The organism is Martinezella calliandrae (assembly GCF_030272695.1).
Taxonomy (GTDB): Bacteria; Pseudomonadota; Alphaproteobacteria; order Rhizobiales; family Rhizobiaceae; genus Rhizobium; species Rhizobium calliandrae.
In genome coordinates this window covers 1-56,346 of sequence record NZ_JARFYN010000018.1, presented here as the reverse complement: position 1 = coordinate 56,346, position 56,346 = coordinate 1, and the positions used below count along the sequence as shown (strand labels likewise).

56 protein-coding genes, 2 tRNA genes and 1 pseudogene (1 of these 59 only partly in view) are annotated in these 56,346 nt (G+C 59.4%); 40 read left to right on the top strand and 19 right to left on the bottom strand.

Translation table 11 applies throughout. The annotated features are described in order from the left end of the window. The 7 genes from araG to PY650_RS15945 form a co-directional block, all read left to right on the top strand. Window positions 1-424, top strand: the 3' end of a protein-coding gene (gene araG, locus PY650_RS15975; RefSeq protein ID WP_285880357.1) for an L-arabinose ABC transporter ATP-binding protein AraG. It extends 1,082 nt beyond the left edge of the window; only the last 424 of its 1,506 coding nucleotides appear in the window; its start codon lies beyond the left edge, outside the window; its stop codon occupies window positions 422-424. 17 nt (window positions 425-441) lie between these two features. Beyond that, window positions 442-1,395 carry an L-arabinose ABC transporter permease AraH gene (gene araH / locus PY650_RS15970; protein ID WP_285880356.1) on the top strand — a complete coding sequence of 318 codons (954 nt, stop codon included), beginning with the start codon at window positions 442-444 and terminating at the stop codon, window positions 1,393-1,395. 193 nt (window positions 1,396-1,588) lie between these two features. Further along, on the top strand, window positions 1,589-2,020 hold the full coding sequence (locus PY650_RS15965) for an OsmC family protein (protein ID WP_285880355.1): 432 nt from the start codon (window positions 1,589-1,591) through the stop codon (window positions 2,018-2,020). 156 nt (window positions 2,021-2,176) lie between these two features. Then, window positions 2,177-2,656 carry a hypothetical protein gene (locus tag PY650_RS15960; RefSeq protein ID WP_285880354.1) on the top strand — a complete coding sequence of 160 codons (480 nt, stop codon included), beginning with the start codon at window positions 2,177-2,179 and terminating at the stop codon, window positions 2,654-2,656. Between the two features lie 130 nt (window positions 2,657-2,786). Then, a complete protein-coding gene (locus tag PY650_RS15955; protein WP_285880352.1) occupies window positions 2,787-3,395 on the top strand; it encodes a TetR/AcrR family transcriptional regulator in 609 nt (202 codons plus the stop codon). 72 nt (window positions 3,396-3,467) lie between these two features. Continuing rightward, complete coding sequence (locus tag PY650_RS15950) at window positions 3,468-4,619, top strand: efflux RND transporter periplasmic adaptor subunit (RefSeq protein ID WP_285880350.1); 1,152 nt, start codon at window positions 3,468-3,470, stop codon at window positions 4,617-4,619. A 20-nt stretch (window positions 4,620-4,639) separates the two neighbouring features. Then, complete coding sequence (locus PY650_RS15945; protein WP_285880349.1) at window positions 4,640-7,789, top strand: efflux RND transporter permease subunit; 3,150 nt, start codon at window positions 4,640-4,642, stop codon at window positions 7,787-7,789. A 69-nt stretch (window positions 7,790-7,858) separates the two neighbouring features. Here PY650_RS15945 and PY650_RS15940 read toward each other — a convergent pair whose 3' ends face one another. Next, window positions 7,859-8,656 carry a metallophosphoesterase family protein gene (locus PY650_RS15940; protein ID WP_285880347.1) on the bottom strand — a complete coding sequence of 266 codons (798 nt, stop codon included), beginning with the start codon at window positions 8,654-8,656 and terminating at the stop codon, window positions 7,859-7,861. Window positions 8,657-8,818: 162 nt separating this feature from the next. After that, window positions 8,819-9,727, bottom strand: coding sequence for an IclR family transcriptional regulator (locus PY650_RS15935; RefSeq protein ID WP_285880346.1), 909 nt, complete (start codon window positions 9,725-9,727; stop codon window positions 8,819-8,821). 330 nt (window positions 9,728-10,057) lie between these two features. Between PY650_RS15935 and PY650_RS15930 the strand changes: the two genes are divergently transcribed. From PY650_RS15930 to PY650_RS15920, 3 genes are read left to right on the top strand one after another with little or no spacing between them, the layout of a single operon-like run. Further along, the gene (locus PY650_RS15930; RefSeq protein WP_285880344.1) at window positions 10,058-10,492 is read left to right on the top strand and encodes a VOC family protein; all 435 of its coding nucleotides are present in this window, start codon (window positions 10,058-10,060) and stop codon (window positions 10,490-10,492) included. Window positions 10,493-10,497: 5 nt separating this feature from the next. Next, a complete protein-coding gene (locus PY650_RS15925) occupies window positions 10,498-10,941 on the top strand; it encodes a VOC family protein (protein ID WP_285880343.1) in 444 nt (147 codons plus the stop codon). Window positions 10,942-10,959: 18 nt separating this feature from the next. Next, the gene (locus PY650_RS15920) at window positions 10,960-11,133 is read left to right on the top strand and encodes a hypothetical protein (RefSeq protein ID WP_285880341.1); all 174 of its coding nucleotides are present in this window, start codon (window positions 10,960-10,962) and stop codon (window positions 11,131-11,133) included. Between the two features lie 177 nt (window positions 11,134-11,310). Here the strand turns inward: PY650_RS15920 and PY650_RS15915 are convergent, their stop codons facing one another. From PY650_RS15915 to PY650_RS15890, 6 genes and pseudogenes are all read right to left on the bottom strand, one after another. Beyond that, window positions 11,311-12,558, bottom strand: a complete 1,248-nt coding sequence (locus tag PY650_RS15915; RefSeq protein WP_285880340.1) for an ABC transporter substrate-binding protein — start codon at window positions 12,556-12,558, stop codon at window positions 11,311-11,313. A 43-nt stretch (window positions 12,559-12,601) separates the two neighbouring features. Then, window positions 12,602-13,705 (bottom strand): ABC transporter ATP-binding protein, encoded by a 1,104-nt coding sequence (locus tag PY650_RS15910; RefSeq protein ID WP_285880338.1) that lies wholly within the window; start codon window positions 13,703-13,705, stop codon window positions 12,602-12,604. A 4-nt stretch (window positions 13,706-13,709) separates the two neighbouring features. Then, window positions 13,710-14,624, bottom strand: a complete 915-nt coding sequence (locus tag PY650_RS15905; protein ID WP_285880336.1) for a carbohydrate ABC transporter permease — start codon at window positions 14,622-14,624, stop codon at window positions 13,710-13,712. Beyond that, window positions 14,621-15,499, bottom strand: coding sequence for a carbohydrate ABC transporter permease (locus PY650_RS15900; RefSeq protein ID WP_285880334.1), 879 nt, complete (start codon window positions 15,497-15,499; stop codon window positions 14,621-14,623). Before PY650_RS15900 ends, PY650_RS15905 begins: the two co-directional genes overlap by 4 nt. Window positions 15,500-15,916: 417 nt before the next feature. Beyond that, a complete protein-coding gene (locus PY650_RS15895; protein WP_285880332.1) occupies window positions 15,917-17,116 on the bottom strand; it encodes a four-carbon acid sugar kinase family protein in 1,200 nt (399 codons plus the stop codon). A 220-nt stretch (window positions 17,117-17,336) separates the two neighbouring features. Continuing rightward, window positions 17,337-17,541 (bottom strand): annotated as a pseudogene (locus PY650_RS15890) (short-chain dehydrogenase/reductase); the annotation flags it as partial. Between PY650_RS15890 and PY650_RS15885 the strand changes: the two are divergent. Continuing rightward, window positions 17,499-17,777, top strand: a complete 279-nt coding sequence (locus PY650_RS15885; protein ID WP_432761536.1) for a helix-turn-helix domain-containing protein — start codon at window positions 17,499-17,501, stop codon at window positions 17,775-17,777. The pseudogene PY650_RS15890 and the gene PY650_RS15885 overlap by 43 nt on opposite strands. Window positions 17,778-17,882: 105 nt before the next feature. Beyond that, entirely contained in the window at window positions 17,883-18,230 is a 348-nt protein-coding gene (locus PY650_RS15880) for a CAP-Gly domain-containing protein (RefSeq protein WP_285880330.1), read from the top strand. 46 nt (window positions 18,231-18,276) lie between these two features. Here the strand turns inward: PY650_RS15880 and PY650_RS15875 are convergent, their stop codons facing one another. Then, window positions 18,277-19,341: a D-alanine--D-alanine ligase family protein gene (locus PY650_RS15875; protein ID WP_285880329.1), complete on the bottom strand. Its 1,065-nt coding sequence runs from the start codon at window positions 19,339-19,341 to the stop codon at window positions 18,277-18,279. Window positions 19,342-19,607: 266 nt separating this feature from the next. On the opposite strand from PY650_RS15875, the gene PY650_RS15870 reads away from it, so the two are divergent. Together PY650_RS15870 and PY650_RS15865 are read left to right on the top strand one after the other, a co-directional pair. After that, complete coding sequence (locus tag PY650_RS15870; protein ID WP_285880328.1) at window positions 19,608-20,024, top strand: BA14K family protein; 417 nt, start codon at window positions 19,608-19,610, stop codon at window positions 20,022-20,024. Between the two features lie 534 nt (window positions 20,025-20,558). After that, on the top strand, window positions 20,559-21,311 hold the full coding sequence (locus PY650_RS15865) for a 2OG-Fe(II) oxygenase (RefSeq protein ID WP_285880327.1): 753 nt from the start codon (window positions 20,559-20,561) through the stop codon (window positions 21,309-21,311). Between the two features lie 137 nt (window positions 21,312-21,448). Here PY650_RS15865 and PY650_RS15860 read toward each other — a convergent pair. Then, window positions 21,449-21,523: transfer RNA gene (locus tag PY650_RS15860), tRNA-Thr, on the bottom strand. A gap of 154 nt (window positions 21,524-21,677) precedes the next feature. Here PY650_RS15860 and PY650_RS15855 point away from each other — a divergent pair. The 13 genes from PY650_RS15855 to PY650_RS15795 all read left to right on the top strand — a co-directional run bounded on the left by PY650_RS15855 (window position 21,678) and on the right by PY650_RS15795 (window position 32,999). Continuing rightward, window positions 21,678-21,947, top strand: a complete 270-nt coding sequence (locus PY650_RS15855; protein WP_285880326.1) for a hypothetical protein — start codon at window positions 21,678-21,680, stop codon at window positions 21,945-21,947. Window positions 21,948-22,062: 115 nt separating this feature from the next. After that, window positions 22,063-23,355 carry a UDP-N-acetylglucosamine 1-carboxyvinyltransferase gene (gene murA, locus PY650_RS15850; RefSeq protein ID WP_285880324.1) on the top strand — a complete coding sequence of 431 codons (1,293 nt, stop codon included), beginning with the start codon at window positions 22,063-22,065 and terminating at the stop codon, window positions 23,353-23,355. A gap of 132 nt (window positions 23,356-23,487) precedes the next feature. Next, the gene (locus PY650_RS15845) at window positions 23,488-23,928 is read left to right on the top strand and encodes a DUF2948 family protein (RefSeq protein WP_285880323.1); all 441 of its coding nucleotides are present in this window, start codon (window positions 23,488-23,490) and stop codon (window positions 23,926-23,928) included. 63 nt (window positions 23,929-23,991) lie between these two features. Further along, the gene (gene hisD, locus PY650_RS15840) at window positions 23,992-25,290 is read left to right on the top strand and encodes a histidinol dehydrogenase (protein ID WP_285880322.1); all 1,299 of its coding nucleotides are present in this window, start codon (window positions 23,992-23,994) and stop codon (window positions 25,288-25,290) included. Window positions 25,291-25,293: 3 nt separating this feature from the next. Continuing rightward, complete coding sequence (locus tag PY650_RS15835; protein ID WP_285880321.1) at window positions 25,294-25,767, top strand: UPF0262 family protein; 474 nt, start codon at window positions 25,294-25,296, stop codon at window positions 25,765-25,767. 5 nt (window positions 25,768-25,772) lie between these two features. After that, window positions 25,773-26,240 (top strand): arsenate-mycothiol transferase ArsC, encoded by a 468-nt coding sequence (locus tag PY650_RS15830; RefSeq protein ID WP_285880320.1) that lies wholly within the window; start codon window positions 25,773-25,775, stop codon window positions 26,238-26,240. A gap of 143 nt (window positions 26,241-26,383) precedes the next feature. Next, the gene (infA, locus tag PY650_RS15825; RefSeq protein WP_004117876.1) at window positions 26,384-26,602 is read left to right on the top strand and encodes a translation initiation factor IF-1; all 219 of its coding nucleotides are present in this window, start codon (window positions 26,384-26,386) and stop codon (window positions 26,600-26,602) included. A 57-nt stretch (window positions 26,603-26,659) separates the two neighbouring features. Then, entirely contained in the window at window positions 26,660-27,280 is a 621-nt protein-coding gene (locus PY650_RS15820; protein WP_285880319.1) for a Maf-like protein, read from the top strand. 5 nt (window positions 27,281-27,285) lie between these two features. Continuing rightward, window positions 27,286-27,489 (top strand): DNA gyrase inhibitor YacG, encoded by a 204-nt coding sequence (gene yacG, locus PY650_RS15815; protein WP_285880318.1) that lies wholly within the window; start codon window positions 27,286-27,288, stop codon window positions 27,487-27,489. Window positions 27,490-27,673: 184 nt separating this feature from the next. Beyond that, window positions 27,674-27,749, top strand: a tRNA-Phe gene (locus tag PY650_RS15810). A 466-nt stretch (window positions 27,750-28,215) separates the two neighbouring features. Beyond that, a complete protein-coding gene (locus PY650_RS15805; protein ID WP_285868389.1) occupies window positions 28,216-30,162 on the top strand; it encodes a PrkA family serine protein kinase in 1,947 nt (648 codons plus the stop codon). An 18-nt stretch (window positions 30,163-30,180) separates the two neighbouring features. Next, window positions 30,181-31,452, top strand: a complete 1,272-nt coding sequence (locus PY650_RS15800) for a YeaH/YhbH family protein (RefSeq protein WP_285880317.1) — start codon at window positions 30,181-30,183, stop codon at window positions 31,450-31,452. Next, complete coding sequence (locus PY650_RS15795; protein WP_285880316.1) at window positions 31,449-32,999, top strand: SpoVR family protein; 1,551 nt, start codon at window positions 31,449-31,451, stop codon at window positions 32,997-32,999. Before PY650_RS15800 ends, PY650_RS15795 begins: the two co-directional genes overlap by 4 nt. Before the next feature lie 12 nt (window positions 33,000-33,011). Here PY650_RS15795 and PY650_RS15790 read toward each other — a convergent pair whose 3' ends face one another. The 6 genes from PY650_RS15790 to PY650_RS15765 all read right to left on the bottom strand — a co-directional run bounded on the left by PY650_RS15790 (window position 33,012) and on the right by PY650_RS15765 (window position 39,490). Beyond that, the gene (locus tag PY650_RS15790; protein ID WP_285880314.1) at window positions 33,012-34,463 is read right to left on the bottom strand and encodes a DHA2 family efflux MFS transporter permease subunit; all 1,452 of its coding nucleotides are present in this window, start codon (window positions 34,461-34,463) and stop codon (window positions 33,012-33,014) included. Window positions 34,464-34,699: 236 nt separating this feature from the next. Next, the gene (locus PY650_RS15785; RefSeq protein ID WP_285880313.1) at window positions 34,700-35,620 is read right to left on the bottom strand and encodes a DUF6030 family protein; all 921 of its coding nucleotides are present in this window, start codon (window positions 35,618-35,620) and stop codon (window positions 34,700-34,702) included. A gap of 140 nt (window positions 35,621-35,760) precedes the next feature. Then, the gene (locus PY650_RS15780) at window positions 35,761-36,471 is read right to left on the bottom strand and encodes a copper homeostasis protein CutC (protein ID WP_285880416.1); all 711 of its coding nucleotides are present in this window, start codon (window positions 36,469-36,471) and stop codon (window positions 35,761-35,763) included. Then, on the bottom strand, window positions 36,461-37,387 hold the full coding sequence (locus PY650_RS15775) for an ROK family protein (RefSeq protein WP_285880312.1): 927 nt from the start codon (window positions 37,385-37,387) through the stop codon (window positions 36,461-36,463). The genes PY650_RS15780 and PY650_RS15775 overlap by 11 nt, the downstream gene beginning before the upstream one ends. A 94-nt stretch (window positions 37,388-37,481) precedes the next feature. After that, window positions 37,482-38,834, bottom strand: a complete 1,353-nt coding sequence (locus PY650_RS15770) for an ATP-binding protein (RefSeq protein WP_285880311.1) — start codon at window positions 38,832-38,834, stop codon at window positions 37,482-37,484. Continuing rightward, window positions 38,831-39,490, bottom strand: a complete 660-nt coding sequence (locus tag PY650_RS15765) for a response regulator (RefSeq protein ID WP_285880310.1) — start codon at window positions 39,488-39,490, stop codon at window positions 38,831-38,833. The genes PY650_RS15770 and PY650_RS15765 overlap by 4 nt, the downstream gene beginning before the upstream one ends. Before the next feature lie 230 nt (window positions 39,491-39,720). On the opposite strand from PY650_RS15765, the gene PY650_RS15760 reads away from it, so the two are divergent. The 9 genes from PY650_RS15760 to PY650_RS15720 all read left to right on the top strand — a co-directional run bounded on the left by PY650_RS15760 (window position 39,721) and on the right by PY650_RS15720 (window position 49,552). Then, on the top strand, window positions 39,721-40,173 hold the full coding sequence (locus tag PY650_RS15760; protein ID WP_285880309.1) for an RbsD/FucU family protein: 453 nt from the start codon (window positions 39,721-39,723) through the stop codon (window positions 40,171-40,173). A gap of 67 nt (window positions 40,174-40,240) precedes the next feature. Further along, complete coding sequence (locus PY650_RS15755) at window positions 40,241-41,194, top strand: sugar-binding transcriptional regulator (RefSeq protein ID WP_285880306.1); 954 nt, start codon at window positions 40,241-40,243, stop codon at window positions 41,192-41,194. 147 nt (window positions 41,195-41,341) lie between these two features. Beyond that, entirely contained in the window at window positions 41,342-42,658 is a 1,317-nt protein-coding gene (locus tag PY650_RS15750; protein ID WP_285880305.1) for an ABC transporter substrate-binding protein, read from the top strand. A gap of 150 nt (window positions 42,659-42,808) precedes the next feature. Beyond that, a complete protein-coding gene (locus tag PY650_RS15745) occupies window positions 42,809-43,681 on the top strand; it encodes a carbohydrate ABC transporter permease (RefSeq protein WP_285880304.1) in 873 nt (290 codons plus the stop codon). 1 nt (window position 43,682) lies between these two features. Further along, complete coding sequence (locus tag PY650_RS15740; protein ID WP_285880303.1) at window positions 43,683-44,525, top strand: carbohydrate ABC transporter permease; 843 nt, start codon at window positions 43,683-43,685, stop codon at window positions 44,523-44,525. An 11-nt stretch (window positions 44,526-44,536) separates the two neighbouring features. Continuing rightward, window positions 44,537-45,535: an ABC transporter ATP-binding protein gene (locus PY650_RS15735; protein WP_285880302.1), complete on the top strand. Its 999-nt coding sequence runs from the start codon at window positions 44,537-44,539 to the stop codon at window positions 45,533-45,535. Window positions 45,536-45,690: 155 nt separating this feature from the next. Further along, a complete protein-coding gene (locus PY650_RS15730) occupies window positions 45,691-47,172 on the top strand; it encodes a mannitol dehydrogenase family protein (RefSeq protein ID WP_285880301.1) in 1,482 nt (493 codons plus the stop codon). A gap of 101 nt (window positions 47,173-47,273) precedes the next feature. Next, window positions 47,274-47,948 carry an HAD family hydrolase gene (locus tag PY650_RS15725; protein WP_285880300.1) on the top strand — a complete coding sequence of 225 codons (675 nt, stop codon included), beginning with the start codon at window positions 47,274-47,276 and terminating at the stop codon, window positions 47,946-47,948. 20 nt (window positions 47,949-47,968) lie between these two features. Further along, complete coding sequence (locus PY650_RS15720) at window positions 47,969-49,552, top strand: FGGY-family carbohydrate kinase (RefSeq protein ID WP_285880299.1); 1,584 nt, start codon at window positions 47,969-47,971, stop codon at window positions 49,550-49,552. A 46-nt stretch (window positions 49,553-49,598) separates the two neighbouring features. On the opposite strand, the gene PY650_RS15715 is transcribed toward PY650_RS15720, so the two are convergent. Next, window positions 49,599-50,450: a MurR/RpiR family transcriptional regulator gene (locus PY650_RS15715; protein WP_285880298.1), complete on the bottom strand. Its 852-nt coding sequence runs from the start codon at window positions 50,448-50,450 to the stop codon at window positions 49,599-49,601. 256 nt (window positions 50,451-50,706) lie between these two features. Here PY650_RS15715 and PY650_RS15710 point away from each other — a divergent pair, with 256 nt between their 5' ends. Next, window positions 50,707-51,420 (top strand): sulfate transporter family protein, encoded by a 714-nt coding sequence (locus PY650_RS15710; protein ID WP_285880297.1) that lies wholly within the window; start codon window positions 50,707-50,709, stop codon window positions 51,418-51,420. A gap of 20 nt (window positions 51,421-51,440) precedes the next feature. On the opposite strand, the gene nth is transcribed toward PY650_RS15710, so the two are convergent. Next, a complete protein-coding gene (gene nth / locus PY650_RS15705; protein ID WP_432761535.1) occupies window positions 51,441-52,220 on the bottom strand; it encodes an endonuclease III in 780 nt (259 codons plus the stop codon). Between the two features lie 22 nt (window positions 52,221-52,242). On the opposite strand from nth, the gene PY650_RS15700 reads away from it, so the two are divergent. Together PY650_RS15700 and PY650_RS15695 are read left to right on the top strand one after the other, a co-directional pair. Continuing rightward, entirely contained in the window at window positions 52,243-52,746 is a 504-nt protein-coding gene (locus PY650_RS15700; RefSeq protein ID WP_285880296.1) for a DUF2244 domain-containing protein, read from the top strand. Between the two features lie 69 nt (window positions 52,747-52,815). Next, window positions 52,816-53,688 carry a bifunctional helix-turn-helix domain-containing protein/methylated-DNA--[protein]-cysteine S-methyltransferase gene (locus PY650_RS15695; RefSeq protein WP_285880295.1) on the top strand — a complete coding sequence of 291 codons (873 nt, stop codon included), beginning with the start codon at window positions 52,816-52,818 and terminating at the stop codon, window positions 53,686-53,688. A 38-nt stretch (window positions 53,689-53,726) separates the two neighbouring features. On the opposite strand, the gene PY650_RS15690 is transcribed toward PY650_RS15695, so the two are convergent. Continuing rightward, window positions 53,727-54,716 (bottom strand): sugar-binding transcriptional regulator, encoded by a 990-nt coding sequence (locus tag PY650_RS15690; RefSeq protein ID WP_285880294.1) that lies wholly within the window; start codon window positions 54,714-54,716, stop codon window positions 53,727-53,729. A gap of 491 nt (window positions 54,717-55,207) precedes the next feature. Here PY650_RS15690 and tal point away from each other — a divergent pair, with 491 nt between their 5' ends. Next, window positions 55,208-56,173, top strand: a complete 966-nt coding sequence (gene tal, locus PY650_RS15685; protein WP_285880293.1) for a transaldolase — start codon at window positions 55,208-55,210, stop codon at window positions 56,171-56,173. The last annotated feature ends 173 nt before the right edge of the window (window positions 56,174-56,346 follow it).

Sequence of the window (56,346 nt, the reverse complement as noted above, 5' to 3'; positions counted from 1 at the left end):
ATTCGGCATACTGAGCCCTCGCAAGGAAGCGGCGCTTGCAGATCAATTTATCGCCAGGCTGCGCGTGCGCACGCCGTCGCGCAGACAAGACATCATCAATCTTTCCGGCGGCAACCAGCAGAAGGTTATTCTCGGCCGCTGGTTGTCCGAGCAGGGCGTCAAGGTGCTGGTCGTCGACGAGCCGACGCGCGGTATCGATGTGGGGGCGAAATCGGAAATCTATGAAATCCTCTATGACCTGGCGGCCGGCGGCATGGCGATCGTCGTCATCTCCAGCGAGCTGCCAGAAGTCATGGGCATTTCCGACCGGATCATTGTGATGTGCGGCGGTAAGGTCGCCGCCGATGTGGCGCGGGCGAATTTCAACGAGCACCAGATACTCACCGCCGCACTGCCGGACAAAAACGCCGCAGGCACATTCTGACTAGGGAAATCGCGACGATGTCTTCCATGAAAAAAATCCTCCTGGGCGAACAGGGCCTCGTCGTCATCTTCGCGGTGGCCTTCGTCATCGTGTCGCTGACGGTTCCGAATTTCCTGACCGAGCGCAACATGATCGGCCTGCTGCAATCGGTGGTCACGATCGGCATCGTTGCCTGCACGATGATGTTCTGCCTGGCCTCACGCGATTTCGATCTTTCCGTCGGCTCGACGGTCGCTTTCTGCGGCATGATCGCGGTCATGGCTTCAAACGTCACCGGCTCCATCATTCTCGGCCTGCTGGCGGCATTGGTCTGCGGCTCGATCGTCGGCCTCGTCAATGGTGTGCTCATCGCCAAGGTGCGCATCAATGCGCTGATCGCAACGCTCGCCACCATGCAGATCGTCCGCGGTCTGGCGCTGATCGCTTCGGACGGCCGCGCCGTCGGCATTAACGATCCGAATTTCTATCAGCTGGCGCTCTCGACCTTTTTCGGCATTCCGACGCCGATCTGGATCATGGTAATCCTTTTCCTTCTGTTCGGCTTTGTGCTCAACCGCACCATCTTCGGCAAGAACACGCTGGCAATCGGCGGCAATCCGGAGGCTTCGCGACTGGCGGGTGTCAATGTCGCCACGATGCGGATCTGGATCTTCACGCTGCAGGGCTTCATCTGCGCAATTGCCGGTATTCTCTTGTCGTCGCGCATCACCTCCGGTCAACCGAATGCGGCGATCGGGCTCGAGCTGCTGGTTATCTCGGCCTGTGTGCTCGGCGGCGTCTCGCTGGCAGGCGGCCGGGCCTCGATGAGCGGCGTCATTGTCGGCGTTCTGATCATGGGCATCGCGCAGAACGTCATGAATCTTCTCAATATTCCGGCCTTCTATCAATACCTCGTCCTGGGTTCGATCCTGCTGATTGCCGTGACGCTGGACAATATCCGGTCGGTCGCTGCCGGGCGCAGGAGAGGATAGCCAAAGCTATTGGCCACAGCCAGCAGGTTAATTGTTACGGCGCTGTCGTCTTCGACGGATAGAGCATTATATTGCCGGTTGGGGCAGCGCCAGAGCATCCACTTTTCAGGCTGTGTCGGCTGCTTCCCATCGGTCATTTGCGGGGAGGGCAAGGGGCCTTTTCCGACGCTCAATCAACGACAAGGAGGACGGCATGCAGATCAATCGTACAGGTTCGGCCCAGTGGTCCGGCGGTCTGAAGGACGGCAAGGGTCAGATCTCGACCCAGAGCGGCGCGCTCAATCACTATCCCTACGGTTTTGCCAGCCGCTTCGAGGGCGTTCCCGGTACAAATCCGGAAGAGCTGATCGGCGCGGCCCATGCCGGCTGCTTCACCATGGCTCTGTCGCTGATCCTCAATGAGGCCGGCTTTACCGCCGAGAGCATGGAAACGACCGCCAAGGTCACCCTCGAAAGCGTCGAAGGTGGCTTTGCCATCACCGCGATCCACCTGACGCTGACCGGTAAGGTTCCCGGCGCCGATGAAGCCAAGTTCACCGAACTCGCCAACAAGGCTAAGGCAGGTTGCCCGGTCTCCAAGGCGCTCGCTTCCGTTCCGATTACTCTGGAAGTCCACGCGGCCTGACGTTTCCGATGGAAACGCCGCGCCTGGCGCGCGGCGTTTTCTTGCACGCAAAACCGTGCAGTTCCGCACATATTTCGCCATGAATCTACAATCCCTCATCCAAGGGCCGGGCTAAGCTTCGCGCAGAAAATACATTGCGCGAAGGGGATTGTTTGAATGTCCGGACTTACGTTGATTCACGTCATTATCAGCCTGATCGCTATTGTCACTGGCATTGCGGTGGCCCATGGTTTCCTGACCGGCAAGCGCTATGAGCGCACCACGCTGATCTATATGGTCACCACGATCCTTACCAGCCTCACCGGTTTCCTCTTTCCATTCAACGGAGTAACGCCGGGGATCGTTGTCGGCACGCTTTGCGTGCTGATCTTTATCCCAACCGCGCTGGCGCTCTACAAGTTCCGTCTGACCGGGATTTGGCGGCCGGTCTACGTCGTCGGTGCTCTCGCGCTGCTCTTCTTCAACTGTCTCGTGCTGATCGTGCAATCGTTCCAGAAGATCCCGCCGTTGCACGCTCTGGCTCCCGCTGACAACGCGCCGCCGGTCCTGGCCTCGCAGCTCGTGCTTTTGGCCGTCATCGTCATCGTAGGCTTCCTGAGCGTGCGTCGCTTCCGCCCACAGCTTCAGGGCGCCTGAGCCGATCAAACCTATCGACGATACATTTCAACCGCCTCGCTTTCGCGGGGCGGTTTGTTGACATATTTGCTTTGATGTTTTACGACTAACGAAAATTAAAAATCGTCACTCGTAATTTGAAAGTGCATCCATGCTCGATCTTTCTGATGTCAGCGCCGATCCTGCGCGTCAGGAAAACATAACCCGGATCCTCGATTCCGCCGAAAAGCTGTTCCGCCACTACGGATACAGCAAGACGACGGTCGCCGATGTCGCCCGTGATCTCGGCATGTCGACCGCGAATATCTACCGTTTCTTCGCGTCCAAGACGGAAATCCACCAAGCCGTCTGCGGCCGCATGCTCGCGCAGAGCTACAAGATGGCCTACGACATCCGTCACCTGCCGATCAGCGCTTCCGAGCGGCTGCGCGCTTACGTTCATGCGCAGTACAAAATGACGCTCGAGACGATGCTCGACGAACAGAAAGTGCATGAGATGGTGATCGTCGCCATCGAGCGCGATTGGCATGTGATCGAAAAACACATCGACCGGATCCACGACCTCTTGGCTGAGATCATTGCCGAGGGCATCGCGGCCGGCGAGTTCGCCGAACAGGATCCGGTTTCGGCCTCGAAATGCTTCGGCGCCGCAACGATCCTTTTGTGCCATCCGCAGATGGTTGCGCAATGTCTCGCCAAGACGAACCGGGCTGAGCCCGACGAACTCATCGACTTCGCTCTTAGAGCCCTGAAGATATAACTGTCCGCACGCCGGATGGTCCGCGTGCCCTCGCATTGCATTTGACTAAAGCGTTTCATCAAGGAGAGCGACATGGTCTCGCTAACGACCACCACTATACGATCCGCTGCCGGCGCTGCAGTTTTTACCGCTGTAGCGCTCATGCTTTCGGGCTGCAACGAGAAGAAAGAGGAAACGGCGGAAGTGATCCGGCCCGTGAAGGTCGTTGAGATCGCAAAGGCGGATACGACACGCATGCTCGACTATTCCGGCTCTGTCAGGGCGCGGACGGATATGAACCTCGGCTTCCGTGTCAACGGCAAGATTATCGAGCGCAAGGTGGATATCGGCCAGAAGGTCAAGCCCGGCGATGTACTCGCACGCATCGATTCCACTGACTTCGCCTTGGCCGTGCGCCGCTCGCAGGCCGATCTCGATGCGGCGGAAAAGCAGGTGCAGACCACCGAGCTTGCGCGCAATCGCGCGCAGCAGCTGTTCGACAAGAACGTCGCGCCTAAATCGCAGCTGGAACAGGCCGAGCTTTCCTATGATCAGGCCGTATCGACGCGCGATTCCGCCGTGTCGGCGCTGGCGGAAGCAAAGAACCAGGTCGCCTATACCGATCTGACATCGGACATGAACGGTATCGTGACGACCATCAATGCCGATGTCGGCCAGGTGGTTGGTTCGGGCACGCCAGTTATCACTGTCGCTGTCGACGGTGAAAAAGAAGTGCAGATCGCTGTTCCGGAGATGGACATCGCCCAGTTCAGGGTCGGCAAGGACGTCAAGGCGCACTTCTGGTCCGACGATAAACTGGTGCTGGACGGCAAGGTGCGTGAAGTGTCCGGAAGTGCCGATGCTCAGTCGCGTACCTTTGCGGTCCGCGTCAGCCTGCCCAACGATCCGCGCGTCCTACTCGGCATGACCGCCACAATCGAGGCTCAGGCCGACAATACCGAGCCGTACGTCTCTATTCCGCTGAGCGCGCTTGCCCAGAAGGATGGCCGACAGATCGTCTGGTTGGTCGATCGCAGCGCCAGCACCGTGCATTCGCGCAGTGTCAAGGTTGCCGATTTCGCCGATGACGGCGTGCGCGTTGCCTATGGGCTCAAGGCCGGCGATGTCGTGGTTGCCGCGGGCACGCAATTCATGAGCGAAAATATGAAGGTCAAAGTGCCGACTGCTCAGCAGGCGGCGGCAGAAACGAATGGCAGCGCCGCGGCTGCCGATATCGTGCGCTAACCGGATCGAGGGGCGGGACTATGACCATCAACACCACCTCCGAAGAAAAGAAGCGTTTCAACCTGTCGCGATGGGCGATCGCCCATCCGAGCATCGCGCGCTTCCTGTTTGCACTGATCATCATCGCCGGCGCGCTCGGGCTTACTCACATGGGCCAGAAGGAAGATCCCGATTTTACCTTCCGTGTCATGGTGGTGGAGACCATCTGGCCCGGCGCCTCGCTGCAGGACATGGAAGACCAGGTCGTCAACAAAATCGAGCGCAAGCTGCAGGAAACGCCGCATCTCGATTGGGTGAAATCCTATACCCGCGCCGGCTTTGCGATCACGACCGTCCAGATCAAGGGCGATACCAACACCGAGCAGGTGAAGGATGCCTTCTATCAGGTGCGCAAGAAGGTCGGCGATATCGCCAATACGCTGCCGGAAGGCCTGCAAGGTCCCTATTTCAACGATGAGTTCGGCGATACCTTCATCACCCTGCATTCGATCAGCGGCGATGGCTACAGTTATCCCGAGCTGAAGAAATTCGCGATCCAGGCCCGCGATATGCTACTTGCGACACCCGGCGTTGAGAAGGCCGTGATCATCGGCGACCAGCCCGAGCAGATCTATATCGATGTCTCCTCCAAGGTGCTGGCCGAGCGCGGTCTGACGCTGACCGCCCTGCAGAATGCAATCGTCGGCCAGAACAAAGTCGATCCGGCCGGCTCGGTCGATACCAGTACGCGCTCCGTGCGCATCTCGGTCGAGGGTGACGTCAACAAGATCGAGGATATCAAGAATCTCCGGCTGACCGCTGGCGGCCAGGTGACGCGTCTCGGCGATATCGCGACGGTGACCGCCGGGCTACAGGATCCTTACACGGCCAAGTTCCTCTATAACGGCCACCAGAGCGTCCAGCTCGGCGTCGTCATGGCCAATGGCAACAAAGTGACCGATGTCGGCAGGGCGGTGGAAGAGACCTACAAGCGCTTTACCGCCTCGCTGCCGGTCGGCGTGCAGGTCGATCAGATCTCCAACCAGCCGGAAGTGGTGACGGACGCCATCAGCGAGTTCATGCATGCACTCGGCGAAGCATTGGTGATCGTGCTGATCGTCTCCTTCCTGTCGATCGGCTGGCGATCCGGTTTGGTGATCGCCATCGCCATTCCGCTGGTGTTGGCGGCGACCTTCGCCATGATGTACGAGCTCGGCATAGATCTGCAACGGATCTCACTCGGTGCGCTGATCATCGCACTCGGCCTCCTCGTCGACGATGCGATGATCGTGGTCGAGCTGATGGAACGTAAGCTGGAGGAGGGGCTGGTCAAGCTCGATGCGGCAAGCTTTGCCTATTCCTCGACCGCATTCCCGATGCTGACCGGCACGCTGATCACTACGGCCGGTTTCATCCCGGTCGGCTTCGCCGCATCGACTGCCGGTGAATATGTCCGCACACTCTTCTATGTCGTCGGCATCGCACTGGTCATCTCCTGGTTCGTGGCGGTCTATTTCACGCCCTGGCTTGGCTATATGATCCTGAAGCAGCGCCATCACGCCGGCGAGCATCACGACGTCTTCGACACGCGTTTTTACCGGCGCCTGCGCTCGTCAGTGAGCTGGGCCGTACGTCATCGCGTCATCGTGCTGCTTTTGACACTGGCCGCCTTCGTCGGCAGCCTGTGGTCATTTCAGTTCATCCCGCAGAATTTCTTCCCGCAGTCTTCGCGTCCCGAAATACTGGTCGATCTCTGGCTGCCGGAAGGCACCAGCATCAAGGAAGTCGAACGCCAGGCGCAGACATTGCAAGCCCGCATGGCCGATGATCCCGATAAGCGGTACATCGCCACCTATGTTGGCCAGGGTGCACCGCGCTTCTTCCTGCCGCTCGACCAGCAGCTCACCAATCCGAACTATGCTCAGATGCTGGTCATGGCCAAGGATGAGCCAGCGCGCGAGCGGCTGATCGTCAAGCTGCGCAACATGCTCGCCTCCGACTACCCCTCGGTCCGCGCCAAGGTCGACCGTTTGTTCCTGGGTCCGCCGACCGGCTGGCCAGTACAACTGCGTGTCATGGGTCCGGATCGGCAGGAGGTTCGCCACATCGCCGACCAGGTGAAGGCGCGCTTTACACAAAACCCGCTGCTAGCTGCCATCCATGACGACTGGCTGGAGCCGGTGCCGGCGATGAAACTGGTGATCGATCAGGACCGCGCCCGCGCACTCGGCGTCACCTCGCAGCGTATCCGCCAGATGCTGCAGGCCTCGATGTCCGGCGTCACCCTCGACAATTATCGCGAGGGCGAGGAGACCGTGGGCATCGTCGCACGGGAGCCGGAGGCCGGCCGCCATCTGCTGACCTCGGTCAATTCCATCTATATCCCGACGGACGCCGGCGGTTTCGTGCCGCTGTCGCAGGTCGCGAAGGTCGTGCCCGTGATGGAGCAGAGCATCGAGTGGCGCCGCGACCGCTTGCCGACGATTACCGTCAGGGCGACGCTTCCCGACGACGTTCAGTCGAACGACGTGACGGCCAAGCTCTATAACGACATGGCCGACCTTAGAAACAGCCTGCCGGCGGGCTATAGGATCGAGATCCAGGGCGGTGCCGAAGACAGCGCCGAAAGCCAGGCTTCGATCGCCGCCAAGGCGCCGATCATGCTGGTCATCATCGTCGTATTGCTGATGGCGCAGCTGCAGCATTTCGGCAAGGCGATGCTGGTGCTCTCCACGGGCCCGCTCGGTATTATCGGCGCGGCCGGTGCTCTGCTGATCAGCCGCGCGCCCTTTGGCTTCGTGGCGATCCTCGGCGTCATCGCGCTGCTCGGCATCATCATCCGCAATTCGATCATCCTCGTCGACCAGATCGACCAGGACATCGCGGCGGGCATGGACCGGAAGGAGGCGATCATCGGCTCGGCCGTCCGGCGTTTCCGGCCAATCATGCTGACGGCGTTGACTGCGGTGCTGGCATTGATCCCGATCTCGCGGGGCGTCTTCTGGGGGCCGCTTGCCTACGCCATGATGGGCGGCATCCTGGTCGCCACCGTACTCACCATCTTTGTGCTGCCGGCAGGCTACGCACTCTTCTTCGGCCGCGAGCCGAAAAAGAAGGAGCAAGCGCCTTCCGTGCAACAGCAGAGTAACGACGCCGTGGATCATCTGCCACCGGCCATAGCAGCGGAATAACAAGCGCGGGCAAAGCGAGAAGGGGCCTCGGCATAGGCTGAGGCCCCTTTGATTTTGTCGGCAGTTTGCTCAGAAGACCTGCGTCAGGATCGTCTGGCGGCCATTGGCGATCTTGAGGACAGTCAGGCTGCCGCCCATGGCGGCGGCAGTGTCGATCCCAATGCGCCGATTGCCAAAGACGGGTTCCAGGCCTGGCGTGTGACCATGGACCACCAGCACCGGCAATTGCGGTCCTTCGGTGAGGAAGGGGTCGCGGATCCAGATCAGATCTTGGTCGGATTGTTGCGCAAGCGGTATACCGGGCCGGATGCCGGCATGAACGAACAGAATGGGGCCGACGAGGATGGCGATCGGCAGAGAGCGCAACAATTCGACATGTGCGTGCGGGACAGCCTGCCGGACGGTTTCGCAGAGTTCTTCGATGCTCCGGCCTTCTTCCAAAAGGAGATATTCCGCATCGACGCCATAGGAGGTGAGCGTCTGGACAGCGCCGAACTCGAGCCAATAACTGTTGGCGCGCGGATCGTCCAGGAACTTCAGGAAGACGTCGTCGTGATTGCCGCAGAGGATGTAGCGGTCAAAGCCTGCCGGCGGGGGCTCGCAGAGGTGCTGAAGCACGTCGTTCGATCGCGGACCACGATCGACATAGTCGCCAAGAAACATCAGGAGTTTCTGGCCAGGTATCGTGCCGGCATCCTCGACTATGCGCCTCTGCGCTTCGACCAACGAGTCGTAGCAGCCATGGATATCACCAACCGCATAGATGGCTGTGTAGCCCTCTTGCGTCAAATCGATGCGTCGCCGCCGGTGTTGTTCCATGAACTTCGCCGTTTTCCTGCCGATAAGCCGTTGAATTAGTCCAGTCATGTACGCATACGCCAACACGCGGTACAATCTTTTGAAAATAAACCAATAATTCCGCCATTTTAAGGCAGCGATACTACGGTAGTCCAGCCGATGGCTTAGCTCAAGATGCGTTGACCGGCGGGACTTACGCTTAGATCAATAAAAACAATTGGATAGTCGCGATTAGGCTTTGACGTGGCCAACGCGGCCCTTGGTGGTTGCCGCATTGGAGCGTTTTGCGACGGATGAATGCTTATTCGCCGATGGCGCCATGGTGGTCATTGAAATATCGGCCGCAGGCTCATCCTTCGATGCTTCCGCGACGTCCTTTGAAATCGTCCGTGCCGTCGCGATTACCGTGCGGCGAATTTCCTCGACACGACGCTCCTCGACGCCTGCGACGAACGGGATGCTGACTGCGGCGATCACCGCATTCGAGGCATCGCGGACGGGCGCGGCAAAGGCATGAACGCCAACCATCTGTTCGCCCGTATCGCGCGCCCAGCCGCGTTCCCGGATGTGTGCGAGTTCCTCCAGCATGCGTGCCGGGTCCGAGATCGTCTGGTTGGTCAGGGCATCGAGTTTGGTAAGGCGCCGGTCGATATCTTCCTGTGGGGAGAATGCCAGCAGGATCTTGCCTGCAGCGCCGGCGTGGATCGGCAGGCGCTGACCGGCGGAGGCCGTCAGCGCATATTGGCCGCGGCCTTGGCTCGCAGCGACGACGAGGATTTCGTCGCCCGATAGCACGGTAAGCTTGCCGCCTTCACCCGTGACATCCGACATCTGGTTCAGATGCGGCTGGGCGATCGCCAAGAGATCATAACTTGCGACATTCGGCGCCACATGTGCTGCGAGCGTCAGCAGCCGCCGCCCGAGCGTGTAGGTGCCGGTGGGCGAGCGGTGGACGAAATCATGAGCGCTAAGCGTATTCAGCATGCGGTAGACCGTGGTCCGCGACAGCTTTACGGCTTTGACGATCTCTCGGATCGTCGCACCTTCCGGTGTCCGCTCGAGCAAGGCAAAGACATCCACCATCCGCTCAATGACCGGAATGCGATATTTCTGCGATGCTTCTTCACTGATGTCAGCCATTAGAAATCCCTAGACGGACGCCGTGGGCAGGCATCCTCCACCCTTTACCCCTGCATTCCTTACGCAATGCGCTGCTTCCACGCAATGCACCACCGCAGCACCATCACCGCGATTGACTTTAGCAGAAATTTACTCATAAATTCACACATGAACGCATCATAGTTCAAATAAAAACACTTGGCATCACATGCTCCGCGCATATTTGCGATGACGGTCCTGATGTCGAAGCCGGCGCTATCTGCGGGAGCGGATGTGTCCGATGGCTGAGAGGAGATCGCCAAGCCGTGACGGCTTTGGCTGAGGAGACAGTCCAAAGAGGAGGTACTGTACGTGAAGAATGTGAAATCGATCGGCCACGTCGCCGTCAGCGTCAAGGACATCGAGCGTTCGCTCGACTTCTACGTCAACAAGCTCGGCTTTGATGAGATGTTTCGCCTGGAGCGCGACAACCGTCTCTGGATCGTCTATCTGCGCGTCACCGATACGCAATATATCGAGCTGTTTCCTGATGGTGTCGGCGACAGCGCACCGCCCTTCGCCAATGTCGGGTTCAACCACCTTTGCCTGGAAGTCGACGATATCGACGGTGCGATTGCTGAGCTGACCAGCAAGGGCGTCGTGCTCACCGCCGAAAAGAAGCTCGGAGTGGATCACAACTATCAGGCCTGGATCGCCGATCCCGAAGGCAACCGGATCGAGCTGATGCAGCTCGGGGAGAAGGCCCTGCAGTTGCAGGCCATCGCCCGCATCAAGGCCGGAGGCTGATCGCGATGGATCTCTTCAAACATCTCGGCCACATCGCATTGCGCGTTGCCGATCTCGATGCGTCGCTCGCCTTCTATAACAAGCTCGGCTTTCGCGAGATGACGCGGCTGCTGAACGATAAGGGCGAAGCCTGGATCGTTTATCTACGAATCAATGACGACCAATATCTCGAACTTTTCCCCAAGGGCATCGACAGACTGGAAATCGGGCCGAACAGCATCGGCATCTTCCACATCTGCCTGACGGTCGAGAACATCGACACGACCTTCGCGGAGCTGGCAAAAGTCGGCATCTATCCGAGCAGGCCGCGCCCGGAAAAACCCGGCATCGATCACAATCGCGGCGGCTGGATCGAAGATCCCGACGGCACGCAGATCGAGGTCATGGAAATGGCGCCGAATTGCATCCAGTTCCAGGCCATCGAACGGCTGCGAAAGGAGCCGGCCTGAGGGCGGGCGCACCTCGTCGTGCTGACCGACAAAGGCCAGCTAGCCTATGACGCCGCGATCAAAGCTTATAACCCGCGCGTCAACGCGATGACCAAAGGGCTCTCGCTTGAAGACATCCAAACAGCACATCGCGTCATGGCGGCGCTGCGGGAACGGCTTGATGGTGAACTGGATGCTGAAAAGCACGACTGAACGCCATGCGCGATCGCCGTCACCATTGATTGGCTGGTCGCGCCATCCTCGTCTCGGGCTTTCTTGCGAAGACTTGATGCGGCCGTCTCGCGAGACGCTCGGAAATTTCTCCACGCGACAAAATACCCGGCGAAATCACTCTCGCCGGGTTCAGTCACGGTTGCTTCACAAGCCCAATCAGAAAATCTGATCATACGCATCCTGCATTGCCTTGACGAAATCGTCCTCGCTGCGGTTCGGGTCGCTCCAATATTTGTCCGCCTGCTCCCAGATCGTTCGATACCAATCAGCATCGGCGGTGTTGAAGGGGTTGGAGACCTGCTTGTTAGGGTCCTTCAGCGTGTCGAGGACGAGCTTGTTGCAGGCGTCGAGAGCCGACGTGTCGACATCGGTGCGAACGGGGCTAGCGCCCTTCTTCAGGACGAAGGCCGCGTTGATTTTCGGGTCGACGTCAAGCTTGGCGAAATCCTCCTGCGCCTTGGCGGTGTCGGCATTGTTGGTGTTGAGGAAGCCCCAGGCATCGACCGTCACCACTACGGCCTTGGTCCCGGGGATGTTGATGCAGTCGAAATCGGTGCCGAGCTTCTTGTTGGCGGCGAGGAATTCACCCTTCATCCAGTCGCCATGGATCTGCAGCAGCGCCTTGCCGGTGATGACGAGATTGGTCGTGTCGTTCCACTGACGGTTGGGCGAGCCGGGATCGGTGTGCTGCTGGATCTGGCGGAAGCGCTTCAGCGCCGTGCGCATTTCCGGGGTGTCGATTACGCTCTTGTCAGGCTTTTCGCCATAGAAACGATTGTAGATATCGGGGCCTTCTTCGGCGGCGATCACCGCCTGCAAGAGGTAGGCCTTCTGGAATTGGTCGCCCCCTTGCGCGATCGGGATATATCCCTTGGCTTTCACCTTGTCGAAATCCGCAAAGAGATCGTCGAGGGATTTCCAGGACTTGGGATCGACGCCGGTCGCTTCGGCGACGTGCTTGTTATAATAGACCATGCCGTCGATATGGACTGTCGCCGGCGCCTTCATGATCTCGCCATCGACCGTGATGTTCTTGAGGACGGCTGGCGGAAAATTCTTGGTGGCGCCGATGCTATCGAAGAGTTTCGTCAGCGGTACACCAAGGCCCTGCTTGGTCAGGTCGCGATAAATGCCGGGGTCGGAGTTCATGAAGATCGCGGGCGGATTGCCGCCGGTGATCATGTTCATCAAGCTGACATTGGCGCCGGAATCGTGGGCGATCGACAGGTCCTTCCACTGGTGCCCGTCCTTGCCCCAGGCGTCGCGCAATACGCCGAGCGCGGCGATTTCAGAGGGTTTCGACCAGGTATGATAGACGACGACCTCATCGGCCGAAGCCGTGCCGCCAAGCACTGTGCCCGCCAGCAATGCCGCGGCCAGGCCAAAAGCTTTCCACTTCATCATGCTTTTCTCCTCCCATCAGACTTATCTTCACAAAACTCGCGCCTCAAAGACGCTGGCCAGTCTGCGCGTCGAAGACGTTCAGCTTGTCGAGCGGCAGATAGACCGGCAATTGCGTGCGGCCGCGGTAGCGATAGGCATTGCGGCCTTCGATGCGAACAGCGACCGTCCGCCCGGCAAGCGTCAAAAACACGAAAGCGTCCGGACCGGATTTCTCGAAATATTCGACGGGGCAATCGAAACGCACGGTTTTGCCGCCGTCCTCATGCGGCTCCGTGAAGAAATCCTCGGCGCGAAAGCCGACCTTGACGGCGCTGCCGGCAACGCCCTTGTTTTTCCAACTATAAGCATTGAGGTCGATCGAGACGGCGTTCGGCTCATCGACCGCGACAAGGCCGCTGCCGTTCCGCTTGACAGTGCAATCGAGCAGATTCATCGCTGGCGAGCCGACGAAATCGGCAACGAAGAGATTGGCGGGCTCGTTGTAGATCTGGTCCGGGGTGCCGAACTGCTGGATGACGCCCTTGTCCATGACCGCGATCTTGGTCGCCATCGTCATGGCCTCGACCTGATCGTGGGTGACGTAGACGACAGTGTTCTTCAGCTGGTTATGCAGCTTCTTGATCTCGATCCGCATCTCGTTACGCAGCTTGGCGTCGAGATTGGAGAGCGGCTCGTCGAACAGGCAGACGCCGTACTGCTTCACCAGCGCCCGGCCGATGGCGACGCGCTGGCGCTGGCCGCCCGAAAGCTGCGATGGCTTGCGATCGAGCAGGTGCTCGATCTGCAGGAGCTTCGCCGCCCAGGCGATGCGCTTGTCGGCTTCCTCCCTGGAAATGCCCCGAGAAGAAAGGCCGAAGTTCATGTTGCCGCGCACGGTCTTGGTCGGATAAAGCGCATAGGACTGGAAGACCATGGCAAGCCCGCGGTCCTTGGGGTCGAGATAGCTGACATCGCGCTCGCCGATCCTGATCTCGCCGCCGTCGATCTCCAGAAGTCCGGCCAGCAGATTGAGCAGGGTGGTCTTGCCGCAGCCGGAGGGTCCAAGCAGGACAAGGAATTCGCCGTCGCCGATCTCTAGGTTGAGATTTTCGATAACGGTGAGGGCGCCGAATTTCTTGACGATATTATTGAAGGCAATGGTCGGCATTAGTCTATCCCTTGATTGCGCCGGCGGTGATGCCCTGCACGAAGAATTTGCCGAGAACGAAATAGATGACGAGCGGCGGCAGGGCGGTGAGCAATGCCGAAGCCATGTCGACCGCGTAGTTCTTGGCGCCGGTCGTCGTCACGGTGATGTTGTTCAACACCACGGTCATCGGCTGCGTGTCCTGCGCGCCAAAAGTGAGGCCGACGAGGAAGTCGTTCCAGATGCCGGTGATCATCAGGATCAGCACGACGACCATGATATTGCCCGACATCGGCAGGACGATCTCGAAGAAGATGCGCCAGAAGGAGCCGGAATCGATCATCGCCGCCGCGATGATCTGCTGCGGCAGGCCGCGGAAATAATTGCGGAAGATCAGGGTCAGAAAGGGTAGCGACAGCACGCTGTGAATGACGGCAATGCCGAAGGTGGTGCCGTAGATATGCAGGCCGCCGGCAATCTTGATCAGCGGATACATGATGATCTGGAACGGCACGAAGGCACAGATGAACAGAACGAACAGGAAGCCGTTCGCCCATTTGACGTTCCAGAGCGCCAGGCCGTATCCGGTGACGATCGAAAGCGAGATCGTCAGCACCAGGCTCGGCGCCAGGATATAGAGTGAATTGACGAAGCCGACGCGCACGCCGTTGCAGTTCATGCCGGAACAGGCCTGCGTCCAGGCATAGGACCAGGCTTCCGTGGTCCAGGGCGAGGGTAAAGAGAAGATCTGCCCGAGACGGATCTGGTCCATCGTCTTGAAGGAGGTGACGATGACCACATAGAGCGGCACGGCGAAGAAGGCGGCCGCCATTAGCAGAAAGACGAAGATCACCACGCGGCTCGGCCGGATCAATGGTCGTCCCCGCGCCTTTGTGGTGACGGGGGCAGACGCGCCGGCATTGGAACTGATCGCCGTCATGTCGTGGTCCTCTTCTGTCTCCAGATCGTTAACAGAACCAAAGGCAGGAACAGGACGAGCGTGGTCAGCAGCATGATGGTCGCACCGGCTGAGGCGTAGCCAAGATTCTGTTTCTGCCAATAGGCGTCGATAACAAAATAGGCGGGCATGATCGAAGCGCCGCCGGGGCCGGCATTGGTCATGGCGACGATGATGTCGTAGGCCTTCACTACGCCAATGCAGAGCAGGATGATGCAGGTGAAGAAGGTGAGCTTCATCATCGGAATGATGACTTCGATATAGAGTCGCCAGAAGGGCACGCCGTCGAGCCGGGCGGCCTGCCAGATCTCGGTATTGATCGATTTCAGACCGGAGAGCATCAGCGCCATGAAGAAGCCGGTCGACTGCCAGACGGCAGCGAGAATGACGCCGAACATGACGGTGTCCTGGCTCGCCAGCCAATTGAACGAGGCGCTTTGCCAACCGAGCGAATGCAGCACGTTTTCGACGCCGAGGCCGGGATTGAACAGCCAGCGCCAGACGAGGCCAGTGACGATCAGCGATATGGCGAGCGGATAGAGAAAGATGGTGCGGAAGATGCCCTCGCCGTGGACTTCCTTGTCGATCATCGCGGCCAGGATGAAGCCGAGGATGATGGAGAACAGGCTGCCGATCGCGAAAATCACCAGGTTCTGCAGCGACAGCAGCCATGAGGCATCATGAAACAGGCGCCAATATTGTTTCCAGCCGACCAGTTCGTAGTCGGGAAAGCGTCGGCTCGCCGTAAACGACAGATAGACCGTCCAGGCAATGGCGCCGATAAAGAATACGAGCGTCATCAGGGCCGCTGGCGCAACGGCCAGATGCGGCGTGACACGGCTCCACCGGATTCCCATGAGCCTCCTCCTCAGGTCCGTGCCGCTCACTCTTCAGAAAGCCTAGACCTGTTTTTATATGAACTTCCTCTAGTTCATAATGAATTAAATATTGGGGCGGGTTGCCGCAGTTGTCAATGATGTCAGGGGATTCATTTGAGTGGGTAGGGAGCTGTTTGAAGTCGGCATGGCCGCTGTCGTCGAAATTTTGTGCCCGGCCTCTCATCCCCATTCTCTCCCCACCGATGCGGGGTGAGGGAGCTCTACAGTGGCTAACGCGGGCTCTGCTCACATAGTGAGGCCCGTAATCTTGCGCTGTCGTTCCCTCGCCCCGCTTGCGGGCAGAGGGCTAGGGTGTGGCATGCACGAAGTTCACGCATCAGACAGCGTGCCTGACAATTGATCGATGGGCTGTCACCGTGAACGCCAATTATCGCGTCACGGCTCCTCACCTCCGGCGATCAGCGCATTTTCGTTCAGCAGATCGCGCCATAGAGTCGGGCCTCCAAAAGCGCCGGATTTGGAGATGACAGTGGTCCCTTGCCAGGGGCCGCCGACAATCATGGAGCGGGGCAGGCCCGGTGCTGCCTGGCCGGTGATGCGGAGAGCGGTGACATCGAGCGCCGAGCAAAGATTTCGCAAGGTTTCGCCGCCGGCGACAATCAATGTAGCCGGAGCTGGTAATGCCCTGGCAATGCCGCCGAAGGTCGCTTCGATTCGCCTTGCCGCATCGTCGCGTTCAAGCCCTGTCGGCAGATCGAGGCTGACCATGGCGACGCCGCTTTGCCGGATTTGTCGATCGACTGCATCCGCGTCCGCACCTTGCGGAAGCTTCAGCCAATTGGGGCCGCATGCCTGGAGCTGGGCCAACGTGATCGGTTGATCCGAGCCGAACAGGCCAAGCACAGGTCTTTGCAGTCTGCGCGACATCGGCACGGCGGGTGCGGGGCTTCGTTCATTCGCGTCTTTTTCCGTACGTGGGAGACGATGCGTCGCCAAATCGATATTCCGTGCCAGGGATCGGGCGAGCCCGCCGGTGCCGCTCCAAAGGACCGGTTCCTGTAGCTCAGATGAAACCCATGCTATGACGGCGTCGAGGTCGTCATCGGAATGTGCATCGAAAACGTGAATGCCATCCGGAATGGCCCGGTTTGCAACGCCATCGGCGGAGGTCTGATCGAGCGCTGTGTTGAAGGCCGGCAATTCCTGCGCTCTCAAATGAGCGACGAGATCGCCGCTGATATCGCGCCAGGCATCCTTCCCGGCAAAAAGCACTTGCCGTCCGCCTCTTGTGTGTCGCCCGTGATGCGGAAAGGCCGGCGCCAGAATGCAATGCCGCCAGTGGCCGAGCCGGAAACAGGCCGCAAGTTCTTCGGCCCAAGGTCCGCGAAACAGGCTATCCACCTTCTTGAAGGCAAGATCGGTCCCCTCCAGCAGCGGCGCGAGGCGGCCGACGATGGCAGCCGCCTCAGTAACCGACTTCTCGCGCGTGCCGCTATCGATCGCGAGGCAATCCGGCAGGTCCGCCGGAAGCGCGTCGTCACGCTGCACTTCGATCGGGCCATAGACGCCGACGAATTCGACGGCGGTGTCGAGCGCACCAGTCAGATCGTCAGCGATGAGGCGGAGGGTGGACATGGGCTAGGGAGCCTTCAAAGGGCCTCGGGTATCGAGTATGGAAGCCGGGCCTTACGGTAGCTCGGATTGGCGCGCAATTTCCAGCCTTCCACAAGGCTTGTCAACGGCTCGCTTTGTCACCGCTACATTGATCGGGCTGTGACATTCGTCGTCTTTGCTCGCCAGAGCATCACCGGGCAATGCCAATCATAAGGTCGCTATGGTCGTGCCTGTCCGATCGTCAGTTTCTCTGAAAATCAGGGAAATCAGCGCTAATGAGTGACCTCCTTCCAGGCATCGAAATTCGTTTTGAGCGCTTCGAGACGCTTGTAAGCAATATCAAGCGCTAGGGCGCCTAGCGGCAACCGAAGCGGCGGCACTTCAGCTTCGACCGCCTTTATGATTGCGGAAGCGGCGCGGGCAGGATCGCCTGGCTGGTTGCCGGAGGAGGCTCACATCGCTGCATCGGCACTTCAAAGCTGTAACATTGATGACGCCGCTACAATATCGAGCGCTCATTCGACTGCAGGAAGCGCGTCGCAGGCTACTTCTTCATGAGGCAAGCGCGCGAGAGATTGGATTTGACGTCGGCTACGACAGCCAGATGCAGTTCACGCGTGAATATCGCAAAATGTTTGGTCGACCGCCGGCGACAGATGCGGCCTTTCTCAACGGCAGATGAACTTGACTCACGCGATAATTTATTCTGGAAAGTGAACTGCATCGGCTATGTCCCTGTCCCGGAGCCAGGGCCACGATGTTCCGTCGTCGCTTCAAGGAGGGCAGGATGAGCTACGATTTCCACGTGGGCCAGAAGGTCGTCTGCATCGATGACACGTTCAAGCATGTCAGCATCGACCAATTGATCCGCAAGGGCACGATCTACACGATCCGCTGGGTCGGCGAATATACACACTATGTCGACGGCACGTTCATCGGCGTGAAGCTCGAGGAGATCCATCGCGGTAATGACGATGGCCCAGAGGGCTATGGCGCTGCGGACATGCCTTACCGCGCTAGCCGCTTCCGTCCGCTGGTAAAGGACAAGATTGCCTCGCTCAGAAAGCTGTTGGCACCGTCACCCGATACGCCGGCGGAGCCGAAGGTCAAGACCAAGAAGACGGAAAAGGTCTGACGGGAAGACGTAACGGGTGATGCCTGGACCTTGCCGCCCTTGTAGTTCAGGCTTGCCGTGCCCTGACAAGCCCATGTTCGATGAGCCGGTCGACGAGCTCCGGATAGGAAATGCCGGATGCGCCCATGGCCTTGGGATACATGCTGATATTGGTAAAGCCGGGCATGGTGTTGATCTCGTTGATGACGACGCTCAAATCCGGCCGCACGAAGAAATCGACGCGCGCCAGGCCTTCGCAACCGAGCGCGCGGAAGCCTTCGGCGGCCATACGCTTCAGCGCATCTGCAGTCTCGGCCGGAATATCGGCGGGCACGGTGATGACGGCGCCGTCCTGATCGAGATATTTTGCCTCGTAGGAATAGAAGCCATGCGCCTCAGCCGCGGCGATCTCGCCCGGCACGGAGACGAAGACCGTTCCGTCCAGCTGCTCTAGAACCGCGCACTCGATTTCTCGGGCGCGGACGAATTCCTCGACCAGCACCTTGCGGTCATGCCGGAAGGCCTCGGCAAGAGCGCTTTCAAACTGCCCTGCATCATGCACCTTGCTCACCCCGACAGACGATCCCTGGCGCGTGGGCTTGACGAAAACAGGCGAGCCAAGCGTGCTGGTGATGTTATCAAAGCTCTGGATATCGCCGCGCTGCAAAGTGACGGAGCGCGCAACCGGCAGGCCGGCCTCGCGCAGCAGGCGCTTTGCCATGTCCTTATCGATCGCGTTCGCCGACCCCAGAATCCCGCAGCCGACGAGAGGGACACCGACGATCTGGGCGAGGCCCTGAATGGAGCCATCCTCGCCGTTCAGCCCATGTAGCACCGGAAACAGCACGTCAATGTCAGGCAATTCGCGCGCGCTTACACCTTCTAGCGCCATGAGCCGGCCCTTGCCGCCCGCAACCAAGCAGACTTCCGTGCCTTCATAGGCAATCGGCTCAGGCAGCAACCCGTCCCTTGCCTCGACCAGCAGCCAGCGTCCCGCACGATCGATCAGGGTCGGCACGACCTCATATTTCCCGCCATCGATCGCCTTGATGACATTGCGGGCCGACATGATGGAAACCTCATGCTCGGTGGACTGACCGCCAAACAGAACAGCGACGCGTAGTTTCGACATTGAGGCGGATCTCCCGGGCCAAGAAGGATGCGACGAGCCAAGGGTTTAAACGAGGGATTGCAGCTAAATTGGGGAGGATTGACGACCATATCTTTACGAGCCTATTTCCGCTTGGAATACAAGCTAGTTGGCTGGTAGCGCCTTTCAGTTGGTGGGCATCATGCGAAGCGCACTTTGGCGGCGGATGCACCGGACTAAACTGCGCTCCCCATCTGCCCCACTGTGCGCTATAATTGCTAATATTCAGGCAGAGAACGGAGGCACAGATGGCCAAGTTCGTTTCACAGATCGCGTCGAAGACCATAGCGGCAGCGGTTGCCGCCTGTGCGTCAGTGTCTGCTTATGCGATGCCGATGCCGGCGATGGACAAAATTGCAGCCGCGAGAGCGCCGGGCAACGTCCAGGAGGTCTACTGGCACGGAGGATGGGGTGGTGGTTGGCACGGGGGTGGTGGTTGGCACGGCGGCTGGCACGGCTACTACGGCGGCTATCACTATCATAACGACGATTGGTATCCGTTGGCGGCGTTTGGGGCAGGCGCTTTAATCGGCGGTCTCGCGGCGCAGCCCTATTACTATTCCCAGCCCTACTACTATCCCCCGAGCTACTACTATCCCCATGCGAGCCATTACGCATGGTGCCAGGGGCGATACCACCTGTATCGGTGCCGGTTGGCCTACTGATCCGGGTCAGCGGGTGTGGGGAAGCCTGTGAGATCGGCTAGTGCTCGCTTCGGCCAAGTGCCTTAGCGAGGCACAGTATTCCCGTTGTCTGCCTCGGTTGCCAGGAAGTTGGTCGCCCGATTGGCGATGGGGCTATTGCGCGTTTTGCTCGCAGCTTGTCTTTCAGGGCTTTATAGGGAACGAGCATTTCTGCGGTCGTCGCAGGTGTCTTTCACATCGGGATGCATAGGGTCTTCTGAATGGAACCCGGACCGAACGACAGCAAAACGCTGATCAGGCACCTGAACCATTGACGCGTTCCGCTGGACAAAACGCCTTGGTTTACAAGGGCTCTAATGATTTCAATCGGAAAAGATGATGCTGCCAGAGAGATTTGAAAGCTCTTAAGCAGTAGCTTAAAAATCCTGGAAGGCGGCCGTTTGGCTATAGGCCCTCTTTTCAAGTGCAGTCTAAAACATTACTACTCTCTGGTAGAGGGCGTTCGCTTTACGGGCGATCGTTGCTGCCGAAGACGCCAATGCACATGGGGGTTTTATGAGGGATACTTTCATTGACTACGGATTGTTGCGCCAGTTCGATTTCGATGGCTTCAAGAGCAAGGCGCCGTTCCCATGGGAGAACATTGAAGGCTTCCTGACTAAAGAGGGCTTCCAAGCACTCTACACCGACTACCCATCGCTTGAATTGTTCGAATACCACAACAACGTCCGCCGCGGTCACGGCCAACGCCCCCACAACCGCCACTTTCTTGCGTACGAGAGCTCGGCTCATCACAAAGGTGTTGTTCGGCACGAGCAACTGCCCGCAACTTGGCAGCGTTTCATAGACGAGATCGGGACGAGCGACGAATACCGCCGTTTTATCCGCCGTGCGCTCGGCGCTTCTGAATTCATACTGCGCTATGAATGGCACGTTGGCTCGCAGGGTTCGGAAGTCTCGCCACATCTGGACCTGCCCAGGAAACTTGGGACACATCTCCTTTATTTTAATACGAGTGACGATTGGAACCACGAGTGGGGTGGTGCGACGCTGGCGCTCGAAGGCAAAAAGATCGAGGCACTAAACCCTGACTTCTCGGATTTCGAGTCGGTTTCCGCCTCACGTATCACGGACAACCGCAGCTTCCTGTTCAAGAACACTTCCCTTGCTTGGCATGGTGCAACGGCCCTGACCTCTCCACCCGGGAGCTACCGCCGCCTCTTCAACATTGTTGTGGAGATGCCCAAACGGTCCGCAGGGCGCAAGTTGGTCGACCGTGCACGCACACTGTTGGGACTAGCCAGCTAGTGGATTGATCGAGACAAAGGAGTCCGATTTGGGATTCCTTTGGCCTGCATAGTTCTAACCCCATACTTGCTCGTGCGTCGACGCGGCTGTCCCTTTTGGTGCAGTCGCGACCAATAAACGATTTACGGGGGGGAAACTGGTGCTGCTAGAGAGATTTGAACTCTCGGCCTCTCCCTTACCAAGGGAGTGCTCTACCCCTGAGCTATAGCAGCAAACCGTGGCGCCAGTCGGTGCGCCGTGTTGGGCGAGGCGGCTATTGCCATAGGTCGGAGGTAAGTGCAAGCCGCAAATTTCAAGATCGGCGAAAGATAACGGGAAAAATGTGTCGGTCTTTTGAAGCCTGGCGATTTCGGTTATGGGAAGGACATGGGTACGGATAAGACGAAAACTGGTGATAAGCTGATCTCGCAAGGCGGTTTGACGGCCGGCGGGGAGAAGGAAGGCGCGCGCGCAAACCAGAATATCGAGGCCGAGCGGCGTCGGGAGCGAGCGGCTCAAAAGCTGCGCGAAAATCTTGCTCGTCGCAAACAGCAGGTCCGGGCGCGCCGCGCGGGCCAGGCGGACGAGACGGATGGTCTTCCCGCTGCAAATTCGTCCGATGGGAAAGATGCCGCCGCAAAAATGGACGAATCGTGATGATTGATGTCGCCCATCATCAAACGAATTGATGCGTTAATCTATTTCGTCTAAACAGCGCTTTCTCCCAGGCGCACGGAACTTCAGGAAAGGCGGGCTTCGCTCGTAGTTTTATATGGATCGTATCAGGATTGTCGGCGGCAACGAGCTCAACGGTATCATTCCGATCTCCGGCGCCAAGAATGCGGCTCTGCCTCTTATGATCGCCTCGCTGCTGACCAGCGATACGCTGACGCTCGAAAACGTGCCGCATCTGGCCGACGTCGAGCTTCTGATGCGCATCCTCGGCAATCACGGTGTCGATGTCGCGGTCAACGGCCGGCGCGAGCGCCAGGAAGACGGCTATTCCCGCACCATCCATTTCACCTGCCGCACTATCGCCGACACGACTGCGCCCTATGAGCTGGTCGCCAAGATGCGCGCCAGCTTCTGGGTCATCGGGCCGCTGCTCGCCCGCGAAGGCCAAGCGCGCGTTTCGCTGCCGGGCGGCTGCGCGATCGGCACGCGTCCGGTCGATCTCTTCATCGAGGGCTTGACGGCGCTTGGCGCCACTATGGAAATCGATGGCGGCTATATCAACGCCACCGCGCCGAAGGGCGGCCTGATTGGCACGCGCTATGTGTTCCCGAAGGTTTCGGTCGGCGCGACGCATGTGATGATGATGGCTGCAACGCTTGCCCGCGGCACGACGGTCATCGGCAATGCGGCGCGCGAGCCCGAAATCGCCGATCTCGCCAATTGCCTGAACGCCATGGGTGCCAAGATTTCCGGCGCCGGCACCAGCACGATCACCATTGAAGGCGTCACCTCGCTCTCCGGCGCGCGTCACCGCGTCCTGCCGGATCGCATCGAGACTGGCACCTATGCCATGGCCGTCGCCATGGCGGGCGGCGATGTCCGCCTGGAAAACACCAACATGGCATTGCTCGACACGGCGCTGGAAAGCCTGCGCCGCGCCGGTGCCGATGTTTCGGCCACCGATAACGGCATCCGCGTGCAACGCAATGGCGGCGGCATCAAGCCGGTCGATATCGTCACTGATCCCTTTCCGGGCTTCCCGACCGACCTGCAGGCGCAGTTCATGGCGCTGATGACACGGTCAACCGGCACCTCACATATCACCGAGACAATCTTCGAAAACCGCTTCATGCACGTGCAGGAGCTCGCCCGCCTCGGCGCGAAGATATCGCTCTCCGGCCAGACGGCCAAGATCGAGGGCGTCGAGCGGCTGAAGGGCGCGCCGGTCATGGCGACGGACCTTCGCGCTTCGGTGTCGCTGGTCATCGCTGGCCTTGCCGCCGAGGGCGAAACGCTGGTGTCGCGCGTCTACCATCTCGACCGCGGCTTCGAGCGGCTGGAAGAAAAGCTGACGCGCTGCGGCGCCATGGTCGAACGTATTAGCGACTGATTGCAGCGGCCCATAAAAAGAGACTGGAGAAGCCTGTCTTCTCCGGTTGCGTCTTTCCCGCCCGCATCCTATTTCCATCACGGGGGAAATGCCGTTATCGGCAATTCCGTGGCGATCGGGGATATCAGGCGAATGACTAATCTCAAGCTAATGGCACTGGACAACGAAGACCTGGGCGTCATCTCCGCGCATATGCAAGACAGTGTCTTCAAGATTGGCGACATGAGCTATGCGCCGAAGCTCGGTCAGTTCTCGCTTGCGGCCAACCGCTTCGTCTGGGAACTGTCAAATCACAAGGACAAGCCATTCGAGCGCCATCGCGCGGCGCTGGTGTTCAAGCGGGTGCTGGCGGTACGCTCCAGCGGCGTCGACCGGCGCCGACGCGACGAGGTCTTGTCGCTGCTCGCCATCCGCTTCGATCCGAAAGGAGAGGGGCCGGATGGCACGATCGAGCTGACACTGGCCGGCAAGGCGACGATTGCGCTCGATGTCGAATGCATTGAAGTTCAGCTTGCAGATCTCGGCGGCGCATGGGAAACGGCTAACAAGCCCAGTCATCCGGACGAAGCCTAGGAGCCGGACGACAAACGAGTTTCGGCCGCTTGCAGTGGCCTCGATGCAAAAGGATTATCAACGTTGGCTATCTGGCTGGATCAGGCGTCGGAAGGATTCGAGCAGCAATTCGCCGCTTTCCTGACGACCAAGCGGGAAGTGTCCGAGGATGTGAATGCCGTCGTGCGCACCATCATCGATGATGTCCGGGCGCGTGGTGACGCGGCCCTCGCCGACTATTCGAAGAAATTCGAGGGCATCGATTTCGCCACGACGCCGATGCGCGTCACCGAAGCCGAAATCGATGCGGCTGTTGGCGCTGTCCCGGCCGAAGTATTGGGGGCGCTCAAGGTCGCCGCTACCCGCATCGAATCCCATCATCGCCGTCAACTGCCTAAGGACGATATTTATGAAGACGAGCTCGGCGTCGGTCTCGGTTCGCGCTGGACGGCGATCGAAGCCGTCGGCCTCTATGTGCCCGGCGGCACGGCGAGCTATCCGAGCTCTGTGCTGATGAATGCCGTGCCGGCCAAAGTTGCCGGTGTCGAGCGCATCGTCATCACTGTGCCGACCATGGGCGGCGCGGTTAATCCGGCTGTTCTGGCCGCCGCCCGCATGGCGGGCGTCGAGGAAATCTACCGCATCGGCGGCGCGCAGGCAATCGCAGCACTTGCCTACGGCACCGAGACGATCGCGCCGGTCGCCAAGATCACCGGCCCCGGCAATGCTTATGTCGCTGCCGCCAAGCGTCAGGTGTTCGGCACCGTCGGCATCGACATGATCGCCGGCCCCTCTGAAGTGCTCGTCATTGCAGATAAGAACAATGATCCGGACTGGCTTGCCGCCGACCTTCTGGCGCAGGCTGAGCATGACGAAGGCGCGCAATCAATCCTGATCACCGATGATGCGGCGCTCGGCGAGGCCGTGGAAGACGCCGTCGAGCGGCAGCTCAAACAGCTTGGCCGGTCAAAGACGGCTGCCGCGAGCTGGCGGGATTTCGGCGCCATCATCCTGGTTTCCGATCTGAAGCTGGCCGTTCCGCTCGCCAACCGCATCGCGGCCGAACATCTCGAGCTTGCCGTCGACGATCCCGATGCGCTGCTTGCCGGCATTCGCAACGCCGGTGCGATCTTCGTCGGGCGTCATACGCCGGAAGTGATCGGCGACTATGTCGGCGGCTCCAATCACGTGCTGCCGACCGCGCGTTCCGCCCGCTTTTCGTCCGGCCTCTCGGTGCTCGATTTCGTCAAGCGCACGTCGATCCTGAGACTTGGTCCTGATCAACTGCGTATGCTCGGGCCGGCGGCGATCGCCCTCGCCAATTCCGAAGGGCTAGATGCCCATGCGCGATCCGTTGGGATCCGCCTCAATCTCGAAGGGTAGGGCATGGCTGACGGCGTCTACCGGCTGAGCGACGTGATCCTGGACGACACGATCGGCCGTGCGACGCCCGATGTCGAACACGAGCGCGCCGTCGCCATTTTCGATCTGATCGAGGAAAACAGCTTCGAGCCCGTCGGCCATAACGGCGGGCCCTACCAGCTGAACCTGTCGCTGGTGGACCAGAAGCTGGTATTCGATATCCGAACCGAGGAAGGGGCTGTCGTTGCGACCCATATCCTGTCGCTGACGCCGTTTCGTCGGATCGTGAAGGACTACTTCATGATCTGCGAAAGCTATTACGAGGCGATCCGCTCGGCCAGCCCCAGCCGCATCGAGGCGATCGACATGGGCCGTCGCGGCATTCACAATGAAGGCTCGCGGACGCTGATGGAGCGGCTGAAGGGCAAGATCATCGTGGATTTCGACACAGCCCGACGGCTTTTCACACTTGTCTGCGTGCTCTACTGGCGCGGGTGACGGCAATGGAACAGCCGAAGGCCATCGAACATAGCGGAAAGGCGCCGGGCGCCATTCTCTTCATGTGCGGGCTCAACACCATCCGCTCGCCGATGGCCGAGGCGATCGCGCGCGGAATGCTGCCGCAAGGCACCTATGTCGCCTCGGCGGGCGTCCGCGCCGGTGAACGCAACGCCTTTGTCGACGTCGTCCTCGACGAAATCGGTCTTTCGCTTGGCCGCCGGCAGCCACGGACCCTGGAGGAGCTGGAAGATGATTTCTTCGACGTCATCATCACGCTCTCTCCCGAGGCGCATCACGCGGCCCTCGAACTGACGCGCGCGAATGCCATCGACGTCATCTATTGGCCGACCATCGATCCCTCGGCCACAGACGGCACGCGCGAGCAGATCCTCAATGCCTATCGTGAGGTGCGGGACCATCTTCTTGGTCTGATCGAGAGCCGGCTGGTGGAGCATCGTGGCTCTCTTTAGAAGGCTGCATGAAACAAATGCAGAAAGCCTGATCAACGAGGTTCACAAAACCGCGGCGATTGTGTAGTTTCCGCGCAAAATTCCGGCGGCCTCGCTTTTTAGTCATGGACGCCGGCACCAACCCCACAGGAAAAGAAGCTTTAATGCCGAAAGAAGAAGTCCTTGAATTTCCCGGTGTCGTCACCGAACTGCTGCCGAATGCAACCTTCCGCGTGAAGCTGGAAAACGAGCACGAGATCATCGCGCACACCGCCGGCCGCATGCGCAAGAACCGCATCCGAGTTCTGGCCGGCGACAAGGTGCTTGTCGAAATGACACCTTACGACCTGACCAAGGGCCGCATCACCTATCGTTTCAAGTAGTCCGCAGCTCACATCCGAGTCGGCCCTCCGTCTGCCGCCTGTCACGGTCGAGGTTTTATGGCGCTGAAACACAAGCTGATACTGGCCTCCGGATCGCCGCGCCGCGTCGACCTCCTGCATCAGGCGGGAATTGAACCGGCGCGTCTGATGCCCATGGATATTGATGAGGACCCGAAGAAGTCGGAACATCCGCGTTCGTTGGCACGCCGGCTTTCGGCGGAAAAGGGCGAGGCCGCGTTTTCGGCCGTCAAGGGTGATGTCGCCTGGCAGGGAAGCTATATCCTCGCCGCCGATACGGTCGTTGCCGTCGGCCGGCGGATTTTGCCCAAGGCGGAGTTCGTCGACGAGGCGTCTTCGGCATTGCACCTGCTCTCCGGCCGCAGCCATGTCGTATACACCGGCATCTGCCTGATCACGCCCGACCGCAAACTGCGCCAGAAGGTCGTCGAGACCAAGGTTCGCTTCAAGCGGCTGTCCGGCAAGGACATCGATATGTATCTCGCCTCCGGCCAGTGGCGCGGCAAGGCAGGCGCCTACGGCATACAGGGCCTCGCCGGCTCCTTCGTGCAGAAGCTGATCGGCTCCTATACGAATGTCGTTGGATTGCCACTTTATGAAACCATGCTGCTTCTCGCGGGCGAAGGATTCGATGTCTACGCGGCATGGCAGGAAGGATGATCGTCATGGCAGATGAGATCAAGGTGGGCGCAAAGGTCGAGCCGCTGCGCAAGTCGCGGCCTTGCGCGGAATGCGGCCGGCCTTCGGTGCGCGAGCATTATCCCTTCTGCTCGGATCGCTGCCGCTCGCTCGATTTGTCGCGGTGGCTGAATGGATCCTATGCCATTCCCGTTGCCGAGGACGAGAGCAAAGCGTCGGACGAGGAATAACCGCATCGCCAAGTCGACGAACCCTTTCATTTTATTCGCGAATTACCAAAAATCCATTTCCTGTCAAAAAAGAGTCATTTGCGGCTGGACATGGGCGAACAAGATGCTATAACCCCGCTCGCTTCCGGGGCGAACCAACCGCCCAGGGTCTTCCAAGACCTTTCGATCAGCGCGAAGCAGAGATGCCCAGGTAGCTCAGTTGGTAGAGCAGCGGATTGAAAATCCGCGTGTCGGTGGTTCAATTCCGCCCCTGGGCACCATTTTATTTTCATCTTAAAATCCCCGTGATGCCGACGCGCGGCCTGCTGCGACCGGCCTGTCGGTTCGGCCGATGCGTGACACGCCAATCCTCGGCATGCGGCAACGTCTGGCAAGCGATCAGCGGGGCGACGCAAATCCCGTGAAGCTTCCGACCCTGGATTTTCCTTTTTCAATTGGGATATCACGGTTGGGCCACCCGATAGGGCAAGCCGGCTCGTGCTTTTGCGGGGGTTGTCAAGCGCGTCTAATGGTGGAGGATCGGCCAGGATTCGCAACTTAAGAGGTATCAATTATTAATTCCGGTGAAAGAACCTTTCAAGATATTGATGGCCAGTGCAATGAAGCGTACGAATTATTGAAGGATCACCTATTGATTCGAAGCGACTATTACCGCACCTTAGATACTAGCGGGATGTGAACTCGCTAAGTCCGGCGTTTATTGCAATAGCAAGCTATCGAGGCGCCATGTTAAACAACGATGTGCTATTTAACACGTTCGCCCGTTCTTTCGAAGCACGGCGCGAAGTTGAGATGTCATTCTCTGAATACCTGGATGCGTGCCGGGACGACACGCTCATGTACGCGAATGCGTCAGAGCGTCTGCTGGCCGCCATGGGTGAACCGCTGCTGATCGATACGGCCAAGGATACCCGTCTCGGGCGTATCTTCATGAACCGGACGATCCGGACCTACCCGGCTTTTTCCGGCTTTTTCGGCATGGAAGAGACGATCGAACGCATCGTCGCCTTCTTCCGCCATGCGGCGCAGGGCTTGGAGGAGCGCAAGCAAATCCTCTATCTGCTCGGCCCTGTCGGCGGCGGCAAATCATCGCTTGCCGAGCGGCTGAAGTCGCTGATGGAGGTCCACCCCATCTACGTGCTGAAGGCCGGCAACGAGCTCAGTCCCGTGTTCGAAAGCCCGCTCAGTCTCTTCGATCCGGTGACCATGGGACCGATGGTCGAGGAGCGTTACGGCATCCCACGCAGGCGTTTGACCGGGCTGATGAGTCCGTGGTGCCTGAAGCGACTGGAAGAGTTCGAAGGCGACATTTCGCGCTTCCGCGTTGCCAGGATACAGCCGTCCAGGCTGCGACAAATTGCCGTTGCCAAGACGGAGCCGGGCGATGAGAACAACCAGGACATCTCCTCGCTCGTCGGCAAGGTCGATATCCGCAAGCTCGAAAGCCTGGCACAGAACGACCCCGACGCTTACAGCTATTCCGGTGCGCTGAACCGGGCCAACCAGGGCATTCTCGAATTCGTCGAGATGTTCAAGGCACCGATCAAGATGCTGCATCCATTGTTGACGGCGACGCAGGAGGGCAATTACATCGGTACCGAGAACATCGGCGCCATCCCCTTCTCAGGCATCATTCTTGCTCACTCGAACGAGTCGGAATGGCAGAGCTTCAAGGCCAACAAAAACAATGAGGCGTTTATCGACCGCATCTGCGTCGTGAAGGTGCCTTATTGCCTGCGGGTCACCGAAGAGCAGAAGATCTACGAGAAGCTGATCGAGGAATCCGAGCTCAGCGATGCGCCTTGTGCTCCCTCGACGCTGGAGACGCTCGCCCGCTTCACGGTTCTGACGCGGCTTGCCAAGCACGAGAACTCGACGGCCTTCTCCAAGCTTCGGGTCTATGACGGCGAAAGCCTGAAGGAGACCGATCCGAGAGCGCGCAGTGTGCAGGAATATCGTGATGCGGCCGGTGTCGACGAAGGCATGGACGGGGCCTCGACCCGCTTCGCCTTCAAGGTACTGGCAGCGACCTTCAACTACGATACGACGGAGATCGGCGCCGATCCGGTGCATCTGATGTATATGCTCGAACAGGCGATCCGCCGCGAGCAACTGCCGCTCGAAACCGAAAAGCTCTATATCGAGTTCATCAAGAGTGAGCTCGGGCCGCGGTATGCGGAATTTATTGGACATGAGATTCAGAAGGCCTATCTCGAATCCTATGCGGATTACGGCCAGAATCTCTTTGACCGTTATGTCGACTACGCGGACGCCTGGATCGAAGATGTTGATTTCAAGGATCCAGACACCGGCCAGCTTTTGGACCGAGAGCTTCTCAACCAGGAACTGACCAAGATCGAGAAGCCGGCGGGCATCGCGAATCCGAAGGATTTCCGCAACGAGATCGTCAAGTTCTGCTTGCGGGCGCGGGCAAGCCACGGCGGTAAGAATCCGTCCTGGACGAGTTACGAGAAGATCCGCGAGGTCATCGAAAAGCGGATGTTCTCCCAGGTCGAGGATCTCCTACCCGTCATCTCGTTTGGGTCCAAGAAGGACGGCGAGACGGAAAAGAAACATGGCGAATTCGTCGAACGGATGATGGCGCGTGGCTATACGGAGCGTCAGGTTCGACGGCTTGTGGAATGGTACATGCGTGTGAAACAGGCAGGATGAGCCACCAAGGAAGAAGGAATGCACATTGTTGACCGACGCCTTAACCCAGGCGGCAAAAGTCTAGAAAATCGTCAACGGTTTTTGCGAAGAGCAAAAGCGCTGGTGCAGAGAGCGGTCTACGAATCCTCTCAAAATCGCGACATTCAGGACATTCTGAAGGGCGGTGAGATCAGCATTCCCATAGACGGAACCGAGGAACCCCGGTTCCATCGCGGCCCGGAGGGTGTGCATGAGCATATCCTTCCCGGTAACAAGGACTTCATCGAAGGCGATATTCTTCCGCGGCCGGAGAGCGGTGGCGGAAGGGGGCGGGCCGGCGGCGAGGGTAGCGGCGAAGACGCTTTCCGCTTCATCCTGACGCGCGAAGAATTCCTCGACCTCTTCCTCGACGATCTTGAGCTTCCCGATCTTGCCAAGAAGCGGCTGACGACCACCGATCAGCCCAATCCGGTGCGGTCGGGCTATTCGGTGACGGGATCGCCAGCCAATCTTGCCATCAACCGCACTATGCGATTGGCAATGATGCGGCGCGTGGCGCTGCATCGTCCGAAGCCGGAGACCGTCGCCGAGCTTGAGGCCGAGGCGGCCGAATGCAAGGACGAGGAGCGGCGTGCCGCACTCGAGGCCGAGATCAAGGTGCTGGAATCGAAGGTCCGGCGCATTCCCTACATCGACCCGATAGACATCCGCTATCGCCGTTTCGAAAACGAGCCGAAGCCGGTGGCGCAAGCCGTGATGTTCTGCCTCATGGACGTGTCCGGCTCGATGTCGGAGCATATGAAGGATCTTGCCAAACGCTTCTACATGCTTCTGTACATCTTCCTGACGAGGCAGTATCGTCGCGTCGAGATCGTCTTCATTCGTCATACGGATGTTGCCGAAGAGGTGGACGAAGAGACGTTTTTCCGCAGTCCGGCGACTGGCGGCACGCAGGTGTCGAGCGCGCTCGAGGCCATGCGGCGGATCGTCCATGATCGCTTTCCGCCCTCGGACTGGAACATCTATGCGGCGCAGGCGTCGGATGGCGACAATGCCTATTCGGACAATGCGACGGCGGCGGCGCTGCTCACCAACTCCATTCTGCCGGTCAGCCAGTATTTTGCCTATCTCGAAGTGGGGGAGGCACGCAGTGTCGCGATCTCGTCCGGTTCGGCGCTCTGGTCACTCTATGAGCGCATCCAGGTAGGCTGGCCCGTGCTGTCGATGCGCCGCGTCAGCGATCGCAGCCAGATCTACCCGGTCTTCCATGACCTCTTTCAGCGCCGGGCGGCAGAAACAAGGAGCGGATGATGGCGAAAGCAGCGATGGAGCGGCTTTTTGAGGGTGCGGACTGGGATTTCGCCACTATCCAACGGATCCACGATGCCTGCGAGCGGATCGCCATCGACGAGCTCGGTCTCAACGTCTACCCCAATCAGATCGAGATCATCACTGCCGAGCAGATGCTGGACGTCTATTCCTCGATCGGCATGCCGCTGTTTTACAAGCATTGGTCCTTCGGCAAACATTTTGCGCATCACGAAGCTTTCTATCGCAAAGGTCTGCGCGGACTTGCCTATGAGATTGTCATCAACAGTTCGCCCTGCATCTCCTACCTGATGGAGGAGAATACGGCGACGATGCAGGCGCTGGTGGTTGCCCATGCCGCCTTCGGTCACAATCACTTCTTCAAGAACAACTACCTGTTCAAGCTCTGGACGGACGCCGAAGGTATCCTCGATTATCTGAACTTCGCCAAGGGTTATATCGCCCGCTGCGAGGAGCGCTATGGTCATGCCGCCGTCGAGCGGACACTGGACGCGGCCCATGCGCTGATGTCGCATGGCGTCCATCGCTACGCCGGCAAGAAGACGCCTGACCTGCGCGATGAGGAAAAACGCGAGCGCGAGCGGCGCGAATATGACGAGCGGATATTCAACGACCTTTGGCGGACGGTTCCCGTCACAAAGGGAAGGAAGATGCCCGACCTCGATTTACAACACCGGCGTTCGCTCGCCGGCCTGCCGCAAGAAAATATCCTGTATTTCCTGGAAAAGATGGCGCCGCGGATGAAGCCGTGGCAACGGGAAATTTTGCGCATCGTCCGGCACGTGGCCCAATATTTCTACCCGCAAAGCCAAACCAAGGTGATGAACGAAGGCACGGCGACCTATGTGCACTATCGCATCATGACGCGGCTGCACGAACTCGGCGGCATCGGCGATGGCGATTTCCTCGAATTCCTGAAGTCGCACACCAATGTCGTCTTCCAGCCTGCCTTCAACGATCCGCGCTATTCCGGGCTTAATCCCTACGCAATCGGTTTTGCGATGATGCAGGACATCGAGCGCATCGTGACGAAGCCGAAGGATGAGGACCGGCAGTGGTTTCCAGATATCGCCGGGAGTGGCGACACCATGGGAGTATTGCGGGATCTCTGGGCGAACTACCGTGACGAGAGCTTCGTCTCGCAGTTCCTCAGCCCACATCTGATGCGCAAGATGCGGATGTTCCATCTTACCGACGATCCAGAAGAGGAAGAGGGATTGTTGGTGGCGGCGATCCATGACGAGCGAGGCTACAAGCGCATCCGCCGCGAGCTGGCGCGGCAATATGATGTCGGCTGGATCGATCCGCATATCGAGATTGTCGATGTCGATCTTGCCGGCGACCGGCGGCTGATGCTCAAGCATACCGTGCTGAACGGCGGCCTGCTGGAGGACGTCGACGCTAAACGCGTATTGCAACACCTCGCCGATCTCTGGAGTTACGACGTCCTGCTGCAGGAAGTCGACCGCTCCGGCTCGGTTTTGCGAGACCATCTCGTCCATCCGCGCCCGTCGGCCATTGCCGCGTGACGACGTAAGATTTTAAGCGGCTTCCTTCGATTGGCGGTAGTGGCCGCTGACCTGCCTGCCGTCTTCCGGCCGCAGCTTCAGGAAGCCCGGCAGACCCAGGAGCGGGATCACCGCCATCAGCAGAAATGCGATGTGGAACTTATCCGGCGTAAGCGGCGAGCCGTCCAGCGTGACCAGGCCTAGCAGCATGGCGGCGATGGAGACGCCGAAGCTGACGCTCAACTGCTGCAGTACGCCGCCGAGGCTCGTGGCGCGGCTCAGCTGAGCGGCAGGCGTGTCGGAATAGGAAAGCGTATTCGACGTCATGAACTGCGCGGCCCGCGATAAGCCGAAGACGAAGACGTAGACGATGATGAACCAGTGTGGCGTCTCGGGCCCGATCAGGGCGAAACCGGCGACGATGGCGGCGCCGAAGACGGCACTCCAAGTCAATACACGGTCGAAGCCGTAAAGCCGCAGTATCGTCGATGATACGGGGCGCACGGCAAGAGAGCTCAAAGCGCTGACGAAGGTCAGCGTGCCCGAAACGATGGGGCTCAGGCCGAAACCGACCTGCAACATAAGCGGCAACAAGAAGGGCACGCCATTGAGGCCGACACGACAGATGCCACCGGCCAAGGTGCCGATGCGGAAGGTGCGCAGCTTGAACAGCGTCAGATCGACGGCCGGCGATTCCACGGTTTTCGCGTAGCGAATGAAGCCGACGAGAAGAAGGCCGGCGGCCGCAAGGACGGCGATGATGGCCCAGACGGGAATGGTCGGTCGGCCGACATTCTCGATACCGTATTGCAACAGCACGCAGCCGACGCCCACCATGATGAAACCTGGAAAGTCGAATTTGATGGAGGCGTCGCGAACGGTGTCTTCGACGAAGCGCAGCGCCATCACCATGCCGATGATGCCGAAAGGCAGGTTGACCCAGAAGATCCAGCGCCAGGAGAGATAGGTCGTGAGAAAACCGCCGAGAACAGGCCCGATCACCGGGCCGATAACGGCCGGCAATGTCATGTAGGTCATCGCAGTCACCAATTGGCTTCGGGGAAAACTGCGGATCAGGATAAGGCGCCCGACCGGCGTCATCATCGCGCCGCCGAAGCCCTGAAGCGCGCGTGTAGCGACGAGCATCGGCAGGCTCGTTGCAAGGCCGCACAGGATCGAGCCCATGGTGAAAGTGAAGAGCGACAGAGCAAAGATACGTCGCGCACCAAAGCGGTCAGCAAACCAGCCGCTGACCGGGATGAACATGGCGAGCGTCAGGATATAGGTTGTGACCGCGAGGTTCATGCGCACGGGCGTGGTGGCAAGGCTTCTGGCAATGTCAGGAACGGCGGTGACGAGGATTGTCGCATCGAGCTGCTCCATCAGGAATGCAACGGCGACCACGGCGGGGATGATGTAGCGCAGACGCGGATCGCGCTCGATCGCGAAGACCTGGCCTTCTGGGGCGGTATCTGTCGAATCCATAGAACTGCAATTACTTTCCACGGCCGAATGGGAGGTCCGGCGCGTCAGGCTGGCGCATGATCTTATCCAAGAACCGCTTCGTACCTTTGGGATTCATGCTGTGGGGCGACCGGTCAGTCGCCGGCCATTGAAATCATGCGCATTTGACCACTATCGATGGCGCGGTGCAACAAAAAGCAGGGCCAATAGCGATCGTTCACCGCAAGCAGGAAATCAAATTTTCGCGATCGGTTTTGCTATTTGGCAGGTGGCGGCGAGGGGAGCGTCCAACGCGCCTTGCCGAAGACGATGCCTGTTCGGATCTCTTCTGGCGTTTTTCTCTCCAGCCCCAGCTGAAGGTCGAAACTTCTGTCGTTTTGGAATTCTCGGAAGAAAGCGAGTTTTGTGCCGAAAGCTCGCTGCGTCACGTCCTGTAGTTTGCCGATTTCGTCGAGCGCAGTCTGGAAGTCGAGCCAGCGGGTTTCTGTCAGCAGCGCGACGACGGAATCGACGAACATCTCGCCAATGGCGCGGCCGTCCGCATTGTCGGGCATGATCACCTTGATACGGACACTGTCGAGCTCTCCGACTGGCGTGCCGCGGACGCTGATGAAGATCGACGCCGCGTTCGCTTCACCATTGCCGCCCTTCTGGATCTCGTAGCTGCATTCGTAAGTCCCGGCGCCAAGCGCACTCTGCCTCCATTCGCCGACGGGCAGGCCGGATTTGATGAGGTCGGCGCACAGTATCGGCCCCGTTGTCCGCCAGCTCCTTATGAACGCGCCGCGCAAGGCGTCGACGGGCGCATCGAATAGGTGAGAGCGTTGGGCGCGTGTTACTTTCGCCGCCGCACCGGCTTTGGCGGGTGTGGCTGGCGTCCGTGCGGGTGCAGTAGTGGTCGGCGGATTTGCCGGTGCAGTTTTCGAAGCGCCGGTTTCGACCGGCTTCGGATTGACAGTGTGCCCGGCGGTGGTCTGCGGCGCGGTGGTCATCACGGCCGGAGTTGGGAGCTGGCGTGCCGATACCTTGAACAGCTCGAGATGATAGCGGGCATCGAGTGCCCTGAGATTACGCATACCGTTGGCAAGCAATGCCGTCGCCAAAATGATCGAGCCGATGACGATCGCCGCAATCCAGAAGACAGCCCTGCTTTTCTTGCGAGGTGGCGCCACCGACATGGTTCAGATCTACAGCTATTCCAGAGGACACCTGCTCAATTGCAAAGGGTTGGCATTCCGCAGCCGATCTATAACTACACAATATGCGTTTATGAACGATTGATCACTCTACCGCTTCTTTGTCAAATCGCAGCCCCTGTTCAGGCGAAATGCGCCTTGAGCATCCTGACGGTGGCGGCGTCCGTACGGCGGACGGTCGGTGCAGAAAATCCGAAGGCGAGCAGCTGTTCATCCGTCTCTTTTTCGACAACGGAGCAGGAGGAATGGATTTCGCCGATCGCCAATCTTGGCCAGAGCTTGTCGACCGTCCCGATATTGACGCCCGAGCCGGGCATGATGGAGATGCGGCCGGCAGCGATGGCTATTGTCTGATCCAACACGGCGAGGCCTTCCATGGCAGTCTTCTCGCAGCCGGACGTCAGGATACGCTCGAAGCCGAGTGAAACCGCCAGTTCCACCGCTTCCTCGATATCCGGAACGAGATCGAAAGCGCGATGCAATGTCTTGCCGAGGCCTTCGGCGTGGGCGACGAGGGCGGCGAGCGTATCGCCGTCCAGGTGGCCGTTCGGTAGGCAGGCGCCCAGCACGACGCCAGGAAGGCCGGCACGTCTAGTGGCGTCGATGTCGCTCTTCATGACGGCAAGTTCATCTGCCGAATAAACGAAACTGCCGGCGCGAGGACGGATCATGGCGTAGGCAGGGATGGGGGCGCGTGCTGCCATCGCCATCAGCCCCGCACTCGGGGTCAGGCCGCCGACGGCAAGGGCGCTGCAAAGCTCGATGCGATCGGCGCCGCCGGTAATGGCGGCGTTGAGACCGGCAATATCCTCGACGCAGACCTCAAGCAGCATGGTTTCGCTCATCGACAGATTTCAGTCCCAGCAATGCGGCTCCGATAAGACCGGGCTCGACCTTGCATTCGCTCGGCACGACCAGCGGGCGGTCGAACTTGCGAAGGATACGCGCGCGCACCGCCGCGTCCAGCCGAGCCAGCAGGGGTTCTACTTTGGAAAGGCCGCCGCCGACAGGGACGATCGTCGCGCCGGTGATATTGATGGTCAGCGCTAGCGGCGAGGCGACGAGATCGACGAGCACATCGATCGTCCGCTCCGCCCTGGCATTGCCACCGAGCCATTGGCGGATAATTTCCTCGCTGGAAAGTTCCAGTCCATGCAGGGTCTTGTGCAGGCGCTCGACGCCACGGGCGCCGCCGACGGTATCGACGCAACCTTTTTGGCCGCAGCCGCAGGGATAGGCGGGGATGGCGACCGGCGGATTGCCGGCAAACGAGGCGATGATCGGGCCATGACCCCACTCGCCGGCAAAGCCGCCAGCGGCATTGACGAGGCGGCCATCGGCCACCAGGCCGCCGCCGACGCCGGTGCCGAGAATAGCGCCGAAGACGATGCGATGGCCACGTCCAGCGCCAGACATCGCCTCCGCCATCGCGAAGCAATCGGCATCGTTGGCGATCAGGACAGGATAGCCCAGTTCCGCTTCGAGCTCGTCAGCAAGACGCCGGCCGTGGATGCAGGGAATATTGGCGCAGATAAGTGCCTGCGTGTCAGGGTCGACGACGCCGGCGATGGAAAAGGAAATGCAATCCGGCTTCTCTCCGGTCTCGGCGATAATAGAGCGCAGAGCTTGGACGAATTCGCCGAAGTCGTGCTTCGGCGTCGGGCGTCGGGCGAGCGGCGTGATGTCCGTCATGGTGTGGGCGATACCGCCTTTGATGGCAGTGCCGCCAATGTCGAAGGAAACGATCATAAATATTCGCCTGCAGGTAACGTTTTGCGCTTGCTCGCACCCTTTGCCAGTCTTTGCAAGGCTAATCGGCAAGCGGCGCCCGTCCCAGGTGGGATCAGACCTCCGGCAGAACGATCCTGGCTTCAAAACCGTCCACTTGACCGGTGGCCGGCGACAGCAGATCGAGGCGGCCGCCGGTCTGTGCGACAATGCGCTCGGCAATGGCAAGGCCGAGGCCGGAGCCGGAAGCTTTGGTCCTGCCGCGCCAGAACCGCTTTTTCAGACCGGCCAGTTCTTCCTGTGACAGCACATGGCCGCCGTTCAGAACACGAATGATACCGCCGTCGATCCTGACGATCACCTCGCCATTGGCGGGGCCGTGGATCAGGGCGTTTTCGAGCAGGTTGCGCATGACGATGGCGAAGCCGTCGATATCGACGTTGCGGATCAGCTTTTCGTCCGCCTCGTTTTCCAGGAGAATGCGGCCGGCCGTGCCGGTGTCGCGGTCGTAGTCGCCGATGATGGTTTCGACGATGGCGATCAGATCGGCGGGCTTGTCGCCGGTGCCGATGCCGGCCTGGGCGCGGGAGAGCTGCAGCAGCTTCTCCGCCAGACGGCCGAGATTGGAGAGCGAGGTCTCGATCCTTCCAGCGCGTTCGACAAGCGGCCCTTTCGGCAGCTCGGCGATCAGGCGCTGCGTCTGCGCGAGCGCGCCTGCTATCGGCGTGCGCAGCTCATGGGCGCTGTTGGCGGTGAATTCCCGCTCGGCTTCGAGAGCGGAGCGCAGGCGGCCGAGCAGCAGGTTGACGGAGCGGGCGATCGGCTGCAGCTCATGCGGCAGCGTATCGCTCTCCAATGGCGCCATGTTGCCGCCGTCCTTGGTGGCAATTTCCGATCGCAACCGGTCAATCGGCCGAAGAGAGCGGCCGACGATGAACCAAATGGCGAGGATGCTGCCGGGGATCAGAGCGAGCAGCGGCCAGAGGAGCGCGACGCCGCTTTCGCGTGCTGCTTCCCGGCGATTCTTGAAAGCATCGGCGACATGCAGGAAGAGCGCTTCGTTCGGCGAGGATTCGGTATAGATTCGGTATTTCGCCGTATTGTGGAATCCGATCTTCAGCGGCACGTCGTAGGGCGTCGTCGGCGCATCATGGGAATGCAGGAGGAGTTTGCCGGTCGCGTCGAGCACTTGGTAAGTCAGGTATTCCCGATTGAGCCCCCTCTCCATGTTTTCAAGGGTCTGCGGATTGGCGGCTGGATCGCGATCGGCGAGATCGTCGACCACCAGCGGCATCAGCCGCTGGGCGGTTTCCTGCAATGCGCCGTCGAAGGTCTCGGAGAGTTCCTTGTTGACCACATAGACGCCAATCCCAACGGCGATTAGCCAGAACAAAACGACGGTGCCGGTGAGCGCCGCAATTAGGCGGCGTGTGATGCTGGTGCGTTTGAGACCCCTGCGCCGCGTCATCTCTCACCCAGGCAATAGCCGACGCCGCGGGCAGTGCGGATGCGGTCCCTGCCGATCTTCTTGCGCAGACGGCTGACATAGACTTCCACGGTGTTGCTTTCGATTTCCGAGCCGAAGGCATAGAGCGCTTCTTCGATCTGGTCCTTCGAGACGATGGCGCCTGGTCGCGCCACCAGCAGATCTAGAACCGCCCATTCGCGCCCGGTCAGCACGACATCCTTGCCGGAGAGCGAAATGCGCCGCTGCGGCAGGTCGATTTCGAGATCGGCAAAGCGGATCGTCGGCTGCGGACTGCCGCTATAGCGGCGGGCCACCGCCATGATGCGGGCGGAGAGTTCGTCGAGATTGAAAGGCTTGACGAGATAGTCGTCGGCGCCGCTGTTCAGCCCGTCGATGCGGTCGGAAATCTGGTCGCGCGCGGTCAGGATAATGACGGGTGTTTCATCAGGTTTGCGGCGCAGTTTCTTGAGGAAGTCGATGCCGACGCCGTCGGGAAGCTGCAGGTCAAGCAGGATAAGGCCATAATGCACGGCGCTGGTGACCTCGGTCGCATCGGCGAGGTTTTTGACCCAGTCGATGGCATGCGGGGTTGCGGCGATATGGTCGCGAACCGCGCCGCCGATCGTCTCATCGTCTTCGACCAGAAGAATCCTCACCTGTCCCTCGCAACTTTCGCGCTGCTGCAGTTAATGCTGCCGAACCTATCTGGTCAATAAAGGCCGAAATAAGCCACAATGAGAAGGACAGTTCTTATCCCTGGCCTCTCCGATCGATAACGTTCACGGCGGCTATGGACAGAGATCGGCGCCGCGATTACTTCTTTCGTCCCAATAAGGAGCGCGGCTATAGAATTGCCGCCGATCGAAGAGCTGGAGGAGGCTCGTTCATGCTGAAGGGAATTTCGCCGCTATTGAATGCGGATGTGCTGCATGCGTTGAAATCGATGGGGCATGGCGACATGCTGGCGATCGTCGATACGAATTTTCCTGCCGACGCCGTTGCGCGCCAGACGAGGCTCGGTCACCTTCTGCGGATCGACAATGTGTCGGCGCCCGAAGCCGTTGCGGCCGTCCTGTCGCTGATGCCGCTCGATACGTTCGTCGCCGACGCGGCGACGCGTATGGAAGTGGTCGGTGCGCCGGACGTCGTGCCGCAGGTTCAGGAAGAAGTGCAGGCCGCGATCAATCGCGCCGAAGACAAACATTGGCCTTTGACGTCAGTCGAGCGTTTCGCTTTCTATGAGCGGGCAAAAACCGCTTATTGCGTGATCCAGACCGGAGAGCGCCGCTTCTATGGTTGTTTTACCTTGACCAAAGGCGTCATTCCGCCGGAAAACTGAGTAACGTACCGCATCAAAGCTCCGTCTGGAAAAAGCGGCGCTGTTTTCGCATCTACGAAGGAACGTGATGGCCAGGAAGTTGGATTCCCAAGGGCGGCTTGACGACGCGGCGCGAGCTGGCTGGCTGTATTACGTTGCCGGGCGGACGCAGGACGAGATCGCCATCGCCATGGGTATCTCCCGACAATCGGCTCAGCGGCTGGTGTCGCTCGCGGTTGCCGAGCGGCTGATCAAGGTGCGGCTGGATCATCCGATCGCCGCCTGCCTCGAATATGCGGTGGCGCTACGCGAAAAGTTCAAGCTCAGGCATGTCGAAGTGGTGCCGAGCGATCCGGACGGGACATCGTCCACGGTGGGCATTGCCGAAGCGGGGGCCGCAGAAATCGAGCGTTGGCTGAAGCGAAGCGATCCGATCGTGCTGGCGATCGGTACCGGCCGCACGCTGAAAGCCGCCGTCGATCAACTGCCAGTCATCGAATGTCCGCAGCATCGCGTCGTATCGCTGACGGGCAATATCGGTCCGGACGGTTCGGCCGCCTATTACAATGTCATCTTCAGCATGGCCGATGCGGTCAAGGCGCGGCACTATCCGATGCCGTTGCCGGTTCTCGTTTCCTCGGCCGCCGAACGCGAACTTCTGCATGCGCAGGCGCTGGTACGCTCGACGCTCGATATCAGCGCACAGGCCGACGTGACTTTCGTCGGCATCGGCGAGATGGGCGTCGAGGCGCCGCTGTGTCTCGATGGTTTTCTCGAGAAGGACGAGATGCTGGCATTGATGAAGCGGGGAGCGGCAGGCGAAATCTGCGGCTGGGTCTTCGATGGCGAGGGCAAGCTGATGTCGGACGACGTCAACGACCGGGTCGCCAGCGCACCGCTTCCGCCGCGCGAAGCCTCCTCGGTCATAGGAATCGCCAAGGGCAAACGCAAGTTCGAGGCCATCAAGGCTGCCGTTAGAGGCCACCAGATCAATGGTTTGATCACCGACGAAGCGGTTGCTGAATTTTTGCTCAAGGACTGAGCAAAAAATAAACATCGTAAAAACAAATAGATGAGCTGCATGTTCGGCAACGCAGCAACGAATCCGCATTGACATTTTGCGGCAAAAGACGAGTAATTGCTCACGAGCAAAGCGAATGCTCATCATTTGATCTTCTGGGAGGAAGATATGAAATTGAAAACTTTCCTGCTGGGCGCATGCTCCGCACTGGTGTTTGCTGGAATGGCGTCCGCCGAAACCCTCACGATTGCTACTGTGAACAATGGCGACATGGTCCGTATGCAGAAGCTTACGGACGATTTCAAAGCCAAGAACCCCGACATTGACCTGCAGTGGGTCACGCTCGAAGAAAACGTATTGCGCCAGAAGGTTACGACCGACATCGCTACCAAAGGCGGCCAATATGACGTGCTGACGATCGGCACCTATGAAGTGCCGATCTGGAGTAAGCTCGGCTGGCTCGCCCCGCTCGATAAGCTTACTGCCGACAAGAATTATGATGTGGATGACATTCTCCCGCCTATCCGCAGTGGCCTGACGGTGGACGGGAAACTCTATGCTGCGCCGTTCTACGGCGAAAGCTCGATGGTGATGTACCGTAAGGACCTGTTCGAAAAGGCCGGCTTGAAGATGCCGGATGCGCCGACCTGGGACTTCATCGCCGACGCAGCCCGCAAGATTGCCGACAAGGATCATGAAATCTACGGCATCTGCCTTCGCGGCAAGGCTGGCTGGGGCGAAAACATGGCATTTCTGACGGCGATGTCGAATTCGTTCGGCGCTCGCTGGTTCGACGAGAAGTGGAAGCCGCAGTTCGATCAGCCGGAATGGAAAGACACGCTGGACTTCTACGTCAAGCTGATGAAGGACGCCGGCCCTCCGGGCGCTTCGTCCAACGGCTTCAACGAAAACCTCTCGCTGTTCCAGACCGGCAAGTGCGGTATGTGGATCGACGCGACGGTCGCAGCTTCCTTCGTTTCCGACCCGAAGCAATCGAAGGTAGCCGACAAGGTTGGCTTCGCCCTGGCGCCGGACAAGGGCCTTGGCAAGCGCGGCAACTGGCTTTGGGCATGGAGCTTGGCGGTTCCGGCCTCTTCGAAGAAGACCGAAGCTGCTGAGAAGTTCATCGAATGGGCAACCAGCAAGGATTACACCAATCTCGTTGCCCAGAAGGAAGGCTGGCTGAATGCACCTCCCGGCACCCGCGCCTCGCTCTATGCGAATGCGGACTATCAGAAGGCAGCACCTTTCGCGAAGATGACGCTCGACTCGATCAACGCGGCTGATCCGGCTCACCCGACCGTTAAGCCGGTTCCTTATGTCGGCGTCCAGTTCGTCGCTATCCCTGAATTCCAGGGTATCGGCACCGCCGTCGGCCAGCAGTTCTCCGCTGCCCTTGCAGGTCAGATTCCCGTCGATCAAGCCCTCAAGGCCGCGCAGCAACTGACCAGCCGTGAAATGACCAAGGCTGGCTATCCGAAATAAGAAACCTCCCAAGGGTAAGGAGGGAGCGCCTGGTAGCGCTCCCTCCCTTAGGCCGCCGGGTGCCCGAACTGCTCTTCGGCGGCCTTCTTTATTTTAGCCGGTCCGGTCCACGGCCACTTCCCCCTGCTATAAGATAGGTCGGTACTTGCCATGGCAACGCTACACACCCGTTCTACCGCCCGCGTCATGATGGCGCCCTCTGTGTTGCTTCTCTTTGCGTGGATGATCGTCCCGCTGGTCATGACGATCTACTTCTCGACCCTCAACTACAATCTCATGTCCCCCGGCGAGCATGAATTCGTCGGGCTCCTCAACTACCAATATTTCGTCACCGACCCGGCCTTCTGGAATTCGTTGCTTGTCACGCTTTTGCTCGTGGGCGGCGCGTTGATCATCACGGTGGTCGGCGGCATTGCTCTCGCGCTCCTTCTCGATCAGCCGATCTTCGGCCAAAGCATCGTGCGCATGTTGGTGCTAGCGCCCTTCTTCGTCATGCCGACGGTCGCCGCTCTTGTTTGGAAACATATGTTCATGAACCCCGTAAACGGGCTTCTGGCGCATCTTTTCAAGTTTTTCGGGCTCGAACCGCTGACCTGGCTGGAGACGGTTCCCCTATTTTCGATCATCATCATCGTTGCCTGGCAGTGGCTGCCCTTCGCAACGCTCATCCTGCTGACGGCATTGCAGTCACTCGACGAAGAACAGAAGGAAGCCGCCGAAATGGACGGCGCCGGCGCGGTTTCGAAGTTCATCTACATCGTCCTGCCGCATCTGGCACGAGCGATCACGGTCGTCATCCTCATCGAGACGATCTTCCTGCTCTCAGCCTTCGCCGAAATCCTGGTGACCACCAATGGCGGTCCCGGCACAGCCACGACCAACCTTACTTACCTGGTCTATTCGCAGCTCGTTCTGCAGCAAGATGTCGGCGGCGCATCGGCGGGCGGCATCATCGCCGTCATTCTCGCTAATATCGTCGCGATCTTCCTGATGCGCGCAGTCGGCAAGAATCTGGAGGCTTAAGATGGCTCGCTCTGTCTCAACCAAACGCAAGGTGGTCGTATCCATCGCTGCCTGGATCGTCGCGATCCTGATCTTCTTCCCGATCCTCTGGACGTTCCTGACAAGCTTCAAGACAGAAGGCGACGCCGTCGCTTCGCCTCCGCAGTTCCTCTTCTTCCATTGGACGCTGGAGAATTATTTCGAGGTGCAATCGCGCTCGAACTATTTCCTTCACTTCGGTAACTCGGTCCTCATCGCTTTCGGCTCGACGATCCTCGGTTTGATCGTTGCCGTTCCGGCTGCCTGGGCCATGGCATTTTCGCCGACCAAGCGCACCAAGGACGTGCTGATGTGGATGTTGTCCACCAAGATGATGCCGCCGGTCGGCGCCTTCATCCCGATCTACCTGCTGTTCCAGGCTTTCGGCCTGCTCAACAACCAGTTCGCCAGCCGCCTCGGCATGGTCGTCGTGCTAATGCTGATCAACCTGCCGATCATTGTCTGGATGCTCTACACCTACTTCAAGGAAATCCCCGGCGAGATCCTCGAAGCGGCTCGCATGGACGGCGCGTCGCTTGCCAAGGAGATTATCTACGTGCTGACGCCGATGGCGATCCCGGGCCTTGCCTCGACGATGCTGCTCAACATCATCCTCGCATGGAACGAGGCCTTCTGGACGCTGAACCTCTCCGCGGTCGACGCGGCGCCGCTCAGCACCTTCATTGCCTCCTATTCCAGCCCGGAAGGCTTGTTCTACGCTAAGCTTTCAGCAGCATCGACCATGGCGATTGCCCCGATCCTGATTCTAGGCTGGTTCTCGCAAAAACAACTCGTTCGCGGCCTCACCTTCGGCGCGGTTAAGTAAGGAAGAGAAACATGGGTAGCATTGTCCTTAAGAAGGTTTCAAAGGTCTTCGGCGAAGCCAAGGTCATCCCGTCCATCGACCTTGACATCAATGACGGCGAGTTCGTCGTGTTCGTCGGCCCCTCCGGTTGCGGCAAGTCGACGCTGCTGCGTCTGATCGCAGGCCTCGAGGATGTTTCCGGCGGACAGATTTTAATCGACGGCAAGGATGGCACCAATCTGGCGCCAGCCGCACGCGGCCTTGCCATGGTGTTCCAGTCCTATGCGCTTTATCCGCATATGAGCGTTCGCAAGAACATCGCCTTTCCGCTCAAGATGGCCAACATGCCGCAGGCGGAAATCGACAAGAAGGTGGCGGACGCCGCCCGCGTCCTGAACTTGACGGACTATCTGGAGCGCAAGCCGCGCCAGCTCTCTGGCGGTCAGCGCCAACGCGTGGCGATCGGTCGCGCCATCGTCCGCCAGCCTGCCGCCTTCCTCTTCGACGAGCCGTTGTCGAACCTCGATGCGGCATTGCGCGTCAACATGCGTCTCGAAATCAGCGAACTGCACCAGCAGCTCAAGACGACAATGATTTACGTGACCCACGACCAGGTCGAGGCCATGACCATGGCCGACAAGATCGTGGTCCTGAACCGCGGCAATGTGGAGCAGGTCGGTTCGCCGCTCGAGCTATACCGTAACCCGCGGAACCTTTTTGTTGCAGGCTTCATAGGTTCGCCGAAGATGAACTTCGTCACGGGCGCCTACGCGCAGAGCCTCGGTGCCCATACCATCGGCGTCCGTCCGGAACACGTGCTGCTGTCGACCACCGAAGGTGACTGGCAGGGCAAGGTGAATGTTGCGGAGCATCTCGGCTCAGACACGTTCCTGCATATCGATGCCGATGGCATCGGCACGATTACGGCGCGCGGCACCGGCGATTTCCCTGCACGTGCCGGCGATACCGTCTATCTGACACCCGACAAGGCCCGCATCCACCGGTTCAGCGAAACGGGGCGAGCGATCTAGATCAAACGCCCTTGCCATGCCCGGCTCGCACGGGCAGGCGAATGCCATTTAAACTTGGGCCCGCATCCGTCGATGCGGGTAAGCCCAAGTTATCCTAACCGGAGAAGTATTCCCAACCCCTCCGGAGCAAAAGACCTTTCAGAAGGACTTGAGACATGACGTGCAAATTATCGCTCGCAACCCTTCAGGAGGCGGCTGCAACGGCTGCCATCCCGGCCTACGATCCAAAATCGCTGTCGGCGGGCATCGTTCATTTCGGCGTCGGAAATTTCCATCGCGCCCATCAGGCAATCTACCTTGACGACCTCTTCAATGCCGGCCAGGACCATGATTGGGCGATCATCGGCGCCGGCGTGCTGCCTTCGGACGTCGCCATGCGCGAGAAGCTCGCAGCGCAGAATTTCCTGACGACGGTGGTCGAGCAGGACAATAATCGCACCGCAGCGCGCGTTACGGCGCCGATGATCGACATCCTGCCGGTCGGCGACGACAAGACCATCATCGCCAAGCTCGCCGACCCTTCGATCCGCATCGTCTCGATGACGATCACCGAAGGCGGCTATTTCATCGACGCCTCCGGCAAGTTCAATCCCGGCCATCCGGCCATCGTTGCAGACGGTCAGAATGCGGATGCGCCGAAGACGGTGTTCGGCCTGATCGTCGCCGGCCTCAAGGCTCGCCGCGCGGCCGGCCTCAAGCCCTTCACCGTCATGTCCTGCGACAACATTCCCCACAATGGCGGCGTCACCAAAGCGGCCGTCGTCGGTACGGCGAAGCTTTCAGATCCGGCCTTTGCCGACTGGATTGCCACCAATGTCGCCTTCCCGAATGGCATGGTCGACCGCATCACGCCGGCGACCGGTGCCCGCGAGATCGATCTGCTGAAGGAAGTCTTCGATATCGAGGACAACTGGCCGGTTTATTGCGAAGAGTTCAAGCAATGGGTGCTGGAAGACAATTTCCCGGCGGGCCGCCCGGCGCTGGAAAAGGTCGGCGTCACCTTCGTGCCGGATGTTACGCCCTATGAGCACATGAAGATCCGCATCCTCAACGGCGGCCATGCGGCAATCGCCTATCCGGCGGCGCTGATGGATGTTCATTTCGTGCACGAGGCCATGGAAGAGCCCCTGATCCGCGCTTACCTCGCCAAGCTCGAGAACGAGGAGATCATTCCCGTGATCCCGCCGGTGCCAGATACGGTTCTTGCCGATTATTTCAATCTGATCGAGCGGCGCTTCTCCAATCGGAAGATTGCCGACACCATTCCGCGCCTGGCGCAGGACGGTTCGAACCGGCAGCCGAAGTTCATCCTGCCGTCAACTGCCGACCGTCTGCGCCGCAACGAAGATGTCGTGGGCCTGGCGCTGGTTTCGGCACTGTGGTGCCGCTACTTCGCCGGCGGGACGGACAGCGGCAAGGAGATTGTCTTCAACGATGCCAGCGCGGACCGGCTGCATGCCGCAGCGCTGAAGGCCAAGGATGATCCGAACGCCTTTCTCGTCTTCGACGATATCTTCGGCAACGTCGCCAAGTCGGATCTTTTCCGCAAGCGCTTTGCCCATGCATTAAAAACACTGTGGGAAAAGGGGACGCGGGCCACCCTGCAGCTATACCTCGACAACAAACTCGCGGAATAACTATCCATCGGCCGGGGCGCTCAATTCCCGGCCGAATTTTTATGGTCAAAACCTGCGTTCGATGGGATGCGGCGGAAAACAAGATTCGGGTTGGATCAGCGATGACTGATGCGGAGAAGGGGCTCGTAATCTTCGATTGCGATGGTGTGCTCGTAGACAGCGAGCCGCTATCCGTCAGCGTGCTTATCGACGCGATGCACGATGTCGGCGTGGATATGAACGAGGAAGACATCTACAGCCGGTTCCTCGGCAAAAGCCTTGCCACGCTCGTCGACACGCTGGAGACCGAATTCGACGTGTTCATCGATCAGGATTTTCTCGATCGCATCCGCAACGACCTGTATGACCGCTTTCGGCACGAGCTGAAGCCGATCGGCGGCATTGCTGAGACGCTGGATACGCTGGCCATTCCACGTTGTGTCGCCTCCTCCAGCCAGATGGAGCGCATCCGGTTGTCGCTCGGCGTTACCGGTCTGTTGGAGCGGCTGGAGCCGAATATTTTCAGCGCCAGCATGGTCAAGCGTGGCAAACCGGCGCCCGATCTCTTCCTTTATGCCGCCAAGCAGATGCAGGTCGCTCCCCAAAACTGCATCGTCGTCGAAGACAGCCCGGCTGGGATTACGGCGGCAAGGGCGGCCGGCATGACGGTTTTCGCCTTCACCGGCGGCTCGCATGCCCATTCGCCGAGTTACAGGGCTGAACTTGAGCGGCTTTCTCCTGAAGTGGTGTTTGACGCAATGCCGGATTTGATACACCTTGTCCGCAATAAGACGTAAGTGGACGGGGCCCCTTCTGTATGCGTGATCACGTGGTTGCGGTCGATATCGGCACTGGCAGCGCCCGTGCCGGGGTGTTCACTTCGCGCGGTGCCCTGCTGGGCAAGGGCGAACATCCGATCTTCATGAACCGCCCGCGTGAGAACCACGCCGAGCATGATTCCGAAAACATCTGGGCCGCGGTCTGCACTGCCGTGCGCGCTGCTGTCACGGCTGCCGGCGTCGATGCATCCGTTATCGGCGCCATCGGTTTCGACGCCACCTGTTCGCTTGTGGTGCGCGATACGAACGGCAAACCGCTTACGGTTTCGATTGGCGGCGAAGATCGGTTCGACACCATCGTCTGGCTCGATCACCGGGCGCTTGCCGAAGCGGATTTCTGTACGGCCACCAAGCATCCGGTTCTGGAACATTCCGGCCACTTCATGTCGCCGGAAATGGAGATGCCGAAGCTGATGTGGCTCAAGAAAAATCTGCCGCAGAGTTGGGCCAAGGCGGGTTATTTCTTCGATCTCGCCGATTTCATGACCTGGAAGGCAACAGGTTCGCTTGCACGCTCACGCTGTACGCTGACGGCGAAATGGAATTATCTCGCCCATCGCCAGCCCGGCTGGCAGCCGGATTTCCTCAATGTGATTGGCCTTGGCGATCTGCGCGAACGCGGCAGCCTGCCGGAACAGACAGCTCCGGTCGGGCAAAGCGTCGGTACGTTGACGGCGGAAGCAGCTGATGCTTTGGGGCTCGACCGCGAGTGCCATGTCGGCGCGGGAATGATCGACGCCTATGCCGGCGCACTCGGTACGCTCGCAGGCCATTCCGGCGATCTCAGCGCGCTGGAGCACCAACTGGCACTGATTGCCGGCACGTCGAGCTGCGTCGTCTCCTTCTCGCGTGAGCGCAAGCGCAGCACCGGCATGTGGGGACCCTATTATGAAGCGGTGTTTCCGGACACCTGGCTAGTCGAAGCCGGGCAATCGGCGACGGGCGCGCTGCTCGACCACATCGTCGCCATGCATGCGGCCGGCGGCGAACCGACGGCGGCCTTGCACGATCGCATCGTGAAACGCATCACCGAGCTGCGCGCCGTCGAGGGTGATGCCTTTGGCGAGCGCATCCATGTGCTTCCGGATTTCCACGGCAATCGATCACCGCTTGCCGATCCGCACGCGGTCGGTGTCGTCAGCGGCTTGACGCTGGATGCATCCTTCGACGGCCTCTGCCGTCTCTATTGGCGAACCAGCATCGGCGTCGCGCTCGGCATTCGCCATATTCTCGAGAAGATGCATGATTATGGCTACGTACCCGATACGCTGCATGTCGCCGGCGGCCATGTGAAGAATGCGGTGCTGATGGAGCTTTACTCCGATGTCACCGGCTGCAAGGTGGTGGTGCCGAAGATGAACGAGGCGGTGCTGCTGGGAACGGCTATTGCGGCTTCTGTCGCCTGCGGCCTCTACGAGAGCCTCGCGGCGGCCGGTGCGGCCATGTATCCCGGCGGTCACGAACGCTTGCCGGACAAGTGCAAAAAGACGCTATACGACCGCGAGTATCGGCGATTTCTCGCCATGTATCGCCATCGCGCCGAACTGGATTCCATGGAATAAAAACTCGGAAGGCGTTTCCAGCGGTCATGTCGTCGCTTGCCGATCGTTACCGAAGCGGCGCGTGGGCGAACATGCCCTCCAATTCCTCGATCCTGCGGATGCGGGTCTCGGCCTCTTCACCGGCGGCCTGAACGACGGTGGCAGCCAGGAATTCCAGCAGCGCCATCATCGCCGACAGGTTTTCGTGAGTGCCGGGGCGCAAGGGCGGCAACGACAGCGTCATGTTGGCGAATTCATGTGCCCATTCGGTATATTGGCTGGTGATCAACAGGACCTTGTAGCCGGAGCGGCGAACGGAGCGCGCAAGCAGCCGTGAGGTGACGAAGCGGGGCGAATCGATGATCACCACCAACGCGTCGTTCGATTGGTGCCCGAGCAGCTCGATATAGCTGCCGTTGGCGCCATCGAGGAACTGCACATGGTCGCGGGCAAATGCGAGGCGGTCGCAGAGATGGCGCCCGAGGCTCGCAAGGCTAAGATGTGCGGTCACGAAAACCTCGCTGGCCGAAAGGATGGTCGCAACCGCATCCAGCCATTGCGGCTGGGTGGTGAGATTATAGATATGCTGGAGCATCTCGACTTGCTCGGCGATCTGGCCGGCGATCGGGCGACCCTCGTTGGCGTCCTTTTGCAATTGCTCCAGAACGTTTGGTAGCTGCAGCGCCACCGGCGCTACATTTTCTCTCAGGTGCACTTTGATGCCGTCCAGGCCCTGATAGCCGAGCGACCGCAAAAAGCGCCCGACGGTCATCGGGCTCAGCTCCAGCCTGTCGGCGACGGAAGAGGCGGTTTCAAAGGGCAACTCTGTCAAATGTTCGGAAAAATACTTGGCTATTCGGCGCTCGGCAGGAGTGCCTGTCTTGATATATTGTCTCAGTTTCTGGCCAAGGTCTTCCAAATGTCACGCCCCGCTGACGGTCTATCCGAAGTGCGCTCGCGCCGAATGCGGAAACAATCGGGTTGCTTGCAAATTTTTGAGGACCGGTGATCATGTTTAGGTTGTTGTTTTTTGTATGACACCCAAAATATATTAGTATGTACTTTATTACAACAATTCAAATGGGTGATGGATATTACGCGTGATACGTTAAAATATCGATTTTAATGCAATCACCATTTACATATCCGGCCACGCCCAAGGGGATATCTGACGAATGATCATCCATGCCGCGCGTCTTTCCATCGCAAACCTCTTTGCAGCCGAAACGCGCAAGGTTTTATGGAAGGTTCTCGGACTGACGTTGTTCGCGCTTGTCGCTCTCTGGTTTGTGCTGCGCAGCACCTTCCTTAGCTATGTCTTGCCCTGGTTACAGAGCTTCATGCCGCCCATACCTGATTGGACGAGCTGGCTCACCTTTGTCCTTGCAGTTCTGGCTGGTCTTGGTCTGGCACTATTATTGGCGCTGCTGATTTCGCCGATAACAGCGGTGATCGCAGGTCTCTTTCTCGATGAAGTCGCCGAGGTGGTGGAGAAACGAGATTATCCGGCCGATGCGCCGGGAAAAGCTCTGCCGTTTGCTGCGGCCATGAGGAGTTCACTAAGATTCCTCGGCGTCGTCCTCGTTGGCAACATCATTGCGCTGCTTCTACTCTTCATTCCCGGCGTCAATCTCATCGCGTTTTTCCTGGTGAACGGCTATCTGCTCGGCCGGGAATTCTTCGAATTCGCCGCTATGCGCTTTCGGCCACCGCAGGAGGCGCGGCGGTTTCGCATCAAGTATGGTTTCACTGTCTTTCTTTCAGGCCTGGTGATCGCCGCCTTCCTCGCCATTCCCATCGTCAATCTTTTGACGCCGCTGTTTGCGGCAGGGATGATGGTGCACCTGCACAAGCTTCTTTCCGAGAAGGAAGCGGCTCGCCGCATCTGACACCAGGCGCGGCTGCCGCTCTAATCCGCAACCTCCGCGCCGATCTGCTGCGGTGGCAGCGGGACCAATGGCGCGGGTATATCCCAGGTCTTTTCCGGCGAGCGACAGAGGTCTGCGATGACGCAGCGCTCGCATTCCGGCTTGCGCGCCTTGCAGACATAGCGCCCGTGAAGGATCAGCCAGTGATGAGCATGGTAGAGATATTGATCCGGGATCACCTTCATCAGCCGTTGTTCGACCTCGTCCGGCGTCTTGCCGGGCGCAAGCAGCAGGCGATTGGCAATACGGAAAATATGAGTGTCGACGGCGAGCGTTGCTTGGCCGAAGGCCATAGAGAGCACGACGTTGGCGGTCTTGCGGCCGACGCCCGGCAGCGTCATCAGCTCCTCGCGCGTCTGCGGCACCTCGCCGTCGAAATCCCGGATCAGTTTTTCCGATAACGCCACGACGTTCTTTGCCTTGTTGCGGTAAAGGCCGATCGTTTTGATGTAGTCGCGGATGCGCTCTTCGCCGAGATCGAGCATCTTTTGCGGCCCATCGGCGACGGCGAAGAGGGCACGGGTCGCCTTGTTGACGCCGGCATCGGTTGCCTGTGCCGACAGAGCCACGGCAACCACGAGGGTAAAGGGATTGACATGTTCCAGCTCTCCTTTCGGCTCAGGCCGCTGAATGGAGAAGCGACGGAAGATTTCGTCCAAATCCGCCTTGGAATAGGGGCTTTTGAAAGCCTTCTTGCGGCTTGCCCCCGCATTTGACTTTTTCGCGTTCTGCGCGCTGGATTTGATCTTGGGATTTGCCATGAACGACCTATACTCAAGTCCTATGACCGAACGCAACGCCGATACTGACACCGACACGAGCAGGCCGATCTTCGCCGCCGAATTGTTTCCCCATCGTTCGCTTGGGCGAAAGGGGTTCAAGGTGATGCTGACCCTGACGGGGGTGTTCTGTCTGATCTATGGCGTCGTGTTCATCCTTCGCGGCGCATGGCCGATCGGCCTCTTCTTAGGTGCGGATTTCATCCTGCTCTACGGCGCCTTCTGGCTGAACTACCGTTCGGGAAGGGTCCGGGAGGAGGTCACCGTGTCGCGCACCGACGTTTCGATCCGCAAATTCTCGCCTTCTGGCCGCATGGTCGAGCATCGCTTCAATCCGTTCTGGACGCGTTTCCTCGTCCGCCGGCACAGGGAAATCGGCGTTGTGTCGATGCATGTCCGCGACACAAGCCATGACACCGATGTCGGCTCCTTCCTCAATCCCGAGGATCGGGAGAGCTTCGCGAAGGCTTTTAAACGTGCGCTTGCGACGGTGACGCAACGGATATAAGCGCTCAAGCAAGAAACGGGTGGTTTCTTCGCCTTCTTCGTGGTGATCTGGCCCACAAGGAGAAAGACTATGAATGCTATCGCGCAGTTGAAGAAAGACGTCACGCCGGACGGGCCGGACTATGATACCGTCCGCCGGGTGATCGAACTCATCACTGAGGATTATCGCGACCAGCCGTCACTGGAGGCAATCGCCGATCGGCTCGGGCAATCGCCGACCCAGTTACAGAAGACTTTTACGCGTTGGGCCGGATTGTCGCCCAAGGCCTTCCTGCAGGCGGTGACGCTCGATCATGCCAAGCGGCTGCTGCGCGAGGAAGATCTGCCCTTGCTGGAAACCTCGTTCGAAGTGGGTTTGTCCGGTCCAAGCCGGCTGCACGATCTCTTCGTCACGCATGAGGCCATGTCGCCCGGCGAATGGAAGGCGAAAGGCGGCGGGCTGGTCATTCGCTACGGGTTTCACATCTCGCCTTTCGGCCTGGCGCTGATCATGGTCACCGACCGCGGCCTTGCGGGCCTCGCCTTCAGCGATTCCGGCGATGAAAAGGCTTGCCTGGAAGACATGACCTGTCGTTGGCCGAACGCGCAGTATGTCGAGGACCTGCAGGCGACCACGCCCTATGCGGCGCGGATTTTCGAGCCGTCGAAATGGTCGAGCCAACAGCCGTTGCGGGTCGTATTAATCGGCACGGATTTCCAGGTGCGGGTCTGGGAAAGCCTGTTGAAGATTCCGATGGGCCGGGCCGTCACCTATTCCGATATCGCCAAGGATATCGGTCAGCCGACGGCGATGCGCGCGGTGGGTGCCGCGGTCGGCCGCAACCCCGTCTCCTTCGTCGTCCCCTGTCACCGCGCGCTCGGCAAGAACGGCGATCTCACCGGCTATCACTGGGGCCTGACGCGCAAGCGGGCGATGCTCGGCTGGGAAGCCGGGAGGGCGTGAGAGGTCTTGTCTTCGCAGTAGTTGGAAGAACAAGCGCTCTAGGCCGCCTTTGCCATAGCCATCTGCAGTAGCGCCTTTGCCGCACTTTCGTCCGTGATCAAGGTGTTACAGCCGATGCGCTTGATGGTGGCGCGGATCGCCAGGGCGCGGTGCGCGCCGCCGGAGGAGAGTACGATGTGCTTGGCCTTCTTCAGCGTGCCGAGATCGACCGACATGACGCGCTTGTTGATCGGATGATCGACGGAATTGCCTTCGGCATCGAGGAAATTGAACATGGTATCGCAGACGCAGCCGGCTTCGATCAACTGATCCAGCACCTGCTTCGAGATGAAACCTTCCGACAACGAGGTCGAGCGGGGGCCGATGTCGCCGCAGCTGACGATGGCGAGATCGAGGCTTTCGGCCAGCCGGTAGATCGCCTCAAGACCGCATTTTTCGATCAGATTGCGCTTCGTCTCGATGGAATCGACGAGAAGAGGCGCCAGGAACATATAGCATTCCGCGCCGAGCTGGCTTGCCAAGCGCCAGGTATAATCGATCGGATTGGTCTGCTGGACGGCAACGATGCCGCCGAGCAGCGAAACCACTTTGCAGTTGTCGCGGCGCGGCGGGCGGAAACTCGCCAGCGAGGCCGTCATGGTCCGGCCCCAGCCGACGCCAATCGTATAGTTGTCGGGGATTGCCTCGGTCAGAAACTGGCCAAGCGCCAGGCCGACGCTTTTTGCCTGGGCGTCGACATCAGCGCTTGCAGGCGAGGGAACGACGATCGCCTCGTCCAGCCCATAGGCGCGCTCGAGCTTGATCGCCAGTTCGACGCAGTCGTCGATGCCTTCGTTGATCCAGATCTGTACTTCGCTGCGACGCATTGCCTCGTCCAGCAGACGGATGACGGTGGTGCGGCTGATACCGAGCTGTTCGGCGACGTCCTTCTGTGTCAGGCCCTGATTGTAATAGAGCCAAGCCGCGCGCAGCCTCAAAGACGCCGTCTCGGAATAGGCGGTGTGTGTCCCGCGTCTAAGTTTGGCCACAGGTCCTCCGGCAAGATTTTTGCGCGCCCTTTTTAATTTAATGATCGCAAGCGACAAGGTTGCAGATGACAAGGCGGCAAGATCAGCTTTTCTACTGCCGATATTCTATGGCCTGAAACTTATGTCAATTGAAATGCACAAATGTCCTTGACTTTTCGTCGCGAGATTGATGATAGTCGCGGTGAGGAAGTCGGTCTTTGTCCAGTCGAGGAGGACATTGTGCAAGCGCTGCGCCGTGGACGTGTCTGCCCAAGCAGAGAGCCATATAGGGCGCTCGGTTTCGGCGAAAAGCCTGTCTTAGGCAATAGCTTCCTCGCTGCTTTGACCGTCCACCGGAAATGGAACTTTCGCGCTTTTTCTCCCGTTACCAAGGCATAGGAGAAGGAAGGGCGCAATCCGCTTACCGTCTTCGTGTCGTCCATCGAACCGGACGGAATTTCGCCGGGCAAAATCTCCCAATTCATGGGCCCAATTCAACAAGGATACCTATTATGACATCCAAGCTTGACCAACTCCGCGCTATGACGACGGTCGTGGCCGATACTGGCGATATCGAAGCGGTCGCCCGCTTGAAGCCGGTCGACTGCACGACCAATCCGACCATCGTCCTCAAGGCGCTCGGCACGCCGATGTTCGCCGATGCGATCAAGGAAGCCGTTGCCTGGGGCAAGAAGCACGGCGGCACGCCGGACGCTATTGCAGCAGCCGTTGCCGATCGTCTGGCAATTTCCGTGGGCGCCGCCCTTTCCGGTCTCGTTCCCGGCCGCGTCTCGACCGAAGTCGATGCCGACCTGTCCTTCAACACCGAAGCCTCGATTGCCAAGGCGCGCGCCATCATCGCTGCCTATAAGGAACGCGGCATCGAGCGGGATCGCATCCTGATCAAGCTCGCCTCAACCTGGGAAGGCATCCGCGCTGCCGAAGTGTTGCAAAAGGAAGGCATCGACTGCAACCTGACGCTGCTCTTCAGCAAGGCCCAGGCCATTGCCTGCGCCGACGCCAAGGTTTTCCTGATCTCGCCCTTCGTTGGCCGCATTCTCGACTGGTACAAAAAGTCGACTGGTAAGGAGTTCACGCCGGAAGAAGATCCGGGCGTTATTTCCGTGCGCGAGATCTACAACTACTACAAAGCCAACGACATCAAGACGATCGTCATGGGCGCTTCTTTCCGTAGCGCCGGCGAAATCGAGGCGCTGGCTGGCTGCGATCGCCTGACGATCAGCCCGGCCTTGCTCGACGAACTCTCCAAGGATGAGGGCAAGCTGGAGCGCAAGCTCTCACCGGAAAACAAGACCTCCGTCGCCAAGATCGCAGTCGACGAAAAGACCTTCCGCTGGATGATGAACGAAGATGCGATGGCGACCGAAAAGCTCGCAGAAGGCATTCGCGCATTCGCCAAGGACCTGGTCGCTCTGCGGACCATGGTCGGCAAGGAACTGCAACTCGCCGCTGCCTAAGCAGTTGGTGAAAACCTCTCCTCTGTGAGAGGGTCGCACGCAAGTTAGAGCGAGGGGCGTCGCATCGTGACGCCCCTTTTTGTTGGTGCGCCCAGCATGGGCGCATTCTTGTGGGTGGAAGTCCCACCGTGAGCTGGTCATGGCGAGCGAAGAGAAGCGCAACTGCGGAAGGG

Excerpts from the sequence above, each read along its gene's own strand:
- araH (WP_285880356.1), top strand. The coding sequence starts at position 442 with ATGTCTTCCATGAAAAAAATCCTCCTGGGCGAACAGGGCCTCGTCGTC.
- PY650_RS15965 (WP_285880355.1), top strand. The coding sequence starts at position 1,589 with ATGCAGATCAATCGTACAGGTTCGGCCCAGTGGTCCGGCGGTCTGAAG.
- PY650_RS15960 (WP_285880354.1), top strand. The coding sequence starts at position 2,177 with ATGTCCGGACTTACGTTGATTCACGTCATTATCAGCCTGATCGCTATT.
- PY650_RS15955 (WP_285880352.1), top strand. The coding sequence starts at position 2,787 with ATGCTCGATCTTTCTGATGTCAGCGCCGATCCTGCGCGTCAGGAAAAC.
- PY650_RS15950 (WP_285880350.1), top strand. The coding sequence starts at position 3,468 with ATGGTCTCGCTAACGACCACCACTATACGATCCGCTGCCGGCGCTGCA.
- PY650_RS15945 (WP_285880349.1), top strand. The coding sequence starts at position 4,640 with ATGACCATCAACACCACCTCCGAAGAAAAGAAGCGTTTCAACCTGTCG.
- PY650_RS15940 (WP_285880347.1), bottom strand. The coding sequence starts at position 8,656 with ATGACTGGACTAATTCAACGGCTTATCGGCAGGAAAACGGCGAAGTTC.
- PY650_RS15935 (WP_285880346.1), bottom strand. The coding sequence starts at position 9,727 with ATGGCTGACATCAGTGAAGAAGCATCGCAGAAATATCGCATTCCGGTC.
- PY650_RS15925 (WP_285880343.1), top strand. The coding sequence starts at position 10,498 with ATGGATCTCTTCAAACATCTCGGCCACATCGCATTGCGCGTTGCCGAT.
- PY650_RS15915 (WP_285880340.1), bottom strand. The coding sequence starts at position 12,558 with ATGATGAAGTGGAAAGCTTTTGGCCTGGCCGCGGCATTGCTGGCGGGC.
- PY650_RS15910 (WP_285880338.1), bottom strand. The coding sequence starts at position 13,705 with ATGCCGACCATTGCCTTCAATAATATCGTCAAGAAATTCGGCGCCCTC.
- PY650_RS15905 (WP_285880336.1), bottom strand. The coding sequence starts at position 14,624 with ATGACGGCGATCAGTTCCAATGCCGGCGCGTCTGCCCCCGTCACCACA.
- PY650_RS15900 (WP_285880334.1), bottom strand. The coding sequence starts at position 15,499 with ATGGGAATCCGGTGGAGCCGTGTCACGCCGCATCTGGCCGTTGCGCCA.
- PY650_RS15895 (WP_285880332.1), bottom strand. The coding sequence starts at position 17,116 with ATGTCCACCCTCCGCCTCATCGCTGACGATCTGACTGGTGCGCTCGAC.
- PY650_RS15880 (WP_285880330.1), top strand. The coding sequence starts at position 17,883 with ATGAGCTACGATTTCCACGTGGGCCAGAAGGTCGTCTGCATCGATGAC.
- PY650_RS15875 (WP_285880329.1), bottom strand. The coding sequence starts at position 19,341 with ATGTCGAAACTACGCGTCGCTGTTCTGTTTGGCGGTCAGTCCACCGAG.
- PY650_RS15870 (WP_285880328.1), top strand. The coding sequence starts at position 19,608 with ATGGCCAAGTTCGTTTCACAGATCGCGTCGAAGACCATAGCGGCAGCG.
- PY650_RS15865 (WP_285880327.1), top strand. The coding sequence starts at position 20,559 with ATGAGGGATACTTTCATTGACTACGGATTGTTGCGCCAGTTCGATTTC.
- PY650_RS15855 (WP_285880326.1), top strand. The coding sequence starts at position 21,678 with ATGGGTACGGATAAGACGAAAACTGGTGATAAGCTGATCTCGCAAGGC.
- murA (WP_285880324.1), top strand. The coding sequence starts at position 22,063 with ATGGATCGTATCAGGATTGTCGGCGGCAACGAGCTCAACGGTATCATT.
- PY650_RS15845 (WP_285880323.1), top strand. The coding sequence starts at position 23,488 with ATGACTAATCTCAAGCTAATGGCACTGGACAACGAAGACCTGGGCGTC.
- PY650_RS15835 (WP_285880321.1), top strand. The coding sequence starts at position 25,294 with ATGGCTGACGGCGTCTACCGGCTGAGCGACGTGATCCTGGACGACACG.
- PY650_RS15830 (WP_285880320.1), top strand. The coding sequence starts at position 25,773 with ATGGAACAGCCGAAGGCCATCGAACATAGCGGAAAGGCGCCGGGCGCC.
- infA (WP_004117876.1), top strand. The coding sequence starts at position 26,384 with ATGCCGAAAGAAGAAGTCCTTGAATTTCCCGGTGTCGTCACCGAACTG.
- PY650_RS15820 (WP_285880319.1), top strand. The coding sequence starts at position 26,660 with ATGGCGCTGAAACACAAGCTGATACTGGCCTCCGGATCGCCGCGCCGC.
- yacG (WP_285880318.1), top strand. The coding sequence starts at position 27,286 with ATGGCAGATGAGATCAAGGTGGGCGCAAAGGTCGAGCCGCTGCGCAAG.
- PY650_RS15805 (WP_285868389.1), top strand. The coding sequence starts at position 28,216 with ATGTTAAACAACGATGTGCTATTTAACACGTTCGCCCGTTCTTTCGAA.
- PY650_RS15800 (WP_285880317.1), top strand. The coding sequence starts at position 30,181 with ATGCACATTGTTGACCGACGCCTTAACCCAGGCGGCAAAAGTCTAGAA.
- PY650_RS15795 (WP_285880316.1), top strand. The coding sequence starts at position 31,449 with ATGATGGCGAAAGCAGCGATGGAGCGGCTTTTTGAGGGTGCGGACTGG.
- PY650_RS15790 (WP_285880314.1), bottom strand. The coding sequence starts at position 34,463 with ATGGATTCGACAGATACCGCCCCAGAAGGCCAGGTCTTCGCGATCGAG.
- PY650_RS15785 (WP_285880313.1), bottom strand. The coding sequence starts at position 35,620 with ATGTCGGTGGCGCCACCTCGCAAGAAAAGCAGGGCTGTCTTCTGGATT.
- PY650_RS15780 (WP_285880416.1), bottom strand. The coding sequence starts at position 36,471 with ATGCTGCTTGAGGTCTGCGTCGAGGATATTGCCGGTCTCAACGCCGCC.
- PY650_RS15775 (WP_285880312.1), bottom strand. The coding sequence starts at position 37,387 with ATGATCGTTTCCTTCGACATTGGCGGCACTGCCATCAAAGGCGGTATC.
- PY650_RS15770 (WP_285880311.1), bottom strand. The coding sequence starts at position 38,834 with ATGACGCGGCGCAGGGGTCTCAAACGCACCAGCATCACACGCCGCCTA.
- PY650_RS15760 (WP_285880309.1), top strand. The coding sequence starts at position 39,721 with ATGCTGAAGGGAATTTCGCCGCTATTGAATGCGGATGTGCTGCATGCG.
- PY650_RS15755 (WP_285880306.1), top strand. The coding sequence starts at position 40,241 with ATGGCCAGGAAGTTGGATTCCCAAGGGCGGCTTGACGACGCGGCGCGA.
- PY650_RS15750 (WP_285880305.1), top strand. The coding sequence starts at position 41,342 with ATGAAATTGAAAACTTTCCTGCTGGGCGCATGCTCCGCACTGGTGTTT.
- PY650_RS15745 (WP_285880304.1), top strand. The coding sequence starts at position 42,809 with ATGGCAACGCTACACACCCGTTCTACCGCCCGCGTCATGATGGCGCCC.
- PY650_RS15740 (WP_285880303.1), top strand. The coding sequence starts at position 43,683 with ATGGCTCGCTCTGTCTCAACCAAACGCAAGGTGGTCGTATCCATCGCT.
- PY650_RS15735 (WP_285880302.1), top strand. The coding sequence starts at position 44,537 with ATGGGTAGCATTGTCCTTAAGAAGGTTTCAAAGGTCTTCGGCGAAGCC.
- PY650_RS15730 (WP_285880301.1), top strand. The coding sequence starts at position 45,691 with ATGACGTGCAAATTATCGCTCGCAACCCTTCAGGAGGCGGCTGCAACG.
- PY650_RS15725 (WP_285880300.1), top strand. The coding sequence starts at position 47,274 with ATGACTGATGCGGAGAAGGGGCTCGTAATCTTCGATTGCGATGGTGTG.
- PY650_RS15720 (WP_285880299.1), top strand. The coding sequence starts at position 47,969 with ATGCGTGATCACGTGGTTGCGGTCGATATCGGCACTGGCAGCGCCCGT.
- PY650_RS15710 (WP_285880297.1), top strand. The coding sequence starts at position 50,707 with ATGATCATCCATGCCGCGCGTCTTTCCATCGCAAACCTCTTTGCAGCC.
- nth (WP_432761535.1), bottom strand. The coding sequence starts at position 52,220 with ATGGCAAATCCCAAGATCAAATCCAGCGCGCAGAACGCGAAAAAGTCA.
- PY650_RS15700 (WP_285880296.1), top strand. The coding sequence starts at position 52,243 with ATGACCGAACGCAACGCCGATACTGACACCGACACGAGCAGGCCGATC.
- PY650_RS15695 (WP_285880295.1), top strand. The coding sequence starts at position 52,816 with ATGAATGCTATCGCGCAGTTGAAGAAAGACGTCACGCCGGACGGGCCG.
- tal (WP_285880293.1), top strand. The coding sequence starts at position 55,208 with ATGACATCCAAGCTTGACCAACTCCGCGCTATGACGACGGTCGTGGCC.